Raw genomic sequence first — 56,621 nt, forward strand, 5'->3', positions numbered from 1 at the left:
ACGTGATCATCAGCGCGGCGAGGTCGTCGGCGTGCTGCTCGACCTTGGCGCGCAGGTCGGCGAGGTCCACGTCGCCCTGCTCGTTGCAGGCGACGACGACGACGCGGAGGCCCGCGAGGACGGCGCTGGCGGCGTTCGTGCCGTGGGCGCTCTGCGGGATGAGGCACACGGTGCGGTCGACGTCGCCGTTCGCGCGGTGGTAGCCGCGGATCGCGAGGAGTCCCGCGAGCTCGCCCTGGCTGCCCGCGTTCGGCTGCAGCGAGACCGTGTCGTAGCCGGTGACCTCGGCGAGCCAGCCCTCGAGCTGACCGATCATCTCGAGGTAGCCCTCGACGTCGGAGGCCGGGGCGAAGGGGTGGACCCCGGCGAACTCGGGCCAGGTCACCGCCGCCATCTCGGTCGCCGCGTTGAGCTTCATCGTGCAGCTGCCGAGGGGGATCATGCCGCGGTCGAGCGCGTAGTCCTTGTCGGCGAGGTGCTTGAGGTAGCGCATCATGCTGGTCTCGCTGCGGTGGGTGCGGAAGACCGGGTGCGTCAGGTAGTCGGAGGTGCGGAGGGCCGACTCGGGCAGGACCTCGACCCGGGCCGCCGCGTCGACCGGGGGCAGCGCCACGCCGAGCACGTCGGCGACCACCGCGACGTCGTCGCGCGTGGTCGTCTCGTCGAACGAGAAGCGCACGCAGTCGTCGTCGACGGCCCAGAGCAGGTAGCCGCGCTCGTGGGCGCTCGCGACGACCTCGCGGGCCCGGCCGGGCACGAAGACCTGCAGGGTGTCGAAGAACGTGTCGCGCTCGAGCTCGAGGTCGCTGGCCGTGATCGCCGCGGCGAGGTCGACGGCGTGGTCGTGCACGCGCCCGGCGATGTGCCGGAGGCCCCACGGGCCGTGGTACACCGCGTACATCGAGGCCATCACGGCGAGCAGCACCTGGGCGGTGCAGATGTTCGAGGTCGCCTTCTCGCGGCGGATGTGCTGCTCGCGCGTCTGGAGGCTGAGCCGGTAGGCGGGGTGCCCCTCGGCGTCCTGCGAGACGCCGACGAGGCGCCCGGGCAGCTGGCGCTCGAGCCCGGTGCGCACGGCCATGTAGCCCGCGTGCGGCCCCCCGAAGCCCATCGGCACGCCGAAGCGCTGGCTCGTGCCGACGGCGACGTCGGCGCCGAACTCGCCGGGCGCCCGCAGCAGGGTCATCGCGAGCAGGTCGGCGGCGACGACCGCGAGGCCCCCGCCCGCGTGCACGGCCTCGACGACGGGCTCCGGGTCCCACACGGCGCCCGAGGCGCCCGGGTACTGCACGAAGACGCCGAAGGCGGCCGGCAGGTCGGCCGGTGCGGTCGTCGCGAGGTCGAGCTCGACGATCTCGACGCCGACGGCCTCGGCCCGGCCGGCCAGCAGGGCCTTGGTCTGCGGCAGCGCGTCGGCGTCGACGACGAAGACGTCGCTCGGCGCCTTCGACGCGCGGCGGGCGAGCAGCATGCCCTCGACGACGGCCGTGCCCTCGTCGAGCATCGACGCGTTGGCGGTCGTCAGCCCGGTCAGCTCGGAGACCATGGTCTGGAAGTTGATCAGGGCCTCGAGGCGGCCCTGCGAGATCTCCGGCTGGTACGGCGTGTAGGCCGTGTACCAGCTCGGGTTCTCGAGCACGTTGCGGCGGATCACGGCCGGGGTCACGGTGTCGTGGTACCCGAGGCCGATCATGCTGCGGGAGGCGCGGTTGCGGTCGGCGAGCCCGCGGAGCTCGGCCAGCGCCTCCTCCTCGCCGATCGGGGCGGGCAGCACCGAGCCCTCGACGGCGGACGCCTGGATGCTGTCGGGCACCGCGGCGCTCACGAGCGAGGCGACGCTGTCGTGCCCCAGCACGTCGAGCATCGTGCGTTGCTCGGCCGTCGTCGTGCCGACGTGGCGGTCGACGAAGCCCGTCGCGGCGCGGTCGGACCAGTCGCCGAACACGCTGCCCTCGGTCACGGTGCTCATTCGGCGGTCAGGGCGACGTACTCGTCGCGCGAGAGGAGGCCGACCTGGTCGCTCGACGACAGGGTGATCTTGATCAGCCAGCCCTCGCCGAACGGGTCGCTGTTGACGAGGTCGGGGCTGTCGACGACGGCCTGGTTCGCCTCGAGCACGGTGCCGAGCGCGGGAGCGAAGAGCTCGCCGACCGACTTGGTCGACTCGATCTCGCCGACGACCTTCCCGGTCTCGACCTCGGTGCCCTCGGCGGGCAGGTCGACGTAGACGACGTCGCCGAGCTTGTCGGCCGCGTAGTCGGTGATGCCGACGGTGGCGGTGTCGCCGTCGATGAGCAGCCACTCGTGCTCGGAGGTGTACTTCAGGGCGGTGAGGTCGGTCATGGCCGGGCCTTTCGTGGGGGCCGTCGTGCGACGGAGGCGGGGGCTGGGGTCGTGGGGGCGGTGCGGGAGGGCGGTGCGGGAGGCGCGGTGCCGGCCGGGCGGGCCGGCCGCGGCCGGGCTAGGAGCGCTTGTAGAACGGCAGCGGGACGACCGCCGCCGGGATCGCCGTGCCGCGCACGTCGACGGCGAGGCCGGGGCCCCGCTCGACGACCTCGGGGTCGACGAACGCCATGGCGACGGGGTGGCCGAGGGTCGGCGACAGCGCCCCCGAGGTGACCTCGCCGACGACCGTGCCGTCGTCGGTGACCACCGGGTAGCCGGCGCGAGCGGCACGACGGCCCTCGAGCGCGAGGCCGACGAGCACGCGGGCGTCGGGCGCGGGCTCGACGCCGGCCTTGCCGACGAACTCCTTCGAGGTGTCGACGACGCGGCCGAGCCCGGCCTGGGCCGGTCGCACGTCGAGGCCGAGCTCGTGCCCGTAGAGCGGCATGCCGGCCTCGAGGCGGAGGGTGTCGCGGCTGGCGAGGCCGGCGGGCACGACGCCGCGGGGCGCACCGGCCTCGGCGAGCGCCGCCCACAGCTCGGGCGCGGTCTCGGGGTCGAGGTAGAGCTCGAAGCCGTCCTCGCCGGTGTAGCCGGTGCGGGCGATCAGCACGGGCGCGTCGTCGAAGGTGCCCTGCAGCACGCGGTAGTACCGGAGCGTCGACAGCGGCGCGTCGGGCTGGAGGCGGTCGCTCGTGACCAGCTCGTCGAGCACGCCCTCGGCCTCGGGCCCCTGGATCGCGATCAGCGCGGTGTCGTCGCTCTCGTCGTCGACCGTGACGTCGAAGCCGGAGGCGCGGGTCGCGAGGGCGGAGAAGGCCGCGTCGCGGTTCGACGCGTTCGCCACGACGAGGAAGTCGTCGTCGTCGAGCCGGTACACGACCAGGTCGTCGACGATGCCGCCCTCGGCGCTGAGCAGGAGCGAGTACTTCGCGCGGCCGACCGCGATGGTCGAGAGGGTGCCGGCCAGCGCCCGGTCGAGGAAGGGCCCGGCCTCGGGGCCGGAGACGGCGATCTCGGCCATGTGCGAGAGGTCGAAGAGGCCGGCGGCGGTGCGCACGGCGTGGTGCTCGGCGAGGTCGGAGCTGTAGCGGACGGGCATCTGCCAGCCGGCGAAGTCGGTGAAGCTCGCGCCCGCCGCGACGTGGACGTCGTGGAGGGGGCTCAGGCGCTCGTCGGGCTCGTCGGCGGCGAGCGCCTCGGCCTCCGCGCCGTCGACGACCTCGAGGTCGCCGGCGCCGGGGCCGGTCGCGACCCCCTCGGTGCCGTCGTCGCCGGTGACGACGTCGCCGACGGCCTCGGCGCCGACGGGGGCCTCGGGCTCGAGCTCGTCGTCGACGAGGCCGGCGTCGGTGGGGCCGGGGGCGGCGGGCAGGTTCGAGGACGCGTCGGACATCGGACTCCTGGTGGGACGGCCCGGCCGCGGGTGTCGCCGGCCGGGAGCGATGCCGTGCAGCACCTGCACGACGGGGGTGGGCAGCGACCAGCGTCGCTGGTCGCGGCTCCCCCTCTGTCATGGGCCTGAGAGCTTCACCGACCGGGGTCGGCTTTCACCGTGGGCGAGGAGGACGTCGGCCGACCTGACGACGGCGCGGTGCCTCCTGCTTTTCAGAGTGGCCAGTCCGTCGCGGTACGCGTACCTGAGAGATTGGCGGGGAGCTTGCTCCTTCGGTGCCCGGTCGGCGCAGCATCTGCGCACCGGAGCTCTCCCGCGACGTGTTCGTGGCCCGATGTTCGGTTGTGGGTGGCAGCCTACAGGCGGCGTGTGACGAGCAGGTTTCGGAGCCCGTCCCGGCCCGCGCGGTCCCGGCGGGCGGGCCCGCTCAGCCGAGCCGGGCGGCCAGCCAGCGCACCGCGCCGGCCTCGTCGACGTACGCCTCGTCGTCCTCCGCCGCCGCCGCGGCCCGGAGGGTCTCGCGGAACACCGGCCCCGGCGTCAGCCCCGCGTCGATGAGGTGGCGCCCCGTGAGCAGGCCGCGCCCCGGCGTCCGCGGCGTCGCCGCGGAGACCTCGCGCCACGCGTCGGCGGCGCCGCGACGCGACGCCCCGGCCCGCCCGGCCGCGTCCGCGTCCACGACCCGTGCCCAGTCGTCGAGCCCGGCCGGCGCGAGCCGTCGGCGCAGCCGACGCACGGCGGGGCCCGACGGCCGCCCCGACACGGAGACGTGGGCCATGTGCTCGCGGACCACCGGCAGCACCCGCTCCACGACGGCGCGGGGCGCCCCCATCGCGGCGAGCGTGCGCCGGGCGGGGTCGACCCCGGCCTCGGCGTGCCCGAGCGACCGCACGCGCCCGTCGTCGCCGAGCTGCGTGTGCGTGGCCTTGCCGAGGTCGTGCAGCAGGGCCCCGAGCACGGCCACCTCCCGGTCGGCCGGGGCGGTGCCCTCCTCCTCCGCGGCCGTGGCCGCGGCGCGGGCCGCCAGCCCGAGGTGCGTCCACACGTCGCCCTCGGGGTGCCAGACCGCGTCCTGCGGGACGCCGCGCACGGCGGCGAGGTCGGGCCACCTCGTGAGCCAGCCGGTCTGCTCCAGGGCGACCAGCGCCTCCGGCCAGTGGACCGCCCGGCGGGCGAGCTTCCGCCACTCGGCCCAGATGCGCTCGACGGGCAGGTCGGCCGCGGCCGGCAGCAGCTCGCGGCAGAGGGCGGCGGTCTCGGGCGCGACCTCGAAGCCGAGCCGGCCGGCCAGCTGCACCACGCGGAGGCCGCGCAGCGGGTCGTCGCCGAAGTGCTCGGAGACGTGCCTCAGCACGCCGCGCGCGAGGTCGGCCTCGCCGCCGTGCGGGTCGACGAGCTCGTGCGAGACCGGGTCCCAGGCGATCGCCCCGACGGTCAGGTCGCGACGGGCGGCGGCTGCTCGGTCGGCCTCGGCGACGCTCCGGCCCGGCACGAGCGGCTCCGTCGACACCTCGACCTCCTCGCCGTCGACGACGACCGAGACGACGGGGAAGGCCGCGCCGCGGACGGTCACGGGGCCGAGCGGGGCGAGCGCGGCCCCGAGCACGTCGGTCGCGACGTCGCCGTGCGCCTCGAGGTCGAGGTCGCGGGGAGGCTCGGGCGGCAGTCCGCGCTGCGCGGCGAGCAGCGCGTCGCGCACCGTGCCGCCCACCACGAGGGGGCGGAGGCCCAGGGCCGTCAGCACGCCGACGACGGCCGAGGAGGCGCGGGTCGGCACGACGAGGCCCGGTGCGGCCCGGCGGCCGCCCGCGTCGGTCACGCCAGGGGGCCGGTGAACCGGCCGGGGAACGGCACCGGCACGTCGTCGCGCTCGTCGGCCGCGAGCACCGCGTCGCGCACGTGGGCCATGAGCACGGCGATGTCGGGCGGGAGGTGGGCCTGCGAGGCACCGCCGTCGTCGACGACCTCGTCGAGCACCAGCACGCGCACGCCGGCGAGCAGCTCGGGCGGCGAGGGCACGGCCACGTAGGTCGTGCCGGGCAGCAGCAGCCACTCGCGCTGCCAGGGCTGCGACGAGAGCGCCGACAGGTCGCGGCCTGTGCGCGTGACGACCGCGACGAGCGTCGGCCAGCCGAGGTTGTCGGAAGCCACGAGCGGGTCGAGGCTCGCGGGGGTCGGCACCGTGACGCGGAACGGCGTCGCGGGCAGCGCCTCCTCCGCGCTCGAGCGGAACACGACCGCCGGCGACGGCGGCATCGCGAGGGCGGCGGAGACGACGTCGGTGGGCTGCGGCGGGGCGGAGGTCATGGTGCGCCGATCCTGCCACGGACGACGCCCCGGCCGCGGGGTCGCGGTCGGGGCGTCGGGGAGGTGGGGCGGGCGGGGCGGCCTGGGCCGGGCGGGCCGGTGCCGGCGGGCCGGTGCGTCAGGCCTGGGCGGGCGTGCCGGGCTGCCCGGGCTCGGGCGAGCCGGCGGCCTGGTGGGCGGCGACCAGCGCGCGGACGTCGCCGGCGAGCTGGGCCACGCCCTCGGGCAGCATCTCGAAGCCCTCGGCGTTGCCGGGGTTCACGACGAGGCCGGTCTGGGCCGGGATGGCCTGCACGAGCTCGGCGGCGGGCAGCACGGCCGTGTACTGCGCCACGCCCTTCACCTGCTCGCCGACCATGTCGACGTGCGTGAAGGCGGCGAGCATCGGCGTGCCCTCGCGGTCGAACAGCACGGGCTGCAGGTCGTTGAGGGACTCCTGGGCGTCGGTCGCGGTGGGCACCACGACCTGCGAGTTGACGAACTCGGCGAGGACGGAGTTCATGTCTCCCTCCCCTGCCTGGCCCTTGCTGATGGCCTGCTCGAGGGCGGTCGGTTCGCGGTTCTCCGTAGCGGTCATCCGTCGATCCTGCCCGGTCGACCTCCGAGTCGGCTCCGTGGGGTCGGCGCGTCAGCCGACCCGCGCCTCCGCCCGGCCCGCGACGACCGTCGCGTCGCGGTCGTCGTCGCGGTCCACGCGGGTGGCGAGGCCGGCCGCGGCCAGCAGGGCCTCCGTGGCGTCGGCCTGCGCCTCGCTCGTCTCGACCAGGAGGCTGCCGCCGGGGGCGAGCCAGGCCCGCGCCTCCCCCGCGATCCTCCGGTGCAGGTCGAGGCCGTCGGCGCCGCCGTCGAGGGCGAGGGCGGACTCGTGGAGGCGCGCCTCGGGCGGCATCGTCGCGATGACGCCCGTCGGGACGTACGGCGCGTTGGCGACCAGCACGTCGACCCGGCCGAGGAGGCGCGGGGGCAGCGGCCGGAACAGGTCGCCCTCGAGCACGGAGGCGCGGTCGCCGAGGGTGAGCCGGGCACGGCCCACCGCCGCGGGGTCGAGGTCGGCCGCGACGAGGTCGAGGCCGGGGCGGCGGCGCAGCAGGGCCGCGGAGACGGCGGCGACGCCGCAGCAGAGCTCGACGACGACGGGGCGGGCGGGGGCGCCGCGGCGGACGGGGGCTCCGGCGCCCGTGCCGTCGAGGAGGGCGTCGGCGACGTCGACGAGCAGCTCGGTGCGGCGACGCGGGACGAACACCCCCGGCACGACGGGGACGCGCAGGCCGTCGAAGGACGCCCAGCCGAGCACCTGCTCGAGGGGCTCGCCGGCGACGCGCCGACGGACCATCGCCTCGCGCTCGCCGCCGGTCGCGGCCTCGACGAGCAGCCGGGCCTCGTCCTCCGCGAAGACGCAGCCGGCGGCGCGCAGGCGGTCGACGACGTGCTGCTCGTCGCCCCGCCCCGCCCGCTGCTCGACCACGCCGCCAGCGTAGGCCCCGGGGTGCGGCGGAGCCGGGCCGCGTAGGCTCGCAGCACCGACGGCCCGAGGGAGAACATGAAGCCGCTGACCGAGTCCGACATCCGCGAGTCGTTCGTCAACGCCCTGCCGGGCGACCTGGACCGCCTGCCCATCCCCGGCCTGCACGAGATGCTGTGGAGCGAGCGCGAGTTCCTCGGCTGGCGCGACCCGCAGGCCCACCAGCGCGGCTACATCGTGCACTGGGTCGACGACCGCCCGGTGGGCCTCGTCGTGCGCTCCTCCGGCGCCTCGCTCCGCCCCGGCATCGCCGCGATGTGCTCGCTCTGCCACTCCCCCCAGCCGGCCACGCAGGTGCGGCTCTTCACGGCGCCGAAGGCGGGCGAGGCGGGAGCCAACGGCGACACCGTCGGCACCTACATCTGCGAGGACCTCGCGTGCTCGCTGCTGATCCGGGTCGCGCCGCCGCACCTCAACCCGCCCGAGCAGATCGACCGGCGGGCCGCGGGCCTCACCGAGCGCGTCCGCGGATTCACGGCGAACGTCATGAAGACGGCCTGACCACCGCCCTATCGTCGAGGAGGCGCGGTGCCGGTCGGTGCCGCGCCCCACGAACCGCAGAGGGAGACCCCGTGTCCGTCGTCAAGATCAACGCCATCCACGTGCCCGAGGGGGCCGGCTCCGAGCTGGAGTCGCGCTTCGCCGCCCGCAAGCACTCGGTCGACGGGGCCCCCGGCTTCGAGGGCTTCCAGCTGCTGCGCCCCGTCGCGGGCGAGTCGCGGTACTTCGTCGTCACGACCTGGGCCGACGAGGAGTCGTTCCGGGCGTGGTCCGAGACGGGCGCGAAGGCCGCCCACGCCGGGCCTCCCGCGGGCGGCTCGCCGGAGGCGGCCGCGGGCGGTGCCGAGGCCCCGCGCCGGCCCGTCGCCTCGGGCGCCGACCTGCTCGAGTTCGAGGTCGTCGACCTCTAGCCCGCCTCGACCGACCCGCCGAGGCACCACGTCCTCGCACCGGAACCAGGCCGCGGCGTGGTTCGCGTGCGAGGACGTGGTTCGTCGGCATCGTTTGGCGGACGAGGGCTGACGGGCCGGGTGGCTCGACGTCGAACTGCCGTGCCCTGCGTCCCCAGTGGACTCCAGGGTTCACGCGTACCCTGCTGCCCAGTCGCCGACCCGTCCGGGTCGACCCGAGAGGTGCCGTCACCATGAAGAAGTCCGCCCGCTGGATCACCGCCGCGGCCGTCCCGGTCGCCGTCGTCGCCGCCGGGGTCGTCGTGCCCGCCGTCTCGGCGAACGCCGAGGTCTCGCTGCCCGACAAGTCGGCGTCGCAGATCCTCCAGATGGTCGCGGGCAGCTCCGACGCCGCGTTCTCCGGCACCGTCGAGCAGACCAGCGACCTGGGCCTGCCCGAGCTGCCGGCCTCCGCCTCGCGCGGCGGGTCGGGCGACTCCGTCTCGCAGGCCCTCGAGCTGCTGACCGGCAGCCACACCGCCCAGGTCTTCGTCGACGGGGCGTCGAAGCAGCGCGTCCAGGTCGTGGAGGACCTCGCCGAGCGCGACGTCGTGCGGAACGGCGACAGCGTCTGGGCCTGGGACAGCAGCACGAAGGAGGCGACGCACGCCACCCTGCCGGAGCACGAGGCCCGCGAGCTGCCGAGCACGCTGCCCGACGGCACCGCGGTGCCGCAGACGCCCGCCGAGCTCGCCGACGCCCTCGTGGCCGCCGTCGAGCCCAGCACGACCGTGACCACGAGCGACGACGTCTCCGTCGCCGGCCGCGACGCGTACCAGGTCGTCCTCACGCCCGACGACGCCTCGACGCTCGTCGGCAGCGCCACGCTCACCGTCGACGCCGCGACCGGCGTGCCCCTCAAGGTCGTGGTGGCCGCGAAGGGCCAGGCCGACCCGGCCTTCTCGGTGGGCTTCACCGACGTGGACTTCCGGGCCCCCGACTCCGACGTGTTCGACTTCACGGCGCCCGCGGGCGCCGACGTGACCGAGGTGACCCCGCCCGCCGAGGGCTCCGGCCACGACGGCCACGGCTCCGACGCGCAGGGCGAGCGCCCCACCGTCGTGGGCTCGGGCTGGAGCACCGTCGTCGGCCTACCGGCCTCGACGTCGACCTCCGTGGGGGTGGGCGGCCAGCCGGCTGACCAGGCCGAGGGAGACGCGGGCGACGCCGCCGCGCTGCTCGACCAGGTGACCACCGCCGTCGACGGCGGCCGCGTGCTGCAGACCTCGCTGGTGAGCGTCTTCCTGGCCGACGACGGCCGGGTGTGGGTGGGGTCCGTGGACGCCGACGCCCTCCGCACCGCCGCCGCCGGCCGGTGACCGACAGCCCGGCGACCGACGCCGCCGCCGAGGCCCCCGCCGACGACGCCCTCGCGATCGAGACGCGGGGGCTCAGCAAGGCCTTCGGCCGGCAGCGCGCCGTGGCCGACGTCGACCTCGCGGTGCCGCGCGGCAGCGTCTACGGGTTCCTCGGGCCGAACGGCTCGGGCAAGACGACGACGATCCGCATGCTGCTCGGCCTGACCTCCGCCAGCGACGGCGAGGCGCGCGTGCTCGGCGAGTCGATGCCCGAGCGGTCGCGCGACGTGCTGCCGCGCGTCGGCGCGCTCGTCGAGGGCCCGGCCTTCTACCCCTTCCTCTCCGGCCGGGCGAACCTCGCCCGCCTCGACTCGGGCGACCGGAGCGCGCCCTCGGCGACTCGCCGGGCCCGCGTCGGCGCCGCGCTCGACCGTGTCGGCCTCGGCCACGCCGCCGACAAGAAAGCCCACGCCTACTCGCTGGGCATGAAGCAGCGCCTCGGCCTCGCCGCCGCGCTGCTCATGCCGCGCGACCTGCTCGTGCTCGACGAGCCGAGCAACGGACTCGACCCGCAGGGCACGCGCGAGGTGCGCGGCCTCATCCGCTCCCTGGCCGACGAGGGCACGACGGTGTTCGTCTCGAGCCACCTCCTCGCCGAGGTCGAGCAGATGTGCACCCACATCGGCGTGATGAGCGCCGGTCGCCTGCTCACGCAGGGCACGCTCGACGACCTGCGCGCCCTCGGCGCCCACCGGGTGCGGCTGCTGACCCCCGACCCCGGGCGGGCGCGCGAGGTGCTCACCCGACTGGGCCTCGCGCCCGACGAGGTCGGCGCCGCACCGGGCACCGGGCCGACGCACGTCGAGGCCGAGCTGCCGCAGCCCGGGCCCTCGCCCGAGTCGATCGTCGCCGCCCTCGTGGCGGCCGACGTGCGCGTGCGCGGCTTCGAGGTCGCGGGCGCCAGCCTCGAGGACCGCTTCGTCGACCTGACCGGGGAGGGCTTCGATGTCGCCGGCTGACGCTCCCGCCCGCCCCGCCCGTCGGGGCAGCGGCCTCGCGCTGCTCGGCAGCGAGGTCGCCGTGCTCTTCCGGCGCGTGCGCACGATCGCGCTGCTCGCGGCGCTCGCGCTCATCCCCGTGCTGCTCGCCGTCGCCGTGCGCGTCACGACCGACGGACCGGGCGGCGGCGGCGGCGGGGGGCCAGCCTTCCTCGGCGACATCACGCAGAACGGCCTCTTCGTGTCGCTCACGGCGCTCACCGTGGCGATCCCGCTCTTCCTGCCGCTCACCGTCGGTGTCGTCGCGGGCGACACCGTCGCCGGCGAGGCGAGCCTCGGCACCCTCCGCTACCTGCTCGTGACGCCGGTGGGGCGGGTGCGCCTGGTGCTCGTGAAGTACGCGGGCGCGGCCCTCTTCTGTCTGGTGGCCACCCTCGTCGTGGTGGTGTTCGGCGCGATCGCCGGCGCCGCGCTCTTCCCGGTCGGGCCGGTCACCCTGCTCTCGGGGCAGACCATCGGGGTGGGCGACTACGTCGGCCGCCTGCTGCTGATGGCGCTCTACGTCACCATCTCGCTGCTCGGGCTCAGCGCGATCGGCCTGTTCGCGTCGACGCTGACCAGCGTGCCGGTGGGCGCCATGGCCGCGACCATCGTGCTCTCGACCGTGGCCCAGATCGTCGACGCCCTGCCGCAGCTCGACGCCCTCGACCCGTGGCTGTTCACCCACTACTGGCTCGGCTTCGCCGACCTGATGCGCGACCCCGTCTCGTGGGGGAACTTCGCCGACAACGCCCTGCTGCAGGCGGGCTACGTCGCCGTGTTCGGTGCGCTGGCGCTCGGCCGCTTCACCACGAAGGACGTGCTCAGCTGAGCTGAGCCGGTGGGGCCCCGCTCAGAGGCCGAGGGCCCCGGTCGGCAGCACGGCGTGGACGCCCCAGGTCTGGTTCGCGACCTGGGTGACCCGCAGGTCGACGACGGCGCTCGCGAAGGCCAGGGCCGTCGCCCGGTCGACGTCGAGCAGCACGGCGAGCCAGGTCACCATCGCGTCGAGCGCGTCGCCGGTCGCGACGTCGAGGTCGGCGTCGAACCCGAAGGTGACGCGCCCGGCCGGGGTCTCGGCGTGCACGCCGTCGAGCGGGCGGTCGTCGACCAGGTCGATGCGCACCTCCGTCGTCATGGGGCACTCGACCGCCGTGCCGCCGACCTCGCCGTCGCCCTGCGCCGCGTGGCCGTCGCCGAGGTAGAGCAGGGCGTCGTCGACCTGCACGGGCAGGTAGAGGATCGAGCCCGCGATCAGCTCGCGGCAGTCGATGTTGCCGCCGGCCGTGGTGCGCGGCGGCGTCGTCGCGTGCTCGCCCGGCTCGGCCGGCGCCACCCCGGTGACGCCGAGGAAGGGCGCCGTGGGCACGGTGAGGCCCCGGCTCTCGGTGGCCGTGCCGGCGTCGGCGTCGATCTCCCAGAGCAGCCAGGCGGGCTCGACGTCGGCGAGGCCGAGGCGGGTGGTCACGGGGGTCTCGCGGCCGCCGGCGACCGTCCAGCCCCACTCGCCGGGCCGGAGGTCGACGAAGGTGACGGCGAGCAGCTGGCCGGGGCGTGCCCCGCGGACGGCCACGGGCCCGGTGAGGGCGTGGCCGCGGGCGGGCTCGAACATCCGCGGGCGGAGCTCGCCCGGCGTCGTCTGGCGCTCGAGGTGGCCCGAGGCGTCGAGCGAGCCCACGACGACGGTGTCGCCGGGGTCGACCGTGAGCACGGGCCGGTGGTCGCGCGAGTAGACGTCGTTCGTCGTCTCGCGCGTGGGGTCGAGGCGGTGGGCGGTCACGCGATGCCCTCCCCCGCGCCGGGCGCGGGCGTGGCCCGGGCCGAGGCGGCGACCGCCGTCGCCCCGCCGACCGCGGTCGCGCGAACGGGGACGACCACCGGCGGCGTCGCGCGGAGCTCGTCGACGACCTCCGCCGGGGCCGTCCGGCTGAGGTAGCCGATGCGCGACTCGCGCACGTGCCAGCCCATCAGCTCGGCGGCCCGGTCGGGGTCGCCGGCGTCGATCGCCGAGAGGATGACCCGGTGGTCGGGCCAGAGCCGCTTGCCGCGCGAGAAGGTGTCGAGGGCGTAGAGCCACTCGATCTTGCGGGAGAGCTGCCGCAGGAGGGTCGCCAGCGTCATGCTGCCGCTGAGCTCGGCCACCCCGATGTGGAACCGCTCGTTGAGCTCGACGAGCCGGTCGAGGTCGCCGACCTCGATGGCGGCGTCGCCGTCGTCGAGCAGCTGCTCGAGGCCGCGGCGCACGCGCTGCCAGTCGTCGGCCGGCTCGTCGCGCGTGAAGAGCTGGCGCGCCCGGGCCGCGGCTCGCCGCGCGGTGGAGATCTCGAGGGCCTCCCGCACCGCGAAGAGGTCGTCGGCCTCGTCGACGGGGATCTCCGCGACCCGTGACCCGACGTTCGGCCGGGACTCGACGAACCCCTCCGCCTCGAGGCCGCGCAGGGCCTCGCGCACCGGCACGCGCGACACCCCGTAGCGCTCGGCGAGGGCCGCCTCGGTGATGCGCGTGCCGGGCTGGAGGGCCCCGGCGACGATGTCGGCGCGCACGGCGTCGACGATGCTCAGCACGGCGCCCCCGCTCGGGCGGGCGGCATGGGGTCAGACGGCCAGGCTGGCACCGGGGATCGCTCCTAGGAGGTGGTGGGTGTACTCGTCGGTCGGCGAGAGGAAGACGTCGTCGACGCTGCCCCGCTCGACGATGCGGCCGCGCCGCATCACGACCACACTATGGGCGATCTGCCGCACCACCGCGAGGTCGTGCGTGATGAAGAGGTAGCTGAGGCCGAGGCGCCCCTGCAGCTCGGCGAGCAGCTCGAGGATCTGCTCCTGCACGAGCACGTCGAGGGCCGAGACGGCCTCGTCGCAGATCAGCAGCTCGGGCTCGAGCGCCAGCGCCCGGGCGATCGCCACCCGCTGTCGCTGGCCGCCCGAGAGCTCGCCGGGGCGGCTCTGCGCCACCGAGCGGGGCAGGGCGACCTGGTCGAGCAGCTCGGCCACGCGCGCCCGGCGCGAGGCACGGTCGCCGACGCCGAAGACGCGCAGCGGCTCGTCGACCAGCCGCTCGACGCTGTAGGTCGGGTCGAGCGAGCCGTACGGGTCCTGGAAGACGGGCTGCACCCGTCGTCGCAAGGCCCGACGCGCGGCTCCCCGGCTGGCGGTGATGCCCTCGCCGTCGATCAGCGCGGTGCCCGAGGTGGCCGGCTCGATGCCGAGCACGATGCGCGAGAGCGTCGTCTTGCCCGAGCCCGACTCGCCCACCACCGCGGTCGTGGTGCCCCTCGGCACCTCGAACGAGATGCCGTCGACGGCGCGGACGGTCTCGCCGCGGCGACCCCGGAGCGCGTACTCCTTGACCAGGTCGCGGACCACGAGGATGGGGTCGACCCGCGCCTCCTGACCCTCCTGGCCCACCGGCTCCTCGGCCCGCAGCGCGGCGGCGGCCGCGACGGTGGGGGCCGCCGCCACGAGGCGCTTCGTGTACTCGTGCTGGGGGTCGAGCAGGATCTGCCGGGGCGTGCCCTGCTCGACGACGCGGCCGTCGAGCATGACGACGATGCGGTCGGTGCGGTCGGCGGCGACGCCGAGGTCGTGCGTGATGAAGAGCAGCGACGTGCCGTGGGCGTCGACGAGGGTCTGCAGGTGGTCGAGGATCTGCCGCTGCACGGTGACGTCGAGCGCGCTGGTCGGCTCGTCGGCGATCAGCAGCTCCGGGTCGCGGGCCAGGGCCACGGCGATCAGCACGCGCTGGCGCATGCCGCCCGAGAACTCGTGCGGGTACTGCCCCGACCGGCGCTCGGCGTCGGGGATGCCCGCCTCGGTCATCAGCTCGACGACGCGCCGCGCGACCGCGGCGCGGCCGCGCGCTCCCCCGGCGCGGAGGGCGTCGGCGACCTGCGCACCGACGGTCATCGAGGGGTTGAGGTTGGTCGACGGGTCCTGCGGCACGAGGCCGATGCGCGCCCCGCGCACGGAGCGCATGCGCGCCTCGCCCGCCCCGGTCAGCTCGTCGCCGCCGAGGTGCACGCTGCCGCCCGTGACGTGGCCGGCGCCCGGCAGCAGCTGCAGCACCGCGGCGACGACGGTCGACTTGCCCGAGCCGGACTGGCCGACGATGGCGACCCGCTCACCGCGGGCGACGTCGAGGTCGACGCCGTGCACGACGTCGCGGTCGCCGAACGCGACCCGCAGCCCGCGCACGGCGAGCAGGGGCTCGGCGGGCGCGGCGGGCGGGCCCGCGGCGCCGGTCGGGGTGGTCACGCGGTCAGCGTCCTGCGGCATAGGCCTGTGCTCCTCGGGGGTTGGCGGCGGCGCCCAGCACGCCGGTCGCGGGGTCTCGGGTGACGCTCGACAGCCGGCCGAGCGACCAGTCGCCGGCGCGGGTGACGACGTGCCCCCGGCGCTCGAGCTCGGCGATGACGTCGTCGCCGAGGCGGTCCTCGACGACGACGCCGCCGGGCGTCCAGGTGCGGGGCCAGAACGAGCCGGGGAAGGCGGTGGTGTGCAGCGCGGGCGCGTCGATCGCCTGCTGCGGGCTCCAGCCGCCGACGAGGGTGCGCAGCAGCCAGAGCAGCTGCCACTGGTCCTGCTGGTCGCCGCCGGGCGAGCCCAGCGCCGCGACCGGCTGGCCGTCGCGCAGCACGAGCGTGGGCGTCAGCGTGGTGCGGGGGCGGCGGCCGGGCTCGAGGGTCGAGGCCGTGCCCTCCTCCAGCCACGACATCTGCAGGCGGCTGCCGAGGCAGAAGCCGAGCTCGGGGATCGTCGGCGACGACTGCAGCCAGCCCCCCGACGGCGTCGCCGAGACGATGTTGCCCCAGCGGTCGACGACGTCGATGTGGCACGTGTCGCCGCGCGTCTCGCCGCTCGGCGCGACGTCGGGCTCCGCGCCCGGCTGGCGCGCGTCGTCGGCGGGCACCGCGGCGAACGAGCCGACGGTGGGCTCGCCGACTCCGCTGGCCGTGGTCTCGTGGTCGGTGCGCAGCGTCGGCAGCCGACCCGCGACTCCCGCCCCTCCGGGGTCGCCCGGCCGCAGCTCGAGCGAGGCGGCCGGCCCGATCAGGGCGCGGCGCTCGGCCGCGTAGCCGGGCGACAACAGCCGGTCGAGCGGCACGTCGCGGTCGCCGTACCAGGCCTCGCGGTCGGCCATCGCGAGCTTCTGCGCCTCGATGATCGTGTGCGCGCCGTCCGCGGTCGACGGGTCGAGCAGCTCGTCGGGCAGCGGGTCGAGCATCGCGAGCACCTGCAGCAGCGCCGGGCCCTGGCCCCACGCGCCGGTCTTGGCGACGACGTGCCCGCGGAACTCGACGGTCGCCGCCTCCTCCGTCGAGGCCCGGAAGGCCGCCAGGTCGGAGGCGCGGATCACGCCCGCGTGGTCGCCCCCGGTCGAGTGCCGGTGCGGGGCCCGCACGAACGCGTCGACCGAGCGCGCCACGAGGCCCTCGGCCCACTCGGTGCGGGCGGCGTCGACGCGGGCGCGACGGGCGGCCTCCCCGGCGGCGGGGCCTGCGCCCTCCTCGGCGACCGGCACCGCGCCTCCCGCGCTCACCAGCCCGTCGAGCACCCGGGCGTACGCCTCGTTGGTCACCAGCGAGCCCGGCTCGGGCGGGGCGCCGTCGACGAGCCAGCGGTCGGCCGACGTGGGCCAGTGCTCGGTGAAGAGGTCGGCGACGGCCGCGATGGTCTCGCTGACGCGGGCGGTGAGCGGGTGGCCGTCGCGGGCGTAGCCGACGGCGTAGGCGAGCACGTCGGCGAGCTCCCACGTGCCGTGGTCGCGGAGCAGCAGCAGCCACGCGTCGACGGCGCCGGGCACGGCCGCGGCGAGGGCGCCCGAGCCGGGCACGAGGTCGAGGCCCTCGGCGCGGTAGTGCTCGACCGTCGCGGCCGCGGGTGCGGGGCCCTGGCCCATCAGCACGACGGGGCGGCCGGGCTCGTCGGCGGTCGCGAAGACCGCCGTCATGTCGCCGCCGGGGCCGTTGAGGTGCGGCTCGACGACGTGCAGCACGAAGGCGCCCGCGACGGCGGCGTCGAAGGCGTTGCCGCCGCGCTCGAGCACCGACTGGGCCGAGGCCGTCGCGAGCCAGTGGGTCGAGGCCGTCATGCCGACGGTGCCCCGCAGGTCGGGCCGGGTGGTGAACGTCGGAGGCGCGGTGTAGGTCACGGGGTCAGTTCCGTTCACGGGAGGTCGGGTCGAGGGCGTCGCGGAGCGCGTCGCCGACGAGGTTGAAGCCGAGGCAGATGACGGCGATGGCGAGGCCCGGCACGACGGCGGCGAACGGGGCGTTCGCGAGGTACTGCTGCGCGTCGGAGAGCATGATGCCCAGACTGGCCGTCGGCGGCTGGATGCCGAGCCCCAGGAACGACAGCAGCGCCTCCCCGATCACCGCGACGGGCATGATCACGGTCGCCTGGACGATGATCGCCGAGACGCAGTTCGGCAGCACGTGCGTGAAGATCACGCGGAGCCCGGTGGCGTCCATGGTGCGGGCGCTCAGCACGAAGTCGCTCGAGCGGATGCGGAGCGTCTCGCCGCGCACGACGCGGATCATCGTCGGGATCTGCGCGATGCCGAGCGCGACCACGGCGTTGCCGAGGCTCGGCCCGCTGATGGCGGCGAGCGCCACCGCGATGATGAGGAAGGGGAAGGCGAGCATGACGTCGGTCAGCCGCGAGACGATCGCGTCGAGCCAGCGCCAGTACCCGGCGACGAGGCCGAGCGGGGTGCCGACGACGACCGCGAGCAGCACGCTGAGCACGCCGACGACGAGCGAGACGCGGATGCCGTAGACGGTGCGCGAGAGGATGTCGCGGCCGAGGTCGTCGGTGCCGAGCAGGAACCCGACGGTGCCGGGCAGCTGGAAGGGCGTGTCGAAGTGCACCTCGGCGGGGCCGTAGGGGGCGATCACCGGGGCGAGCACGCCGGCGACGACGACGACGAGCAGCATCACGGCGCCGGCGACGCCGAGCTTGTTGCGCCGGAGCTGGCCCCAGACCCGGCCGCGGGCCGAGCCGAGCTCGTGGGTGGGGGGCACGAGGACGGTCATCAGGAGGCTCCTCCGACTCGGATGCGCGGGTTCAGGACGCTGTAGAGCACGTCCACCACGAAGTTGATGAGGATGTAGCCGAGGGTGATGACGATCACGACGGCCTGCACCACCGGGTAGTCGCGGGTGAAGACCGCGTCGAGGGTGAGCTTGCCGAAGCCCGGCAGCGCGAAGATGCGCTCGGTGACGACGGCGCCCGAGATGAGCCCGCCGAGCTGCAGGCCGACGATCGTCACGACCACGATCATCGAGTTGCGGAGCCCGTAGCGGAGCAGCACGCGGCCGCGGCCGAGGCCCTTCGCCCGGGCGGTGCGGACGTAGTCGGTCGTCATCGTCTCGATCATCGACGCCCGCGTCTGCCGCATGATGACGGCGGCGAGCGACGTGCCGAGGATGAGCGCCGGCAGCGTCAGGTGCACGAGCGCCTGCCACGGGTCGTCGCTGACGGGCACGTAGCCGGAGGCGGGGAAGAGCCCCAGCCCGACGGCCAGCCACAGGATGGCCAGGATCCCGAGCCAGAAGTTCGGCACGCTGAGCCCGACGAGGGCGGCGGCGTTGGCCATCCACTCGGGCCAGCGGCCGCGCCAGCGCTCGGCGACGACGCCCAGGGCGACCCCGACGACGACGGCCACGACGATGGCGTAGAGCGCCAGCCACAGGGTCACCGGCAGGGTCGCCCCGATCAGCTCGGTGACCGGCGTGCCCGTGCGGGTGGACTGCCCGAGGTCGCCCCGGAGGAACGCGCCGGCGAAGCGCAGGTACTGCACGACGAGCGAGTCGTCGAGCCCGAGGTCGGCGCGGATGGCCGCGACCTGCTCGGGGCTCGCCTCCTCACCCGCGAGGGCGAGGGCCGGGTCGCCCGGCAGCTGCCGCACGCCGAGGAAGACGACGACCGAGGCGAGCACGAGCGTCACGGCCGACTGCCACAGGCGGGTGAGGAGGTAGCGCGTCATGGCTCAGTCGGCCTCGACGAACGCGGCGGTGCTGAGGCGGACGACGCCGTCGGCGTAGGTCGACACCCCGGCGATCTCGTTCGACAGCGCGGTGAGGCTGCGCACGCGGTACAGGTAGATGATCGGGTCGTCCTCCTGCACCTTCTCGACGACCTGGCCGTAGAGCTCGGCGCGCTCGTCGACGTCGGTCGTCGAGGCGGCGTCGCCGAGCAGCTCGTCCACCTCGTCGTCGCTGTAGCCGCTGTAGTTGTTGCCGGCGCCCGTCGACAGGAAGTTGAACATGTTGCCGTTCGGGTCGATGCGGCCCGACCAGCCGAGCTGCAGCGCCTCGAAGTCGCCCTGCGTCTGCACGTCGAGCAGCGTCGAGTACTCGACGGGCGTGATGGTCAGCTCGAAGCCGCCGTCGGCGACCTGCGCCTGCAGCGCCTGGGCGAAGCGGACGGTGTCGGGGTTGTTGCTGACCTGCATGTCGATGGCGAGGGGCGTGTCGACGCCCTCGTCCTCGAGCATCTGCTTCGCGGCCTCGGGGTCGTAGTCGGGGCAGGCGTCGCTCGCCTCGGTGGCGAAGGGGCTGCTCGGCGAGATCGGCGAGCAGGCCGGGTCGTAGAGGCCGCCGAAGACGGTCTTCACGAGCGCTTCGCGGTCGATGGACATCGAGAGGGCCTGGCGCACGACGGCGTTGCTCGCGAGCGGGGTGTCGATCTGGACGGGCTCGGTGCCGATGCCGTCCTGGTTGCCGATGTTGACGGTGAGGCCCTGGTAGCCGAGCGAGCCGACCTCGAGCACCGTCAGCGAGTCGTCCTCCTTGAGCGTGCCGACGTCCTGGGTCGACATCGAGTCGGCGACCTGCACGTCGCCCGACTGCAGGTTGGCGGCGCGGATGCTCGCGTCGGTGATGATGCGGTACGTGATGGTGTCGAAGTGGGCCGACTCGGCGTCGTAGTAGAGCGGGTCGCGCTCGACGGTGATCGAGGTCTGCGGCACGCGGTCGACGAACTTGTACGGGCCGACGCAGACGGGCGCGTCGCCGAAGGCGTCCCCGGCGGAGGCCAGCGCCGTGGGCGACATGACCATCCCGGCGCGGTCGGCGAGGGCCGCCGTCAGCGGCGCGAAGGGCTCGGAGTACGTGACCTCGACGGTGGAGTCGTCGGTCGCGGTGATGCCCGTGATCGGCCCGAGCTCGCTCCGGCGCGACGAGTCGTCCTTGTCGAGCCCGCGCTGCAGGGTCGTGACGACGGCGGCCGCGTCGAGGGGCGTGCCGTCGGCGAAGACCGCGTCGGTGCGCACCGGGAAGGTCACCGTCAGGCCGTCGTCGCTGACCTCGGGCAGCTCGGTCGCGAGCATCGGCACGATCTGGCCCTCGGCGTCGATGTCGTAGAGCTTCTGGCACATCGTCTCCATCACGTAGCGCGTGTAGAGCGACGAGGAGGTGGTGGGGTCGAGGCGGTCGGGCTCGGCCGACAGCGCCATGACGAGGTCGCCGCCCTCGACGATCGTCGAGTCGCCGATGGGCGCGGTCGACACGTCCTCACGGCTGCCGGCGGACGGGGTGTCGGTGGTCTGGACCTGCTGGCACCCGGTCACCGCGAGGGCGAGACCGAGGGCGGCGGCCGGCAGCGCGAGCGCGCGTCGCCGGGGGAACGAGGTGCGAGGCATGTGTGATCCGATGCTCGAGGGTGCGGGAGGGAGTGGATTGAATGCAATCAGCCGCACAGGCTCGATTTCGTATACAACGCGTTACGACCATGTAAAACGTGCCCCGGACGAGGGGGGCGGGAGGCGCGGGAGGCGCGGGAGGCGCGGGAGGCGCGGGAGGCGCGGGTCGGCCCGGGCGGACCAGGCGGGTCAGGCCGTCCCGCGCACCACCATCTCGGTCGGCAGGGTGATCGTCGCCGGCTTCTCGCCCGCGATGACCTGCAGCAGCAGCCGCACCATCTCGGCGCTGATCCGGTCGAACGGCTGCCGCATCGTCGTCAGCGGCGGCTCGGTCTGCGTCGCCACGCTCGAGTCGTCGAAGCCGCCGACGGCGACGTCGTCGGGCACGCGCCGCCCGAGGTCGCGGAGGGCGTCGAGGGCGCCCGCGGCCATCCGGTCGTTCGCGGCGAAGACGGCGTCGAGGTCGGGGTGCACCGCGAGCAGCTCGCGCATCGCGGCGTCGCCGCTGGCCCGGCTGTAGTCGCCGTGCGCGACGAGGGTCGGGTCGTACTCGTCACCGAGCTCGGCCCGGTAGCCGTCGAGGCGGATCAGCCCGCCCGGGGTGTCGGCCGGGCCGGTGATCGTCGCGACGCGGCGCCGCCCCCGCGAGCGCAGGTAGGCGACCATGTCGCGGGCGCCCTGCTCGTCGTCGGCTCCGACGTGCCCGAGCTTCTTCTCGTAGCCGAGCGGGATGCCGCAGGCGATCGCGGGCACGCCCGCCGCGACGACGTCGGCGAGCAGCCGCTGGCCGCTGTGGGCCGAGACGAGCAGCACGCCGTCGACGTGCCCCGCCTGGATGTACGCCACCGCGCGCTCCTGCTCGGCGACCGTGCCGGCCATGATCAGCACGAGCGACTTCTCGGCCGCGGCGAGGGCCGCCGCGGTGCCCTTGAGCAGCGCGGAGAAGTTCGGGTCCTCGAAGAGCTGCTGGTGGTCCTCGGTGAGGAGGAAGGCGACCGAGTCGGTGCGGTTCGTCGCGAGGCTGCGGGCGTGGGGGTTGACGCGGTAGCCGGTCTGCTTGATGGCCCGGTCGACCGCCTCCTTGGCGTCGGGGCTGACCCAGCGGCCGCCGTTGAGCACCCGCGAGACGGTGCCGCGCGAGACGCCGGCGGCGGTCGCGACGTCGTCGATCGTCGGTCGCCGGCCCGTCGCGCTGCTCACGCGGGACAGCCTAGGGGCGACCGCCCCGCCCGCCACGCCCCGCCGCCTACTTGACGGCGCCGGCGGCGAGGTCCACGCGCCAGAAGCGCTGCAGCACCAGGAAGATCGCGATCAGCGGGATGACCGAGAGCAGGGCGCCGGTGATGACGAGCGTGTACAGCGCCGGTGCCGAGGCCCCCTGGTTGAGCAGGCCGTTGAGGCCGACCGTGAGGGGGAAGAGCGAGTCGTCGCCGAGCATGATGTACGGCAGCATGAAGTTGTTCCAGATGGCGACGAACTGGAACAGGAAGATCGTGACGAGCCCGGGCAGCAGCATCGGCACGGCGATCTTCGAGAAGATGCCCATCTCGGTCGCGCCCTCGGTGCGGGCGGCCTCGATGACGTCGGTCGGCACGGCCGCCGCGGCGTAGATGCGGGCCAGGTAGATGCCGTAGGGGCTGATGATCTGGGGCAGCAGCACGCCCCAGAACGTGTTGGTCAGGCCGACGTTCGCGAGCAGGAAGTACTGCGGGATGGCCAGGATCACGCCGGGCACGAGCACGCCCATGAGCAGCACGTTGAAGACGACCTTCTTGCCCGGGAACTCGAACTTCGCCAGCACGTAGCCCGAGAGCGCCGACACGTAGGTCGAGGCGATCGCCCCGATGCCGGCGTAGAGCGCGGTGTTGAGCATCCAGCGCCAGAACAGCCCGTCGCGGTACTGCGTGAGCGCGACGACGTTGTCGATCAGGTGGCCGCTCGGCGCCAGGGTGAAGGTCGAGAACAGCTCGCCGCCGTCCTTCGTCGAGGCCATCACGACCCACAGCACGGGGAAGAGGCAGTAGACGGCGCCCATCAGCAGCAGCACGGTCGAGACGACGCTCGGTCGCTCGGCGTGCAGGCGCGGCGCGGTGGGGTCGCGGCGCGGCCGCGCGGGGGCGAGGGGGCGGGGGCCGGAGGCGCGGGTCGGGTCGGCCGGGGAGGCCGCGGCCTCGGGGGCGGTGTCGAGGGTGGTCATGGTCAGTCCTCCTGGCCGAAGGCTCGCTTCTGCACGACCCGGAGGAAGAAGAAGGAGACGATGAAGGTGGCGAGGGCGATGACGACCGAGGTCGCCGCCGCGGAGTAGATGTCGTCGCGGGTGAACGCGTCGCGGTAGACGAGCATCAGCGGCGACCAGCTGGTCGAGAGGCTGTTCGTCAGCGGGCGGAGGGTGGTCGGCTCGGCGAAGACCTGCAGCGTCGCGACCATCGAGAACAGGCCCGTCATGACGAGCGCCGGGGCGACCATCGGGATCTTGATGCGCAGGGCGATCTGGACCTCGCTCGCGCCGTCGAGGCGGGCGGCCTCGTAGACGTCGCTCGGCACGGCCCGGAGCGACGTGTAGATGACGATCATGTTGAAGCCGACGCCGCCCCAGAGGGCGATGTTGGCGATCGCGAACAGGACGGTGCCGGAGCCGAGCACGCTGTCGACGTCCCAGCCGAGGCGGTCGAACACCCAGTAGAACGGGCTCACCGCGGGCAGGTACAGGAACCCCCAGAGCAGCGAGCTGATCACGGCGGGCACGGCGTAGGGCAGGAAGATCGAGACGCGCGAGAAGGTCACCGCACGGGTGCGGCGCGAGTCGAGCAGCAGGGCGAAGAGCAGCGCGAGGCCGAGCATGCACGGGATGAGCACGACGCCGTAGAGCAGCACGCGCCCGACGCTGGCGCCGAACTCGGGGTCGGTCAGCGTGCCGACGTAGTTCTCGAGGCCGGCGAAGGCGGTGGTCTGGCCGCCCGAGCCGAGGCCGAGCCCGATGACCTGCTTCTTCTGGAAGCTGAGGAAGACCGTGTAGACGATCGGCGCGGCCATGAAGAGGACGAACAGCACGATGCCGGGGGCGAGCATCGCGTAGGGCGTGATCACCCGGCTGCGGACGCTGCCGGGTCGTCGACCGGTCGCCGGTCGGGTGGGGGTGAGCGTGTCGGCCATGCCGGTCCTGGTTCCTCGTGGGGGCGGTGAAGGTGCGGGGCGGGGGCGGGAGGGGCGGCCGGGGCCGCCCCTCCCGGGTGACCGGCTACTTGACCGAGAAGCCGCTCTTGGTCAGGTCGTCGAGGGTGATCTCCTGCATGGCGTCGACGGCGTCCTCGAACGCGGACTGCGTCCGGGCGTCGGCGGCCTTCGCGAACTCGTCGTTGTAGGCGCTGAAGGCGACGTTGACGTTCGGCCCGTAGGTGAAGGGCTGCACGGCGTCGGAGGACGCCGCGGCGATGTCGTAGAAGTCGGCCTGCTGGCTGAAGAACTCCGGCGGGGTCGTCAGCGCGTCGGACGCCGCGTCGGTGGCGGCCGGGTAGACGCCGGAGATGTCGGCGAGCGCGGCGACGGCCTCGGGGTCGGTGTTCAGCCACGTCGCGAACTCGACCGCCGCCTCCTTCTTCGTCGACTGGGTCGTGACGGCCGTGGTCGAGCCGCCCCAGTTGCCGTCGGTCGGCTCCGAGGCGTCCCACTGCGGCACGGGCGCGGCGGTCCACTTGCCGGCCGTGTCGGGAGCGTTGCCGCTCAGCACGCCGGGGGCCCAGACCGAGCTGATCCAGCCGACCTGCGAGCCGTCGTTGAGGCCGGCGTTCCACTCGGGCGTGTACATCGGCGCGTTGTCGATCGCGCCGCTCTCGACGAGGCCGCCCCAGTACGACGCGACCTTCTCGGTCGGGTCCTCCGCGATGTCGACGCTCCAGCTCTCGCCGTCGTTGGACCACCAGGAGGCGCCCGCCTGCTGGGCGAGGCCGGCGAACCAGCCGGCGTCGTTCGCCGAGAAGGTGCCGAGGTACTTGGTCGGGTCGGCCGCGTGCAGCGCCTCGGCGACCTGCGCGTACTCGTCCCACGTGGTCGGCACGGAGAGGCCGTACTGGGCGAGGACGTCCTCGCGGTAGTACGCCATCATCGGGCCGGAGTCCTGCGGGATGGCGTAGACGCCGTCGCCGCCGAGGGTGACCGACGACCAGGTGCCGGCCGAGAAGTCGCCCTCGAGGTCGCCGGCGCCCTGCTCGCTGATGTCGGCGAGCGCGTCGGAGGCGACGAGCGTCGGGATCTTCTGGTACTCGGCCTGGATGAGGTCGGGCGCGCCGCTGCCGGCCTTGATGGCCGTGAGCAGCTTCGTGATGGCGGGGTCGCCGCCGTCCTGCTTGTTGACCGTGACCTGGATGTCGGGGTTCTGGTCGTTCCAGATGTCGACGACCTCGTCGAGGTTCGGGGCCCAGGCCCAGTAGGTGAGCTCGACGGGGCCGCCGTCGGCGGAGTCCCCGCCGGAGGCGGAGCAGCCGGCGGTGAGCAGAAGTGCGGCCGTGGCGAGGGTGGCGACGCCGAGACGGCGGGATGAGCTGCGCATTCGTCCTCCTTGAGGAAAGCAAGAGCTGGGGTGGGGCGGCGCAGCCGTGCTTCGGAGAACCACGTCGCTGTGCCTGTGAGCGGTTACAGTTACGCACAGCCGAAATAGCTTGTCAACTGCGCGTCAGAGGCGGATGACGCACTATTTCGACGGGGTGACCGTGTGCTAGAACTGGGAGCGCACACAGTCAAAGGAGATCACCGCATGTCACTCGAGCTCGAGACCCCGCCCGCCGCGCAGCCCGGCCAGCAGACCGGCGCCTCGCGCGTCCCCGGCCGTGCGGAGATCCGCTACGGCGGCGACTACAACCCCGAGCAGTGGCCCCGCGCGACCTGGCTCGAGGACATCGCGCTCATGGAGCAGTCGGGCGTCAACCTCGTCAGCGTCGGCATCTTCTCGTGGGCGCTGCTCGAGCCCCGCGAGGGCGAGTACGACTTCACCTTCCTCGACGACATCGTCGGCCTGCTGCACGAGGCCGGCATCGACGTCGACCTCGCCACGCCCACGACGGTGCCGCCAGCCTGGTTCTGGGCCGCCTACCCCGAGTCGCACCCCGTCACCCGCGAGGGCCTCACCCTCGGCCGCGGCTCGCGCGGCATGGTCAGCCCGAGCTCGCCCGAGTACCGCCGGGCCGCCACCGCGATCACCGAGCAGCTCGCGAAGCGCTACGGGCAGCACCCGGCCGTCGTCATGTGGCACGTCCACAACGAGTACGGCGCCCCGATCAGCGAGGACTACGGCCCGCACTCCGTCATCGCCTTCCGTCGCTGGCTGCAGGCGCGCTACGGCACCCTCGACGCCCTCAACGCAGCCTGGGGCACGCTCTTCTGGGGCCAGGTCTACGGCGAGTGGGAGCACATCGACGCCCCGCGCGTCTCGGCGACCGTCGTCAACCAGACGCAGCGCCTCGACTTCGCCCGCTTCACCTCCGACGCCCTGCTCTCGCTCTACGTCGCCGAGCGCGACGTGATCAAGGCGCACTCGCCGGGCCGCCCCGTCACGACGAACTTCATGTCGAGCAACTGCCCGTCGATCGACTACTGGGCCTGGGCCCGCGAGGTCGACGTCGTGGCGAACGACCACTACCTCGTCGCCGAGCGCCCCGACAACCACGTGCTGCTCGCGCTCGACGCCGACCTGACCCGCAGCTTCGCGCAGGGCCGGCCGTGGATGCTCATGGAGCACTCCACCTCCGCCGTCAACTGGCAGCCCCGCAACATCGCGAAGCGCCCGGGCGAGCTGGCCCGCAACAGCCTGTCGCACCTCGGCCGCGGGGCCGACGCGGTGATGTTCTTCCAGTTCCGCGCCTCCCGCTACGGCGCGGAGAAGTTCCACTCGGCGATGCTCCCCCACGCGGGCGCCTCGAGCCGTGTCTGGCAGGAGGTCGTGCGCCTCGGCGGCGACCTCGGCAAGCTGGCGAGCGTGCGCGACAGCCGGGTGGAGGCGCGGGTCGCGATCCTCTGGGACATCGAGTCGTTCTGGGCCCACGACCTCGAGTGGCGCCCCTCCGTCGAGCTCGACCACCGCGAGCGCGTCGTCGCGTACTACACGGCGCTCTGGCAGCTCGGCGTCACCGTCGACTTCCGCCACCCGCACGACGACCTGTCGGGCTACGACCTCGTGCTCGCCCCGTCGCTCTACCTGGTCGACAACCGCTCGACGGAGAACCTGACCGGCTTCGTCCGCGACGGCGGCACCTTCCTGGCGTCGTACTTCTCCGGCGTGGTCGACGAGAACGACGCGGTGCACGAGGGCGGCGCCCCCGGCGCGCTCCGTGAGGTGCTCGGCCTCTCGGTGCCCGAGTTCCTGCCCCTGCACGCCGACGAGCTCGTCTCGCTCGACGACGGCTCGACGGGCGCCGGCTGGTCGGACGACGTCGTGCTCGAGGGCGCGACCGCCGTCGCGAGCTACACGACCGGCCCCGCGGCCGGCGGCGCCGCCGTGACCCGCAACGCCCTCGGCGAGGGCTCGGCCTGGTACGTCTCGACCCGCGTCGAGGGCGGCGACCTCGAGCGTCTCGTGCAGCAGGTGCTGGCCGACGCCGGCGTCGCCGAGCGCGAGGGCCGCGTCGCGGGCGTCGAGGTCGTCGAGCGCCGCTCGGACGACGCGCTGTTCACCTTCTGGCTGAACCACACCGACGCCGAGGTCGCCGTCGTCGCCCCGACCGGCACCGAGCTGCTCACCGGCGAGGCCGTCGACGGCACGGTGACGATCGCCGCCGGCGGCGTCGCCGTGGTCCGCAGCGACCGCCGCTGACGCCCGGCCCGGGTCGCCGCCCACGGGGCGCGGCCCGGGCCCCCTGACCGCACCACCAGCACCGCCGCACCGCCGCACCACGAGCACCGCCGCACCGCCAGCACCGCCACCGCACCGCCCGCAGATCGTCAAGGAGGACGACCATGGCTCGACCCGCACCCCACCCCGCTCCCGGCGGCCGACGGAGGGCGCGGCTCGCCCTCACCGGCGGCGTCGCCGTCGCGGTCGTCGCCCTCGGCGGCGGCCTCCTGCCGACGAGCGGAGCCCTCGCCGCGTCGCCGACCGCGGTCGTGAGCGATCCCGGCTTCGAGCAGGGCGCCTCCGGCTGGGTCAGCAAGGGCTCGGGCACGACGTCCCTCGAGGCGGGCGGGCACGACTCCCCCACGCGCCTGACGCACTGGCTGCCCGCCGCCGGCGAGGCCGTCACCACGCAGAAGGTCAAGAAGGTGACGCCGGGCTGGTGGACGTTCAGCGCCTGGGTGAAGAGCGGCGGCGGGCTCGACGCGAGCGCGCTCGAGCTCGCCGGCTGCGGCCAGGGCTCGAGCCGGGCCGTCGCGGCGTCGACCGCGGTGCCCTCGACCGAGGCGGACGACGGCTGGGTGCGCCTCGCGGTCTCGGCCGAGGTCTCGCACAGCCAGTGCACCCTGACCTTCCGCACGACGGGCGCCGCCGGCGCCTGGGCGAGCATCGACGACGTGCAGTTCACGCCCGGCCGGGTCACCCGCGACGTGCGCGGGGCCGACGTGTCGGGCCTGCTGCGCAACGAGGACCGCGGCGCGGTCTACCTCGACGGCACCGGTCGACCCGCCGACGCGATCCAGCAGCTCGCCGACCACGGCGCGACGATGGGGCGCCTGAAGGTCTGGGTCGACCCGAGCGACGGCTACAACGACCTCGACGACGTCGTGGCGAGCGCGAAGCGGATCGACGCCGCCGGCCTGCAGCTGCTCGTCGACTTCCACTACTCCGACCGCTGGACGGACCCGGGCGCGCAGACGATGCCGCGGGCGTGGCAGGGCTTCACGGCCCCGCAGGTCGCCCAGGCGATCCACGACCACACCCGGGAGGTGCTCGACGCGCTGGCCGCCGAGGGCATCACCGCCGACGCCGTCCAGGTCGGCAACGAGATCAACCCCGGCATGGTCTGGCCGCTCGGCCAGACCTGGGACGTCGACCCGAGCGACGGCGTGACGGGCGCGCAGTGGGAGAACCTCGCGAGCTTCCTCACCGCGGGGGCCACGGCCGTCCGCGAGGTGTCGCCCGAGACGAAGGTCGTGCTGCACCTGACCAACATCAACGCCGGCGTCGACGGCCTCACCTGGTGGTTCGACGAGGTCAGCGCGCGCGGGGTGCCGTTCGACCTGATCGGCCTCTCGTACTACTCGTACTGGCACGGCAGCCTCGCCGACCTGCAGGGCGCCGTCAGCACCCTCTCGGAGCGCTACGACCGCGACGTGCTGATCGTCGAGACCTCCTACCCCTGGACCCTCGCCGACGACCCCGACCACGTGTGGGAGAACGTCGTCGCGCAGGCCTCGATGCTGACCCCCGGCTACCCGGCGACCCCCGAGGGGCAGGCCGCGAACTTCCGCGCCGTTCAGGACGTCGTGGCCGCCGCCCCGGGCGGCCGCGGCATCGGCGTCGTCGCGTGGGAGCCCACCTGGACGGCCGTCGACGGCGCCGGCTGGGACCCTGACGACCCGACCTCCGGCAACGCGTGGGAGAACCAGGCGATGTGGGACCACGACGGCCGCCCGCTGCCCGCGCTCGACGAGTACGCGGCCGACTAGGCCGCGGGGCCGGGCGGAGCCCCGGGGAGGCGCGGTGCCGGTCGGTCGGCATCGCGCCTCCTGCCTGTCCGGGGAGCGCGTGCTCGGCCCCGCCGGGGGCGTCGTGGAGGCGACCCGCACCTCCTGGGGGCATGATCGTGGGTGGACCCCGACCGGATTGGACACGCCTCCGTGAGCACCAGCGACGAAGTCGACCTGATCATCGACGCGTGGGCGCGCGTGCGCCCCGACATCGACTTCGCGGCGCTCGACGTCTTCTCTCGCCTGCGGCGCGTGTCGCGGCGCCTCGACCGCGTGCGCTCCGAGGCGTTCAGCCACTCCGGCCTCGAGATCTGGGAGTTCGACGTGCTGTCGACGCTCCGCCGCGCGGGCGAGCCGTTCGAGCTCAGCCCGAAGGAGCTGGTCGCCGCGACCATGGTCACGAGCGGCACGATGACGAACCGCCTCGACCGCCTGGTCGAGCGTCGGCTCGTCGAGCGCCGGGCCGACCCGCGCGACGGCCGCGCCGCCCGCATCTGCATCACCCCGGCCGGCATCGAGCGCGTCGACGCGGCCATGCTCGACCTGCTCGCCGCGGAGGAGTCGCCGCTCAGCTCGCTCGACCGCGCCCAGCAGGCGCAGCTCGCCGACCTGCTGCGGGTGCTCGGCGCCGAGTTCCCCAGCTAGCCCCCGCTCGCGGCGACCGGCCGGGCGGCGCTCAGAACGCCGTGCTCGGCAGGTCCTTCTCGCCGTCGACGATCGCCTGCACGATGCGGGCCGCGACCGCGTCGGGGTCGAGCGCGGCGCCGAACGCGGGCGCGCTGCCAGCGATCGGGTGCTCGGAGAGCGCCGTGCCGGTGTGGCCCGGTCGAGCGTCGACGAGGCGGACCCCGCGGCGCCGGAACTCCCGGGAGGCGGCGCTCACGTACGCGGCGAGGCCCGCCTTGGCCGCGGAGTACGCGGCCATGCCCGCGGTCGGCGACTCGGCCACGACGCCGCTGATCGTCACCACGAACGGCTCGCGGCCCTCCGCGGCCGACGCGGCCAGCGCCTCCGCGCCGTCGCGCAGCAGGCGGACCGGCGCGAGCAGGTTCGTGTCGACCAGCTCGGCCAGGGTCTCGTCGGCGACGGCGTCGGCCGGCCCGAAGGCGACGACGCCGGCCGCGACGACGATGCCGTCGAGGCGCCCGTGGGCCTGGAGGGCGGCGGCGACCAGCGAGGCCGCCCCGGTCGGCTCGCGGAGGTCGGCGAGGTAGGCGCCCGGGCCCTGCAGGCTGCCGCCGGCCCGCCCGGCGCGCACCACGACGGCCCCCCGCTCGGTGAGCTGGGCGGCGAGGCGCGAGCCCAGCCCGCCCGAGGCTCCGGTCACCAGGACGACGGCACCACGCAGTTCGGTCATGCGGCGGAGCGTACCCGCGGCGGCTGGGCCCGCCGCCGGGCCCGCCTCCGGGCCGCCGATGAACCGCGTTCCGGGCGATGAACCGCGCTGGAGGGCGGTTCATCGCACGGAACGCGGTTCATGCCGAGGGGCGCCGGCGGCGCGGGACGACGAGCGGCGTTCCGGTGACCGGGTCGGGCACGACGACGCACGGCAGGTCGAAGACCCGCTCGACGAGCTCGGCGGTGAGCACGTCGGCCGGGGCTCCCGTCGCGACCACGTCGCCGTCGCGCATCACGATCAGGTCGGTCGCGTACCGGGCCGCCTGGGCGAGGTCGTGCAGCACGGCGACCACGGTCGTGCCCCGCTCGTGCAGCCGCGCGAACAGGTCGAGCAGGTCGTACTGGTGGGCGACGTCGAGGTACGTCGTCGGCTCGTCGAGCAGCAGCACCGAGGTCTGCTGCGCCAGCGCCGTCGCGACCCAGACGCGCTGCCGCTGCCCGCCCGACAGCTCGTCGACCGGCACGTCGACGAGGTCGACGAGGTCGGTCTCGGCGAGCGCGCCGTCGACGGCCTCGCGGTCGGCCGCCGACCACTGGCGGAAGAGGCCCTGGTGCGGGTAGCGCCCGCGCGCGACGAGCTCGCCGACGGTGATGCCCTCGGGGGCCGTCGACGACTGGGGCAGCAGGCCCACGGTGCGCGCCGCCTCCTTCGCGGGCACGCCGGCCAGCTCGCGGCCGTCGAGCAGCACGCTGCCCGACCGGGGCTTCAGGAGGCGCGCGAAGGCCCGCAGGAGGGTCGACTTGCCGCAGGCGTTCGGCCCGACGATCACGGTGAACGAGCCGTCGCGGACGCTCGCGTCGATCGACCGCGACACGGTGCGCCGGTCGTAGGCGAGGTGCGCGGCGCGGGCGGCCAGCCGGGGCGTGCCGGCCTGGCCGGGCGAGGCGGCCAGCCGGGGCGTGGCGGGCGGCTGGGGCGTGGTCACGACGACCTCCGGGATTCTCCGACGAGCAGCGAGACGAGGTAGGCGCCGCCGATCACGAGGGTGACGAGGCCGACGGGCACGGGCGAGGTGGTGACGTGCTGGGCGACGACGTCGGCGACGAGCAGCAGCAGGGCCCCGGCGAGCGCCGCCGCGCCGAGCGGCACGCCCGCCGAGCGCACGAGGCGCCGGGCGAGCTGGGGCGCCGCGAGGGCGACGAACACGATCGGGCCCGTGCTCGCCGTGACGACCGCGGTCAGCGCGACCCCGACGACGACGAGCGCGAGGCGGGCCGGCTCGGTGCGCAGGCCGTGCGAGCGCGCGGCGTCGTCGCCGAGCTCGAGCTGGCGCAGCGGTCGCGAGAGCACGGCGACCGCGACGCCGAGCAGGGCGAGCAGCGCGGCCGCGGGCACGAGCTCCGACCAGCTGACGAGCGCGAGGGTGCCGGCGCCCCAGAACGACGCCGTCAGCGCGACCTCGGCCTGGGCCCGCAGCAGCAGCCAGCTGTTGACCGAGTGCAGCACGGCGGTGACGCCGATGCCGACGATGATGAGCCGCAGCCCCTGCACGCCGCCGCGCCAGGCCAGCAGGTAGACCACGAGGGCCGTGCCGAGCCCGCCGACGAGCGCCCCGGCGGCGGTGCCGACGGTCGAGGTCGCGCCCGAGACGATCACGACGATCGCGCCGGTGTAGGCACCGGTCGAGAAGCCGATGACGTCGGGCGAGCCGAGCGGGTTGCGCGTCAGCGACTGGAAGACCGCCCCGGAGGCGCCCAGCGCGGCCCCGAAGACGAGCGCGGCCAGCACGCGCGGCAGCCGCCAGCCGAGCACGATCGTCGAGGCGGGGCCGTCGCCGCCGCCGAGGGCGCGCAGCACCTCGAGCGGGCTGAGCGGGTAGTCGCCGAGGCCGAGCGCGACGACGCCGACGACGAGGGCGACGAGGGCGATCGCGGCGGTCGCCGTGACGCGACGTCGGCGGAGGGCCGAGCGCTGACGCGGGGCAGGGGCGGGCGACGCCCCCGGCTTCGTCGACCCCGTGCCCGTGCCCGCACCCGCGCCCGCGCCCGCGGTCACCGCGCCCCTCCCGCCGCGCGGCGACGGGCCACGAGCACGAGCACCGGCGCCCCGAGGGCGGCGGTGACGAGGCCCGCGGCGAGCTCACCGGGCGGGGCGGCGACGCGGCCGAGCACGTCGGCGAGCAGCAGCAGCACGGGGCCGAGCACGGCGCTGAGGCCGATCGTCCACGGCTGGCTCGCTCCGACGACGCCGCGGGCGGCGTGCGCGACCATGAGGCCCAGGAAAGCGACCGGGCCGACCACCGCGGTGGCGCCTCCGGCCAGCAGCGTGACGACGACGAGCGCGGCGACGCGCACCAGCGGCACCGAGACGCCGACCGACGAGGCGTGGTCGTCGCCGAGGGCGACCGCGTCGAGGGGCCGCGCGGCGACGAGCGCGACGACGACGCCCGCGACGACGAACGGCGCCACGGTCACGACCGGTGCCCAGCCGCGGTCGGCGAGGCTGCCGACCTCCCAGGCGCGCACCGCGTCGAAGCGCCGCGGGTCGGCGAGCACGATCGCCGAGGTCAGGCCGCTCAGCACGGCGCCGAACGCGATGCCCGCCAGCGTCAGGCGCGCGGGGCTGCCGCCCGAGCGGCCCGCGCCGCCGATCAGCGAGACGGCGACGGTCGCGACCGCGGCGCCCAGCAGGGAGGGCCACACCCACCCGCTCGCGGCGGTGACCCCGGCGAAACCCACGGCCAGGGCGACGGCGAAGGCGCTGCCGGAGGTGACCCCGAGGAGGCCCGGGTCGGCCAGCGGGTTCCGCGTCACGGCCTGCGCGACGGCGCCGGCGACCCCGAGCCCGGCGCCCGCGACGATCGCCGCGACCGTGCGGGGCAGCCGCAGGTCGACGACGGCGGTCGCGTCGCCCGCGTCGGGGGCGGCCGTCGAGCCGGTCGGGCTCCAGCCCGTGAGCAGCTGCACGACGACGTCGAGGGGCACCGGCCGAGCCCCGACGGCGAGGCTGAGCAGCACGGCCACGACGAGCAGGCCCAGGCCGACGAGCAGCCAGGCGAGCCGCGTGCGGGTGCGGCGCACCACCCGGGTCGCCCGGACGTCGCCGGGCCGGGTGCTGATGGCCATGCAGAGGAGCTTAGGCTAGCCTTCCCTGAGTTCGACCCCGAGCGTCGCGCCCCCACCGCAGCGGGCCCGCCGGAGCGACTCCCCCGCACCCTGCACCGCACCCCGTCTCCCCTGCCCCGCCCCCGACTCCGAGGACCCCATGCGCACCCCCCTGAAGCTCGCCGCCCTCCTGGCCGCCGCCGCCGTCGCCCTGACCGGCTGCGCGGCCGGCAGCGCCTCCGACGACGCGACCGCCACCTCCTCCGCCGCCCCGGCCGCCGACTCCTTCCCCGTCAGCGTCGACACGAAGTTCGGCGAGGTGACCGTCGACCAGCAGCCCGAGCGCGTCGTCGCGCTCGGCTGGGGCGACGCCGAGACGGCGCTCGCGCTCGGCGTACAGCCGGTCGGCGCCTCCGACTGGCTGGCGTTCGGTGACGACGTCGACGGCGTGGGCCCGTGGGCCCAGGGCCTCTACGACCAGTCGCCGGAGATCATCGGCACGCTCGACCCCTCGTACGAGGCGATCGCCGCGCTGCAGCCCGACCTCATCCTCGACACGAAGTCGTCGGGCGACCAGGACCGCTACGACCGCCTGTCGGGCATCGCGCCCACGATCGGCGTGCCCGAGGGGGGCGACAGCTACCTGACCACGTTCGAGCAGCAGATGGACCTCGTCTCGACGGCCCTCGGGCAGTCCGCGAAGGGCGACGAGCTCGTCGCGCAGAGCGAAGCCGAGGTCGAGGCCGCCGCCGAGGCGCACCCCGAGTGGAAGGGCCTCACCGTGACGGCCGCCACCAAGACCAGCGAGGGCTGGGGCGCGTACGTCGCCGGCTCGGAGCGCGTCAGCCTGCTCGAGTCGCTCGGCTTCGAGCAGAACCCGGAGGTCGCCGCCCTCGACGCGAACTCGGGCGGCTTCTCGGTGAGCATCTCGTCGGAGAACCTCGACGTGATCGACGCCGACGTGATCGTCGCCTTCCCGATCTACGTCGACACCGCGCAGATCACCGACGACCCGCAGTGGCAGGCCCTGCCGGCCGTCGAGGCCGGGCACGACGTCGTCATCGACGGCGACGTCTCGTCGGCGTACTCGCTCGGCACCTCGCTCTCGCGCAGCTACGCCCTCGACGCCCTCGTGCCGCTGCTCGAGACGGCGACGAAGAGCTGACCGGGAGCGACCCCGTGAGCCCGACCGACGCCTCCCCCGCCCGCTCCCCGCGCCCGGTGCGCGCGCAGCACGTCTTCGTCGTCGAGCGCACCGAGCGCCTGACGCCGCACCTCGTGCGCGTGCACCTCGGCGGCGACGCCTTCGACGGCTTCGTCGAGGCCGGCGCCGCGCAGCTCGCCGAGAGCGACCGCTACGTCAAGCTGCTGCTCGCCCGGCCCGGGCTCGGGCTGCAGCCGCCGTTCGACCTCGAGCGGCTGCGCGACGAGCTCGCCCCCGACGACCTGCCCGTGCGCCGCACGTACACGGTGCGCTCGGTCGACCACGAGGCCCGCACGATCGCCGTCGACTTCGTCGTGCACGGCGACGAGGGCGTGGCCGGCCCGTGGGCCCTCGCGGCCCGGCCGGGCGACCGGCTGCAGATGTCGAGCCCGGGCGGCGGCTGGTCGCCCTCCTCCGACCCCACGGTGGCGAACCTGCTGCTCGCCGACGACTCCGCCGTGCCCGCCGTCGCGTCGGCCCTCGAGGCGATGGGCCCCGACGCCCGGGGCCTCGCTCTGGTCGAGGTCGCGGGCCCGGACGACGAAGTCGCCCTGACCCCGCCCGCCGGGCTCGAGCTGCGCTGGCTGCACCGCGGCGAGGGCGCCCCTGGCAGCGCCCTCCTCGCCGCCCTCGGGGCCCTCGAGCCGCCGGTCGGCCCGGTCACCGTCTTCGCCCACGGCGAGCGCGGGGCCGTGAAGGAGGCGCGGGTCGTGCTCCACGACCGCTGGGGCCTCGATCGGGCGTCGCTGTCGATCAGCGCCTACTGGGCGCTCGGTCGCGTCGAGGACGCCTTCCAGGCCGAGAAGCGCGAGCCGGTCGGCGCGATCTTCGCCGACTGACGCCGTCCCGTCACCGAGGTGACGCTTCCTGGGGCCCCTCCGTCGGCGAGGGCCCGGGGCGGGTCACCTCGACGGCCCCGGTAGCCTGTCCCGGTGAGGTTCTGCAGCAGGTGGGTCGTGCGTGGCCAGTGGCACGAGGTCTGCCTCTACGAGGACTTCTTCCTGTACCGCACCCGTCCGGCCGACAGCACCGCGCCTCCGGAGGAGCACCGCGTCGAGAACGGCGACATCGCCGACATCGGGGTCGACCGCGAGGGGCCGCTCTGGGGCATCACGCTCACCGTGACGACCGGGGAGTCGCGGACGGTGCCGTGCCCGGCGACCATCGCCGCGCCCCTGCTGCTGCGCTGGCACACCCGCGACTGAGACCCCCCGGCGCTACGCGGCGCCCACCAGCAGCTCGCCGGGCTCGGCCCCCTCGGCGCCGAACTCGATGCGCCGGTTCGCGACCTTCTCGCTGAAGAACCGGTCGTGGCTGACGACGACGACCGCCCCGGGGAAGTGCACGAGGGCCCGCTCCATCACCTGCGTGCTGGCCATGTCGAGGTGGTTCGTCGGCTCGTCGAGCAGCAGTACGGAGGCGCCGGAGAGCAGGCACTGCGCCATCGCCACGCGGGCGCGCTGACCGCCGGAGAGCGCGCCGATGCGCTGCTGGAGGTCGGCCTCGGAGAACTGGAACATGGCCAGGAAGCGCGCGACGGACTTCCGGGTGGCCTTCAGGGCCAGGCTGTCGGGCATCGCGTTGACCGAGTGCGTCACCGTGTCGGCGTCGTCGAGCTCGGCGAGCACCTGGTTGTACGAGACGACCTTCGCGCCGCCGGCCCAGTCGACCCGGCCGCGGTCGGCCGCCTCGGTGCCCTCGAGCACCCGCAGCAGCGTGCTCTTGCCGCTGCCGTTCGAGCCCACGACGACGATGCGGTTGCCCCTGCGCACCTCGAAGCCGAGGTCGTCGAAGAGCGTCTTCTCGCCGTAGGCCTTGCCGAGCCCCTCGACGCGGCAGAGCACGTCCTTCACGTGCAGCCCGCCGTAGATCTCGGTGATGATCTGGTCGACGGGCCGAGGGGTGCGCTGCTTCTTGATCTTGGCGAGGTCCTTCGTGAGGCCCCCCGCGCCTCCCTGCTTCTGCGCCTTCGCGGCCTTGACGGCCTCGCGACGGTCGCTGATGCCCTCGGCCTCGAAGGCGAGCAGCTCGTTCTCGTGCGCGAACTGCTGCTCGAGGGTCTTCAGCCGGAACTGCTTCTGCACGACGTACTCGGCGAAGGCGCCGGGGTACTCGTGCAGGTGGAAGTTCTCGACCTCGACGATGCGGGTGACGACCGCGTCGAGGAACTGCCGGTCGTGCGAGACGACGATCGCGGCGCCGCGGAAGTCGCGGAACCACTGCTCGAGCCACTCGACGCCGGCCACGTCGAGGAAGTTCGTCGGCTCGTCGAGCAGCAGCACGTCGGGCGCCTCGAGGACGATCTTCGCGAGGGCCGCGCGGTTGCGCCAGCCGCCGCTCAGCGCGTCGATCGGGCTGGTGCGGTGCGCCGCGTCGAAGCCGAGCACGGTGAGGGCGGTGTCGACGTGACGGCGGTACTCCCAGCCGTCGAGCCGGTCCATCTCGGCGAAGAGCTCGGACTGCCGCTCGATCAGGCGCGTGAGCTCGTCGCCCTGGTCGGGGTCGACGGCGACCACCGCGATCGCGGCGTCGATCTCGGCGAGCTCGGCCTCCATGGCGCGGACGTCGTCGAAGAGGCCCTCGAGCACCTCGGTGACGGTGGCCGTGCCGTCGAGCTCGCTGAACTGCGAGAAGTAGCCGAGCCGCAGGCCGTCGTCGACGGTGACCGTGCCCTCGTCGGGCTGCACCTGGTCGAGGGCGAGCTTCAGCAGGGTCGACTTGCCGGAGCCGTTGCGCCCGATCAGGCCGACGCGGTCGCCGGGCTCGAGGCGGAAGAAGGCCTCGCGCAGCACCGGCCGCTGCTCGTAGCGCACGGTGACGTCGTTCAGGCGGATGAGGCTCATGCCCACCAGTCTCGCAGCCTGCGTCGGAACACTGGACCGGGCCGGGGCGTTGCACCCCCCGGAGCCGTGCGCACCACTCCGGGTGCGTCCCCGCTCCGAACTGGAGGCACCATGACCACCGAAGACCACGACCACGCACCCACCCCCGACGCCCTCGCCCGCCTGACGCCCGAGCAGCGCCGCGTCACCCAGGGCGGCGGCACGGAGCCCGCGTTCCGCAACGAGTTCTGGGACTCCCACGAGGCGGGCATCTACGTCGACGTGGTCAGCGGCCAGCCGCTCTTCGCCTCCGTCGACAAGTTCGACAGCCGCACCGGCTGGCCGAGCTTCACCCGGCCGATCGACGCCGAGAACGTCGTCGAGCGCCGCGAGGGCATGTTCTTCGCCCGCCGCACCGAGGTCAGCTCGGCGGGCGCCGGCAGCCACCTCGGCCACGTCTTCCCCGACGGCCCCACCGCGACGGGCGGCCTCCGCTACTGCATCAACTCGGCGGCCCTCCGCTTCGTCCCCCTCACCGCACTCGAGACCGAAGGATACGGTTCGTACATGACGCTCTTCTCCCCTGAGTCCACCCCCGCCCCCAGCGGAACGACCGAGACCGCGATCCTCGCGGGCGGCTGCTTCTGGGGCGCGCAGCAGCTGCTCCGCCGCCGGCCCGGCATCGTCTCGACCCGCGTCGGCTACTCCGGCGGCCACGTCGCGAACGCCACGTACCGCAACCACGGCGGCCACGCCGAGGCCGTCGAGATCGTCTTCGACCCGGGCATGACCTCGTACCGCGAGATCCTCGAGTTCTTCTTCCAGATCCACGACCCGTCGACGAAGGACCGCCAGGGCAACGACATCGGCGACTCGTACCGCTCGGCGATCTTCTACACCTCCGACGAGCAGCGCGAGACCGCCCTCGACACCATCGCCGACGTCGACGCGTCGGGCCTGTGGCCGGGCAAGGTCGTCACCGAGGTGACCGCCGCCGGCGACTTCTGGGAGGCCGAGGAGGAGCACCAGGACTACCTCGAGAAGCTCCCCAACGGCTACACCTGCCACTTCGTCCGGCCCGGCTGGGTGCTGCCGAAGCGCGAGCAGGCCGTCAGCGCGAGCTGAGCCCGGGCCCCGCGGTGCGGGGCCGCAGGTCTGCGGGAGGCGCGGTGCCGGTCATGCCGGCACCGCGCCTCCCGTGCGTGTGCGCGGCGACCGCCTCCGCACCTGGTAAGCAGGGGGCATGCCCCTCGATGTCGCCGCCCTCCGCTCCGCCTTCCCCTCGCTCGGCTCGGGCATCGCCCACTTCGACGGCCCGGGCGGCACCCAGACGCCGCTCGTCGTCGGCGAGGCCATCGCCCGAGCGATGACGCAGCCCACCTCCATCCGCGGCACGAGCACCCTCGGCGAGCGCAACAGCGAGGCCACGGTCCAGGCGTTCCGTGCCGCCTACGGCGACCTGCTCGGTGTGCCGGCCCGCGGGGTCGTCCACGGCCGGAGCGCGACGCAGCTGACCTACGACTTCTCGCGCCACCTGTCGGCTGGCTGGGGCCCGGGCGACGAGGTCGTCGTCTGCCGGCTCGACCACGACTCGAACGTGCGCCCCTGGGTGCAGGCCGCCGAGGCCGTCGGCGCGACCGTCCGCTGGATCGAGTTCGACCCCGCCACCGGCGAGCTCGACCACGCCTCGGCCGCCGTCGCCATCACCGACCGCACCCGCGTCGTGGCCCTGACCGCCGCCTCCAACCTGCTCGGCACGCAGCCCGCCGTCCGGGCGATCGCTGACCGCGCGCACGCCGCCGGCGCCCTGGTCTGGGTCGACGCCGTGCACTTCGCGGCGCACGAGGTCGTCGACCGCGAGGCCCTCGGCGCGGACTTCGTCGTCTGCTCCCCCTACAAGTTCTACGGCCCGCACTGCGGCGTGCTCGGCGCCGACCCCGAGCTGCTGGAGGGCCTCCGGCCCGCGAAGCTCCTGGCGTCGACCGACGTGGTGCCCGAGCGGTTCGAGTTCGGCACCCTGCCCTACGAACAGCTGGCCGGGGCCACGGCGGCCGTCGACTTCCTCGCCGCGATCGCCCCGGGCGACGCGACGACCCGCCGCGAGGCGATCGTGGCGTCGATGCGGGCCTGCCACGAGCACGAGGGCGGGCTGCGCGCCCGGCTGGAGGCGCGCCTCCTCGCCGTCCCCGGCCTGACGCTGCACTCGCGGGCGGCGCGGCGCACGCCGACCCTCTACGTCACGATCGCCGGGCGCCGCATGCGCGAGCTGTCGGCGCACCTCGCGACGCGCGACGTGCTGGCGCCGTCGGGGCACTTCTACGCGATCGAGGCCTGGCGCGCGATGGGCCTCGACGACGAGACCACCGGGCTGCGGATCGGGCTCGCGGCGTACACGGACGACTCCGACGTCGACCGGCTGCTGGCGGGCGTCGAGGAGTTCGTCGCGGCCTGACACCGCTCACGCCCGCCGCGCGCGTCCAGGCCGGACGGCGGGCGAGTTCGACCTGGACGGGCGGTCGTGCACGCCCGAGCGCGTCGAACTCGCCCGCTCAGCGGGAGGCGAGTCGCGCAACGGCCGTCAGCGCGAGGCGACTCCCCCGGGCGGGCGACGGGTCGGGGCCGCGGCGGCGCGGCGCTTGTCGACGACGGCGGTCACGGCCGAGCCGAGCAGCAGGACGAGGATGCCCAGGGTGACGACGGCGGCCCCCAGGACGATGAGCGCGATGATGAACGTTTCCACCCCCCGATCCTGACGGAGGCGCAGGCGCCGCGGCAAGGACCCGCGGCGGATGCCCAGGCCGGCGGGCCCCTCAGGCTCCGCAGGCCGAGGTGGCCGACAGGCTGAGCCCCTCCGCGGTCCCGCGGATGGTCGCGCCGGCGACGCCCGACGCCCCGCTCGCCTCCGGCGCCCAGATGTCGAGGCCGAGCGCCCGGTCGACTGGGCGCAGGCCCTGGTCGGTCCAGCTCGCCGTGACGGCGTCGAACGGCTCCTGGGCGTCGTCGACGCGGAGGAACACCGGCGCGACGACCCAGCCCCGCACGCGGACCCGCGACGTGCCCTCGCACTGCTCGCGGCCGTCGACGGCGACGACCGCCTCGACGCCGGTGAGCGCGACCGAGGCGTCCAGGAACGCCCGCACCGCCGCCTCCTCCTCCGTCAGGTCGGGGGTCGCGATCTCGGCCTCGGTCAGCGGCGCGGGAGGGGCGTCGGGCATGATCCGCGGGACGGAGGGAGGCGGCGGCGACCCGAGCGGGAGGCCCAGCCAGCCGTCCACGTCGCGGTCGACGCCGGCCACACCCGGCGGGGAGACGGTGAAACCGGTGCGGTCGCGGGTCCCGGCGTCGGCCTCCTCGTCGGTGGTCGCGGCGAGCTCCTCGGCGACCGACACGACCTCACGGGTCTCGACCCTGAGCGTCGGGCCGACGGGCCCGGCCACGGGGTCGGCGACGGAGAGGCTCACCGACATGAGACGACCCGCCGCGAGCTGGGCGTCGAGACGGTCGAGCAGAGCCGGCCCCGGGCTCGTCGGCCCCACCCCGAGGTAGGCGGAGTCTCGGGTCAGGCTGGTGCGCAGCCCGTCCGTCAGCGGCCTCACCGCGTCGACCGTGGCGCGGAGGCTCGCGGAGGCGGCGAGCTCGACCTGGGCGGAGTGCCGGTCGACGACGACCGACTCGACCTCCGGCACGCGTCGGAGCTCGTCGGCGAGGGTGACGGAGGCGGCGTCCAGGACGTCGAGGGTGGCGGCCGAGGTGCCCTCGCCCGCGGGCAGGTGCAGGTCGAGCACGACAGCCGCCCGCCTCACGCCCCCGAACGCGGCGCGGTCGAGGTCGTCGGCGAGGTCGATGTCCGGCCCGTCGGCCGTCACGGCGACCCGGGCGATCCAGTGGTGGGGGTCGTCCTTGGCGTCGACCTGCGAGAGGTCGGTCTCGACTCCGGCGACGCCGTCGACCGCGCGGAGACGGTCGGCGAGGGCCGCGAGCGACTCCTCCGAGCCCTCCGGCGGCGGCACGAGCAGCAGCGAGCAGGCGCTCAGCGAAGCTGCGACGAGGGCCACGCCGACGGCCCCGGCGAGGGTGCGACGGACACGACGGAGGCGGGGCAGCGGCATCACCTCAGCCTAGGAAGACGCGGGCCGCCGCTCGTCGCCCGGGAGGAGGACGGGCGTCCCCCTCCCGGTGGAGCGTCGGGCTCAGCCCCGCCAGAACTCCCGCACCGCGTCGAGCACCTCGTCGGCCTGGCGCCGCCCAGCCTCGGCCGCGGGGCCGCGGGTCGCACCCGAGAGGGAGTTCGCGCCGAACGCCGCGAGCGCCGCGTCGTCGGCCTGGATCACCATGACCTCGCGACCGGCCGCCTGCCGCGCCGCGACGACGCCCGGCAGGGTCGGCCCGAGCGGCGACTGCGCCAGCTCGGGGCCGCACGACAGCACGAGCACCCGCTCGGCGGCGTCGGCGACGTCGGCGTTGGTGCCGGAGCGCACGCCGCCGTCCATCGTCGGCCGGCCGTCGACCTCGACGGTCGGCCAGACGAGCGGCACCGAGCAGCTGGCCGCGACGGCCACGTGCAGGGGGACGCCGGAGTCGCGGGTCAGCACCCGGAACTCGCCGTCGGTCGCGTCGACGGTGCAGACCGCCAGGTCGCCCGCGGGCCACGGGGTGTCGGCACCGAGCCGCTCGCGCATGGTCGTCACCAGCTCGGGCTCGTCGCCGGTGACGGGCACCTGCCGGGCGAGCGCGCCCAGGCGGGCCCGCGCCTCCTCGGGGCTGGCGGCGCCGGCCACGGCCTGGCCGACGCGGTCCAGGAAGTCGCCGCCGTCGAGGGCGGCCTCGGGGGTCGCGCCGGCCGGCAGCAGCTGCTCGCGGTAGGCGTCGGCGACGCCGCCCAGGCGGAGCGTCGTGCCGACGACCGAGCCGGCGGACGTGCCGACGACGAGGTCGGCGTCGGCGAGGGGCACGCCGGCCTCGAGCAGGCGGGCGAGCACGCCGACCTCCCACGCGATGCCGGTGATGCCGCCGCCGCCGAGGACGAGGGCGGTGCGGGGGGACGAGGGTGCGGTGTCGGTCACGGGGCTCCTCCAGACGATGACGGGGTTACCGTCACGCTACGACCCCCGGCCGAGGAGCGCTCCCAGCGAGCGCGACCGGGCGACCCCGAGACGGCCCCGGGCGCACCGGAGGGGGCCGGGCCACCCAGGCCCGACCCCCTCCGGGCCTGTCAGCGCCCTGCGGGGCGCTGCTGACGAACCCCCCGAAGGGCCGTCAGACCGTCACCTCGTCCCGCAGGTCGGAGGCGAGGGCGACCGTGCGGGACTGCGCCGGGCGACCCAGCGCCCGGAACTCCCAGCCCTTCGCACGGTAGTCGTCGGCGTCGAGGGCGTGGCGCCCGTCGACGACGCGTCGGTGGCGCACGAGCTGCGCCAGGTCGTCGGGGTCGGCGTCGCGGAAGACCTGCCACTCGGTGAGGAGCGCCACGGCGTCGGCGTCGACGACGCAGGCCATCATGCTCGACGCGTAGGTGAGGTCCGGGTAGAGGCGGTGCGCGTTCTCGTTGGCCTCGGGGTCGTAGACCGTGACGGTCGCCCCCTCGAGGTAGAGCATGCGCGCCACGTCGAGCGCCGGGGCGTCGCGGACGTCGTCCGAGTTGGGCTTGAACGCGGCGCCGAGGCAGGCGATGCGCTTGCCGGCGAGGTCGCCGCCGACCATCTCGCGGATGAGGTCGACCGTGCGCACGCGGCGACGGTTGTTGATGCTGTCGACCTCCTTGAGGAAGGAGACCGCCTGGCCCACGCCGAGCTCGTCGGCGCGGTGCGCGAAGGCGCGGATGTCCTTCGGCAGGCAGCCGCCGCCGAAGCCGAGGCCCGGCTTGAGGAAGCGGCCGCCGATGCGGGAGTCGTACGAGAGCGACTGCGCGAGCAGGTTGACGTCGGCGCCCGTGGTCTCGCAGACCTCGGCCATCGCGTTGATGAACGAGATCTTCGTGGCGAGGAACGAGTTCGCGGCGACCTTGACGAGCTCGGAGGTCGCGAGGTCGGCGACGACCAGGGGCGTGCCCTCCTCGAGCACGGGCGCGAAGGCCGCGGAGAGCTGGCGCTCGGCCCACTCCGACTGCACACCGAAGACGAGGCGGTCGGGGTGCATGGTGTCCTGCACGGCGAAGCCCTCGCGGAGGAACTCGGGGTTCCAGGCGAGCTCGAGCTCGGCGCCGAGCGGCGAGAGCGACTGCACGAGCTCGGTGAGGCGGCTCGCGGTGCCGATCGGCACCGTCGACTTGCCGACGAGGAGCGCCTTGCGGGTGATGCGCTTGGCGAGCTCGCCGAAGGCCGAGTCGACGTAGCGCATGTCGGCGGCCATCGAGCCGGGCGTCTGCGGGGTGCCGACGCAGATGAAGTGCACGTCGCCGAACTCGGCGGCGGCGTCGAAGTCGGTCGTGAAGGTGAGGCGGCCGCTGTCGAGCGCCTCGCGGAGCTTCTCGGGCAGGCCGGGCTCGTAGAACGGCACGGTGCCGGCGGCCAGGGCCTCGACCTTGGCGACGTCGACGTCGACGCCCATGACCTCGTAGCCGAGGACGGCCATGCAGATGGCGTGGGTGGCGCCGAGGTAGCCGGTGCCGACGACGGTCAGGCGGGGCTTCTCGACGATGGGCAGCGGGGCGGAGCGGGTGATCGGGTCGGACAAGGGGTGCCTCCAGGCGGGTGTGGGTGAGCGGACCGTGCCGAGCGGTTCAGGTGCCCGGCAGGGTCACAGGAGGACGCCGTCGCCGGGCGTTCAGGGCGCCCGGCGGGGCGCGGTGCTGCGTTTCGGGCGCAGCGGGGGTGCATCGCAGGTGCGGTGCGGGTGGAGCACGGTGATCCGTGGTGCGGGTGATCGGGCGGTGCAGGTGATCTGGCGGTGCGGGTGGTCAGGCGGTGCGGGTGATCGGGTGGTGCGGTCGGTGGCCCGTGGGGGCGGGGAGGGGCCGGGGCCCCGGAGGCGCGGGCGGGGTCAGCGCGCGCACTCCACGTTCCAGTCGCCCTCGCCGGCGCCGGAGACGGTGTTGTCGCACATCACGCGGTTGCCGAGCTCGGGGGTGAGCGAGAAGCCGAAGCCGGGCCCGTCGACGTCGGCCGTGTTGCCGCTGAAGACGTTGTCGGTGCCCCAGCCCTCGAGGAGCTCGTGGGTCTGGAAGCCGTCCATCGACGACGCCGTGCCGGTGTTGCCCTCGATGGTCCAGCCGTTGCCCTTGACGTCGACCCAGGAGTCGCCCTCGGTCAGCGAGGCGCCGTCGAAGCTGTTGCCGCGCACGACACCGCCCGTGGTCCCCTCCTTGATGTCGATGTTCTCGGCCGTCGTGTCGGAGATGGTGTTGCCCTCGATGACGTTGCGGTCGGAGGTGTCGGGGTCGCCGCCGGTGATCTCGCCCCAGTTGTTCTTCGAGGTGCCGATGTAGATGCCCTCGCCGAACTTCTCCTTGCGGTTGCCGGTGTCGCTGATGGTGTTCGACGACACGACGTTGTCGGTGCTGCCGTCGCGGAGGTGGACGGCCTCGTCGCCGATGTGGTTCACGGTGAGCCCGGTGATCGTGCTGCCCACGGTGCCGTCGGCCATCAGGCCCTTCTGGCCGTTCGTGATCGTGAAGCCCTCGAGGTGCCAGTACTCGGCGCCGTCGAGGTGCATGACGTAGCCCTTCTCGACGTCGTCGCCGTCGAGGACGGCGTCGGCCGAGCCGCAGAGCGCGATCGGCTGGTCGGCCGTGCCCGACTCCGACGCGACGAAGTTGCCGACGTAGGTGCCCGGCTCCAGCTGGATGACGTCGCCGGCGGCGGCGTCGGTGAGCGCCGAGGTGAGCTCGTCCGCCGAGGCGACCGAGACGGTCGGGTCCTGGCAGACGTCGCTCGCCGTGGCGGGCGCGGCCGGGGCGGGCGCGGTGCTCGGGGTGGGCGACGCCTCCTCCAGGGGCGCGGAGGTGGCGCCGGCGGACGGAGCCCGTGACGCGCCTCCCTCGTCGTCCCGGCCGACGCCGATCGCCGTCACCGCGACTCCCCCCACGATCACGCCGGCCAGCACGAGGCCGGTCGCGGTCAGGGCGGGGTGCTTGCGGAACAGGTCGATCATGCGGTGCTTCCTCGAGGGGTGGAGGGCGGGCCGACCTCGTCACGCGAGGCCTCCCCCCGGGTGAAGGTCGACAGCGGGGCGAGGTTCGCGTAGGGGTGCACGAACCCGCGGCGGTTGCGGCCGACGCTGGTGATCGCGGTGACGAGCAGGATGAGGCCGAGGCTCAGCCACATGATGGTCAGCGGCTGGAAGATCGACCGCAGGATCACGCTGAGCGGCTTGGTGCTCCGCCAGTCGCTGTCGTCGTTGTCGGCACGGACGGCACCCTCGGTGCGGGCGGTGTCGATGGCGCTCGGGCCGCGGCCCGACACGACGTTGTCGCTGATGCTCGACCGGCCGGTGTCGCCGATCAGGGTGATGGCGTGGTTGCCGACGTCCTCGACGGTGTTGCGCGAGATCGTCGCGCCGGCGTCGCGGAGGTAGATGCCGATGTCGCCGCCGGAGATCGTGTTGCCCTTGATCGTGCCGCCGGTGCCGGCGTCGCGGAGCGCGATGCCCTGCAGCGCCGACTCCTCGATGGTGTTGTCGGTCAGGGCGACCTTCTCGGCGCCCTGGCCCACCACGATGCCGACCTCGTTGCCCGTCAGCGTGTTGCCGTCGACCTCGATGTCGGTGCCGCCGATGACCTCGACGCCGTAGCGGGCGTTGTCGCTCGACTTGCTGTTCGACAGCGAGTTGTTGCCGTAGACGCCGGTGGGCATGCCCGTCGCGCTCGGGCCCTCGGCGAGGGCGCGGCCGTTCATCGTGATGCCGTTGTGGCCGTTGCCGGTCGCCGTGAGGCGTTCGAGCACGATGCCCGAGGAGGCGCGGTTCACGTCGAACCCGTCGAGCGCGTTCCCGGTCGAGGTCGTGTTCTCGACCTCGCTGTTCGACACGTTGCGGTGGAAGACCATGCCGTCGACGAGGCTGTCCTTGATGGCGCTGTCGCGGACCACGACGCCGTCGGCGCTGGTGACGAAGAGCCCGAAGGCGTTGCCGTCGAAGGTGACGTCGCGCACCATCGCCGAGACGTAGCTGTAGCCGCTGAGGTCGGGGTCCATGTCGAGCACGCTGGCCTCGTCGGTCGGCAGCAACTCGGTGCCGAAGACCTCCGTGCTGGCGCCCTCCTCCGCGGCGGCCGCGGCCGCCGCCTCGTCGCTGGCGCTGGCGTTCGTGCCCTTGCGGGCCAGGGTGTCGGTGCCCTTGTCGGGGATGTCGGTGCCCGTCATCGAGACGCCGCCCGTCATGCCGCTCCAGAAGCCGAGGTCGGTGAAGAACGCCTTGCTCAGCTCGGCGCGGCCGCCGACGACGCGGATGTAGGCGCGGCCGTCGGAGGTGTCGGTGTCGACGGCCCCGGCGTCCGGGTCCCAGCTGCTGATGCGCGTCGGCTCGTCGTAGGTGCCGGCCACGACGAGCGAGCCGCCGAGGGTGACGATCGACGTGAACGCCTCCGAGTTCGACTGCAGGTGCAGCGTGAGGCCGTCCTTGTCGCTGAGGTCGAGCGTGGCGCCGTCCTCGACGACGATGTTCTCGCTGAGCAGCCAGCTGCCGTCGGGCTCGCGGCGGAAGGTGCGGGGCGCGAGCTCCTCCAGGTCGCTGAGCGTGTAGGGCGCGTCACGGGCGACGAGCACCAGCGTGTAGAGGTTTCCGGTGGCGAGGCGGTACGGCTTGTAGTGCGCGACGCCGCTCCAGTCGGCGGCGTTCGCGATGGCCCGCACCTCGATGAGGCGGCGGTCTTCGGTGGCCGAGACCTGCGCCTCCGCCTCCGGGTCTCCCTCGTACGACGCGACGCCGCTGGCGTCGAGGCGCTCGGAGGTCGGCTCGGACGAGCTCGACGAGCTGGACGAGCTCGGCTCGGGCGACGCGGCGGACGCGGTGCCCGCCCCGGTGAGGGCGATGCCGCCCGCCACGACGGCGGTGACGAGGACGGCGGAGGCGCAGCTCAGCGCGGTGCGGCGGCGGAGGGCGGTCATGCGGTCACCTCCTGGGCGACGGGAGCGGTCTGGGCGGAGACGGGCTGGGCGGGGGCGTGCTGAGCCGGGACGGGCTGGGCCGTGGCCGGCTGGGCGTCCGCGGTCGACGCGGCGACGGGCACGCCGACCGGCGGCGAGGCCGGGGCGGGCGGCAGGGCGCCGTGGCGGCCGGCCGGGGTGACGGCCTCGTCGGAGGGGACTCCCTCGTCGGCGGGGCCGGCGGCGTAGGCCGCCTCGCTGACGAGCGACGACGCGGTCTGGCCGTCGCCGCCGATGCGGTCGGCGTGGCGGGTCAGCCAGCCCTGCTTGTTCATCGTGATGAGCGCGAAGACCTTGATGGGCAGCGAGATGAAGATGACCACGAAGGCGACGACGGGGAGGATGAAGATGTCACCGGGGTTGCGCTTCAGGTGCGAGAACCCCCGCACGCCGCGGCTGAGCAGCACCCAGGCGAGCGTCGCGCCGATGCCGAGCGCCGTGCCGTCGATGCGGCTGAAGGCGAGGTAGCCGACCGTGAGGCCCATGGTGACCGGCGTCAGGATGATCTGCATGACCGTCACCTTGGTGACGAAGGGCACCTTCCAGAGCCAGCCCTTGGCGATCGCGGTGAAGTAGGTGCGGTACGAGTTGCGGCTCCAGCGGACGCGCTGCTTGACGAAGGCGCTGAACGTGTCGGGGAACATCGACAGGGCCTTGGCCGACGACTGGTGGACGGTCTTGTAGCCGCTGGCGAGGACGAGCCAGGTGAGGCGCCCGTCGTCGCCGGAGATGCAGCGGCGGCCGAGGAAGAACTCGTTCTCGAGGTTCTCGAGCACGGGCATCACGGCGGAGCGGCGGTAGACGGCGGTGCGGCCGGAGATGATCGCGACGGCGCCGGCGGCGCCCATGGCGGGCACGTAGTTGTAGTACCGCAGGTTGACCAGCCAGTCGGCCACGCGCCTCCACACGCTCGTGCGGCGCTGGTACACGTTCTGCTGCGTGCTGACGCCGCCCACGAGCGGGTCGGCGAACGGCTTCTGCGCGTTCTCGAGCAGGCCCGGCGTCCACGACGTGTCGGAGTCGGTCAGGAAGAGGATCTCGCCCTGGGCACGGCGGATGCCGGCGCCGAGCGCCGAGCGCTTGCCGACGTGGTGGAAGAGCACCGGGGTGACGCGCGGGTCGCCGAGGGCGATGATGCGGTCGTACGCCTCGGTGTCGATCAGGTCGAGGACGATGATGATCTCGTCCGGCCCCTGCTCGCGCCACGTCTGGAGGCAGCGCATCAGGATGTCGGGGTCCTCGTGGTACGACGGCACGACGAGCGAGGTCGTCGACCGGAAGTCGCTCTCGATCGGCTTCGCGCGGGCCGACAGGATGACCCGGTAGAGCCAGAGCAGCCAGACGATCGTGCCGGCGATGGCGATGGGGAAGTAGGGCTGGACGGTGGTGAAGACGTCGACGACGGACTGCCAGTTCAGGGCGATCTGGAAGTCGGTCGACAGAGCTGTGCCAAGGCGCATGGGTGGCGGGTCCTCGATCGGGGTTCGGGTAGGCGCACCGGTGGCCGACAGCCTCGATGAGGCGTGCCGCGGTCGGCGGCCCCCGCAGGGGCCGCCGACCGGTGAACGACCTCTCGCGAGGTGCGTGTGGTGACCGTGTCGGGATCGGAGGGAGTTCGGGCTCCCCCCGCACGGAGCGTCGAGGTTCGGGCCTCGACGCTGGGGTACCGGCGTCTGGTGCTCAAAGTAGGGACAGCGCTGTGACCACGTCAAGACTGTGCTGTGAGCCGGGCCGGGAACCATCCGCGGATGACCCGCGACCCCCGAACGGGTGATCCCTCCCCGTTCGGGGTACACGACCCTCACGTGAGGGGAGGATACCCACGAGTATCGGCCGGACGGGGGGCACGACGGGGTACGGATCCGGTCCCCCACGGGCCGTCGATCGCGAGCGGCGTGTACCCCGGCGGTCGTCCCCCGGTCCAGCTCCCGGATCGTCGCCCGTCGCCTCGTGTCGGCGCCTCAGAGGGGCTGGACGTCGGGCTCCGACCGAGGCAGGAGCTCGGCCGGGTCGACGTCGTCGCCGTCGGGGAAGCAGGCGCTGGTGGCGGCGAAGCTCGTCTTCGCGTCCGTGATGGTGACGAGCGTCAGGAAGCCGTCGTCGCGGGCGAGGAGCAGCTCGACGCTGCCGTCCGGCCGATCGGTGCGCACCACCTCGGCCCCGTACGGCTCCAGCGCTCCCCGGACCGCGGACTCCGAGGTGCCGGGGTCCCGCGCGGGCTGCTGCTCGAAGTACCCCGCGAACTGCTCGCCGCCGTCAGGGCACGAGCTGAGGTTGAGGTCCCAGCCGCCGAGCCACTCTCCGCCGACGGCCTCCCGCCCTGCGGCCACCGCGTCGACGATCTCGTTAGCCGACGACCGGGGCGTCGTCTCGAGCCGCTGACCGTCCACCGATCCGGCGCAGCCGCAGAACGCCGCGACGACCACCGCGGTGGCGATCCCCACCTGTGGTCGCAGCACGTGCACCCCTACTAGTCGTTGAAGCGGAACTCCACCACGTTCCGTCGCAGTTGAACCTATCGTCGACGACATGACCTCTCGCGCCTTGATCGGGCCCGCCCTCATAGCTCTCCTCATCCTCACCGGCTGCACCGCCGCAGACCAGACCCCGAGCGCGGGACGGTCTGCCACCGACGGACCGTCTGCGGACTGGACCGCGATGCCGAAGTCACCGCGCCCGACCGCTACGGAGGCCCGTAAGAGCGTGCCGGCACCAGCACCAGCACCAGTACCAGCACCTGCTCCGACGCCGACCCCCGAGACTTTCGTGACCAAGGTCGAGTTCCTGGGCTCCGGCTCGGCCACGGTCGTCTACAGCCGCGAAGGCACGACCAGCCAAGAGGACGTGACGCTCCCCTACGAGCACGTCTACCGCACTGGCGACTATGACCTGTCCGATCCCTACATGTCGGCGGGCACCGTCAGCTTGTCCGGCGGGAACGTTGGGTGCCGGATCACGGTCAACAATCGGGTCGTCCACGAGGTCCTGCCGAACCCGGCTCAGGTCTCAGCGTTGTGCGACACGAACCTATGAGCAAGCGCGTAGCCGTCTACCTCCGTCACCCCAAGGGAGATGACTACGGCATCCACCGCCAGCTAGAGCGCACCCGCTCGCGGGCCGAACTTCGAGGGTGGACGGTCGCAGGCGAGCACACCGACAATGACGCGTCCGTCACAGGGCGCGAGGTACGGGCACGGCCTGCGGCCGAATGCTGACCCACGCGGACGCCGGTCTCGTGAACGTCGTAGTCGCCGTGGACCTCGACCGCCTACTCCGCTCGACGCGCGACCTCAACACCCTCGTCGACCGGGGGCTCGCGGTCTCGATCGACATCGGAGTCTAGGAAAAGTCACTTATCATTCGTGCATGGCACAATGCACAGCCCCTCGTCAGGGTCACCGCACCGCTAGTGCACGGGCCGCTTGTCCTGCTTGTGGGGGCAGGGGGTCCTACCGCACGTCATACCCGTCATATCCGACGTACCCATCTTCGTCGCAGGGTCGGTCTTCCACGAGCAGCGGGGGCAGCCGAAGGACCTCGTCTGGCGGTGGCACTTCGCGCCGAACCAGGGCTGGCGGGACGGTTCCGTACACGCCCTCTGAGTGGCGAACGATTCAGCCTTACGCCGAGAAGGCTGTCGAGCAGGCCCGAGTCAATCCGGACCGACGGGACTTGTTCCTGTGCCACGCCTGGGACGACCGGCAAGGCAGCGCCGCCGAATTGAATACCCATCTCAAGACGAACGGTGCCACCGTGTGGTTCTCCGAGAATGACATCCCCCTCGGTTCCTTGATGCTTCGTGAGATCGATAAGGGCCTTCGCAACTCCCGTATCGGTATCGTGCTGGTGACTCCCGCGCTGCTCAAGAGCATCGAAAAGGAGGGCATCGCTGAGCGGGAACTGGCTGTCTTGCTGAACTCGAAGCGCGTCATCCCGGTGACTCACGGCGTCACGTATGAGCAGCTTCTCGACGTCAGCCCCATGCTGGCGTCCCACGCGGGTCTCGACACAGCGGAGTCGTCGCTTGATGGAGTGGCTGCGAAACTGGCCGCGGCTGCTGCCGCCCTCCCGGCCGTTTAGGACCGACGGAGTAAATCGACTGCGAGGAGTCAGGCCTCAATGGTTCAGTTGTTGAAGCGGAACTCCACCACGTCGCCGTCCTGCATGACGTACTCCTTGCCCTCGATGCGGGCCTTGCCGGCCGAGCGCGCCTCCGCGATGGAGCCGGTCTCGACGAGGTCCTCGAAGGAGATGACCTCCGCCTTGATGAAGCCCTTCTCGAAGTCGGTGTGGATCACGCCGGCCGCCTGTGGGGCCTTCCAGCCCTTGCCGATGGTCCAGGCGCGGGTCTCCTTCGGGCCTGCCGTGAGGTAGGTCTGCAAGCCGAGGGTCTCGAAGCCGATGCGGGCCAGCTGGTCGAGGCCCGACTCCTCCTGGCCGGTCGACGCGAGCAGCTCGGCCGCGTCGTCCGGGTCGAGGTCGATCAGCTCGGACTCGATCTTCGCGTCGAGGAAGACGGCCTCGGCCGGCGCCACGAGGGCGGCCAGCTCGGCCTTCTTCGTCTCGTCGGTGAGGATCGACTCGTCGACGTTGAAGACGTAGATGAAGGGCTTGGCGGTGAGCAGCCCGAGCTCGCGGATCGGCTCGAGGTCGATGCCCGACGCCGACAGGGCCTCGCCGCGCTGAAGGGCGTCGCGGGCGGCGACGGCGGTCTCGTGCGTGAGCGGCTCGACGCGCTTGAGGCGGAGCTCCTTCTCGTAGCGCACGATCGCCTTCTCGACGGTCTCGAGGTCGGCGAGGATCAGCTCGGTGTTGATGGTGCCCATGTCGCCCTCGGGGTCGACCCGGCCGTCGACGTGCACGACGTCCTCGTCGACGAAGCCGCGCACGACCTCGGCGATGGCGTCGGCCTCGCGGATGTTGGCGAGGAACTTGTTGCCGAGCCCCTCGCCCTCGCTCGCGCCCTTGACGATGCCGGCGATGTCGACGAACGACACCGGCGCGGGCAGCGTCTTCTCGCTGCCGAAGATGCCGGCGAGCACCTGGAGGCGCGGGTCGGGCAGGTTGACGATGCCGACGTTCGGCTCGATGGTCGCGAACGGGTAGTTCGCCGCCAGCACCTGGTTCTTGGTCAGGGCGTTGAACAGGGTGGACTTGCCGACGTTGGGCAGTCCGACGATCGCGATAGTGAGAGCCACGGTCAGCCATCGTACCGGCGCGGGGCCCGACGCACCGCCCGGAGCCGGGGAGGCGCGGGCCGGGCCGGCGACGTCGGGGGTGCGTGAGAGCATGGCCCGGTGCCCATCGACTTCACCGCGATCGACTTCGAGACCGCCAACGCGAGCAGCGCGTCGGCCTGTTCCGTCGGCCTCGTCAAGGTGCGCGACGGCGTCGTCGTCGACAAGGTCGGCTGGCTGATCAAGCCGCCCGCCGGCCACGACGCCTTCCTGGAGTGGAACACCCGCATCCACGGGATCGTCGCCGACGACGTCATCGGCGCCTTCGAGTGGGAGGAGCAGTTCGACCTCATCGCCGACTTCGCCGGCATCGACGTCTTCGTCGCCCACAACGCCGGGTTCGACATGGGCGTCATCCGCGCCGCCTGCCACGCCACGGGCATCCACCCGCCCGACTGGGCCTACCTCTGCAGCCTCCAGGTGGCGCGCAAGACGTACGCCCTCGACTCCTACCGGCTCCCGATGGCGGCCGCCGCCGCGGGCTTCACGGGCTTCTCGCACCACGACGCCCTCGCCGACGCCGAGGCCTGCGCGGCCATCGTGACCCACGCGGCCGCGGTGCACGGCGCCGACGACCTCCGGCAGCTGGCGGAGGCCTCCCGCGTGACGATGAAGCGGCTCACACCGCTGTCGGGGGCTGCTGCGACACTGCGGGCATGACCTCACCGATCGCCGTCGTGGCCCTCGTCGTCCTCTCCCTCGCCGTCGGCGTCGTGCTGGGCGTGCTGGCGACACGGGCCCGGTCGGCCGAGTCGTCGGCCCGGCTCTCCGCCGACCTCGCCGGCGCCCGCGCCACCGTCGAGGGGCACCGCGAGCGCCTCGCCGACCTCGACGAGCTGCACCGCCGCCAGTCCGCCGACCAGGAGGCGCGCCTCCGCGAGTTCCAGGACCGCCTGCGAGACGTCCGCATCGCCGAGGCCGAGCGCACCCGTTCCGAGGGCCAGGTCATGACGGCGCTCAGCCCGGTCGCGCAGAGCCTCGCGGCCGTCCAGGCCAAGGTCGCCGAGCTCGAAGAGCAGCGGGCCCACCAGTACGGCACCCTGAGCGAGCAGCTGCGCAGCGCCGTCGAGTCGGAGGAGCGCCTCCGGAGCACCGCGGAGTCGCTGGCGAGCGCCCTGCGCTCCAACAGCACCCGGGGCGTCTGGGGCGAGACCCAGCTGCGCAACGTCGTGCAGGCCGCGGGGCTCATCGAACGGGTCGACTTCGACCTGCAGTCGAGCATCAGCTCCGACGCCGGCCAGGGCCGGCCCGACATGGTGGTGCACCTGCCCGGCGGCAAGTCCATCGCCGTCGACGCCAAGGTGCCCTTCTCCGCCTACCTCGAGGCGAGCACCATCCCGGCCACCGCCTCCGGCGAGGAGGCGGCCCGCCGCGACCTGCTCGTCAAGCAGCACGTCAAAGCCCTCCGGGCGCACGTCGACGCCCTCTCGGCGAAGACGTACTGGGCGGGCCTCGACTCCTCCCCCGAGCTGGTCATCGCCTTCATCCCCAGCGAGTCGCTCGTCTCCTCGGCCCTCGAGGCCGACCCCGCCCTGATGGACTACGCGTTCCAGAAGCGGGTCGCCCTCGCCTCCCCCGTCACGCTGTGGTCGGTGCTCAAGACCGTCGCCTTCAGCTGGCAGCAAGACGTCGTGACCACCGAGGCGAAGGCGCTCTTCGACCTCAGCCGAGAGCTGCACGGCCGCCTCGCCACCATGGCCGGCCACGTCGACAAGCTCGGCCGCTCGCTGCGCGGGTCGGTCGTCGACTACAACCGCTTCGTCGGGTCGCTCGAGCGCACCGTCCTGCCGTCGGCCCGACGCCTCAGCGTGCTCGACGAGGCGACGGTGCTGGCGACCCCCGCGGTCGTCGAGGAGGTGCCCCGCGACCTCACCGCCCCCGAGCTGACGGCGGCGCTCGACGATGCCGAGCAGCGCGCCGGCCAGCCGCAGGACGAGCACGAGCACGAGCACGACAGCGTCTGATCACCCCGCGACCGGCGGCGTGGGGCAGACGGAGGGGCCGGGGCGAACACGTCGCCCCGGCCCCTCCGTCACTCGGTGACTAGGCGTTCTCGCCGTACCACTTCGAGACGAGGTGGTCGGCCTCGACGCGACGGATCGTGCCGGAGTGCGAGCGGAGCACGATGCTCGAGGTGCGGATCATGCCCTGCTTGCGCTTGACGCCCGCGACGAGCGCGCCGTCGGTGACGCCCGTGGCGACGAAGTAGGCGTTGTCGCCCTTGACCAGGTCGTCCTGGTCGAGCACGCGGGTGAGGTCGTGACCGGCGTCGATGGCCTTCTGGCGCTCGGCGTCGTCCTTCGGGGCGAGGCGGGTGAGGATGAGGCCGCCGAGCGCCTTCACGGCGCACGCCGTGATGATGCCCTCGGGGGTGCCGCCGATGCCGACGCACATGTCGATGCGCGAGTCGGGGCGGGCGGCGTTGATGCCGCCGGCGACGTCGCCGTCGAGCAGCAGGCGGGTGCCGGCGCCGGCGGCGTGGATCTGCTGGATGAGGTCGGCGTGGCGCGGGCGGTCGAGGACGGCCACCTGGACGTCCTCCACGGCCAGGCCCTTGGCCTCGGCCAGGGCACGGATGTTGTCGCCGATCGGGCGGTCGAGGTCGATCACGCCGATGCCCTCGGGGCCGGTGACGATCTTGTCCATGTAGAAGACGGCGCTGGGGTCGAACATGCTGCCACGGTCGCTGACCGCGATCACCGAAAGGGCGTTCATGCGGCCGGCGGCGGTGAGGCTCGTGCCGTCGATCGGGTCGACGGCGATGTCGCAGGCGGGGCCGAAGCCGTTGCCGACGTGCTCGCCGTTGAAGAGCATCGGCGCCTCGTCTTTCTCGCCCTCGCCGATGACGACGACGCCGTCGAAGGCGACGGTGCCGAGGAACTTGCGCATCGCGTCGACCGCGGCGCCGTCGGCGGCGTTCTTGTCGCCCTTGCCGATGAAGGGGGCCGAGCGGATCGCCGCCGCCTCGGTGGCCCTCACCAGCTCCATGCCGAGGTTGCGGTCAGGGTGCGAGTAGAGGTTCCCGGAGGACGAATCAGCCATTCCTCGAGTGTACTCGCCACGCCTTCCCCTCACGGCTGTCATGCGATATGTTCTCACCCGGCATGAGGCATGCATGCCCGACCGGAAGGCCTCCCTTGACCCCTCTCTCCTCTCCCCTCACCCGCGGGGTGACGGCAGCCGCCGTCGCCGCTGCGCTGATCGCGGCGGCCACCGTCCCCGCAGTCCCCGCCCGCGCCTCCTCACCGCCTCCCCCCGAGCCCGGGGGGCCGTCCACGACGGCCATGCCGAGCGAGCGCTCCGAGGTCTCCGCCGACGGGCTCCGGCTCAGCGTGGCGGTCTCGTCGGACGGCCTCGGGCGCTTCAGCGACGACGACCGGCCCGGCGGCGACAGCGGTCCGCGCAACGGCGTGGTCCGCACGGCCGACGCCGTCGTCTACGCCGTCACCGTCGGCACCTCGGAGGGGTCGGCCACGGGCGGGGTGCGCCTCACGGCCGCCGAGGGCACCAGCTGGGCCGGGGTCCCCGACGAGTGCTCGGCCGGCTCGGCCGTCGTCGGCGACGTGCTGAGCTGCGAGCTCGGCACGCTGACCGGCGGTGCCCGGACGGTCAGCGCCGTCGCGTCGGTCTCGACGGCGCTGCCGCACGCGGCCGTGCTCGAGGCCGGGGTCGAGGCCCACGCCGT

At 73.9% G+C, this 56,621-nt stretch carries 51 protein-coding genes and 2 riboswitches (2 of these 53 cut by a window edge); of the genes, 18 read left to right on the forward strand and 33 right to left on the reverse strand.

The window, feature by feature from the left end:
- The 7 genes from gcvP to JOE43_RS14360 all read right to left on the reverse strand — a co-directional run.
- Window positions 1-1,864 carry the 5' portion of an aminomethyl-transferring glycine dehydrogenase gene (gcvP, locus tag JOE43_RS14330; protein ID WP_245187723.1) on the reverse strand. 965 nt of this gene lie to the left of the window's left edge, so only the first 1,864 of its 2,829 coding nucleotides appear in the window; the start codon lies at window positions 1,862-1,864; its stop codon lies beyond the left edge, outside the window.
- Window positions 1,865-1,965: 101 nt separating this feature from the next.
- The gene (gcvH, locus tag JOE43_RS14335) at window positions 1,966-2,343 is read right to left on the reverse strand and encodes a glycine cleavage system protein GcvH (RefSeq protein WP_167259769.1); all 378 of its coding nucleotides are present in this window, start codon (window positions 2,341-2,343) and stop codon (window positions 1,966-1,968) included.
- 118 nt (window positions 2,344-2,461) lie between these two features.
- Window positions 2,462-3,781 (reverse strand): glycine cleavage system aminomethyltransferase GcvT, encoded by a 1,320-nt coding sequence (gene gcvT / locus JOE43_RS14340; RefSeq protein WP_209518630.1) that lies wholly within the window; start codon window positions 3,779-3,781, stop codon window positions 2,462-2,464.
- A gap of 107 nt (window positions 3,782-3,888) precedes the next feature.
- Window positions 3,889-4,002, reverse strand: a riboswitch (glycine riboswitch).
- 1 nt (window position 4,003) lies between these two features.
- A riboswitch (glycine riboswitch) is annotated at window positions 4,004-4,107 on the reverse strand.
- A 101-nt stretch (window positions 4,108-4,208) separates the two neighbouring features.
- Complete coding sequence (locus JOE43_RS14345; protein ID WP_209518632.1) at window positions 4,209-5,600, reverse strand: HD domain-containing protein; 1,392 nt, start codon at window positions 5,598-5,600, stop codon at window positions 4,209-4,211.
- Window positions 5,597-6,088, reverse strand: a complete 492-nt coding sequence (locus JOE43_RS14350) for a hypothetical protein (RefSeq protein ID WP_209518634.1) — start codon at window positions 6,086-6,088, stop codon at window positions 5,597-5,599. Before JOE43_RS14350 ends, JOE43_RS14345 begins: the two co-directional genes overlap by 4 nt.
- A gap of 118 nt (window positions 6,089-6,206) precedes the next feature.
- Complete coding sequence (locus tag JOE43_RS14355; protein ID WP_082514536.1) at window positions 6,207-6,665, reverse strand: SseB family protein; 459 nt, start codon at window positions 6,663-6,665, stop codon at window positions 6,207-6,209.
- 51 nt (window positions 6,666-6,716) lie between these two features.
- Entirely contained in the window at window positions 6,717-7,553 is an 837-nt protein-coding gene (locus JOE43_RS14360) for a putative protein N(5)-glutamine methyltransferase (RefSeq protein WP_307803388.1), read from the reverse strand.
- Between the two features lie 75 nt (window positions 7,554-7,628).
- On the opposite strand from JOE43_RS14360, the gene JOE43_RS14365 reads away from it, so the two are divergent.
- From JOE43_RS14365 to JOE43_RS14385, 5 genes are all read left to right on the forward strand, one after another.
- Complete coding sequence (locus JOE43_RS14365; protein ID WP_056056592.1) at window positions 7,629-8,111, forward strand: FBP domain-containing protein; 483 nt, start codon at window positions 7,629-7,631, stop codon at window positions 8,109-8,111.
- Between the two features lie 71 nt (window positions 8,112-8,182).
- A complete protein-coding gene (locus JOE43_RS14370) occupies window positions 8,183-8,521 on the forward strand; it encodes an antibiotic biosynthesis monooxygenase (RefSeq protein ID WP_209518636.1) in 339 nt (112 codons plus the stop codon).
- Window positions 8,522-8,754: 233 nt separating this feature from the next.
- Window positions 8,755-9,879, forward strand: a complete 1,125-nt coding sequence (locus JOE43_RS14375; RefSeq protein ID WP_209518638.1) for a DUF2092 domain-containing protein — start codon at window positions 8,755-8,757, stop codon at window positions 9,877-9,879.
- On the forward strand, window positions 9,876-10,877 hold the full coding sequence (locus tag JOE43_RS14380) for an ABC transporter ATP-binding protein (RefSeq protein ID WP_209518639.1): 1,002 nt from the start codon (window positions 9,876-9,878) through the stop codon (window positions 10,875-10,877). Before JOE43_RS14375 ends, JOE43_RS14380 begins: the two co-directional genes overlap by 4 nt.
- The gene (locus JOE43_RS14385) at window positions 10,864-11,727 is read left to right on the forward strand and encodes an ABC transporter permease (protein WP_209518642.1); all 864 of its coding nucleotides are present in this window, start codon (window positions 10,864-10,866) and stop codon (window positions 11,725-11,727) included. The genes JOE43_RS14380 and JOE43_RS14385 overlap by 14 nt, the downstream gene beginning before the upstream one ends.
- A gap of 21 nt (window positions 11,728-11,748) precedes the next feature.
- Here the strand turns inward: JOE43_RS14385 and JOE43_RS14390 are convergent, their stop codons facing one another.
- The 11 genes from JOE43_RS14390 to JOE43_RS14440 all read right to left on the reverse strand — a co-directional run bounded on the left by JOE43_RS14390 (window position 11,749) and on the right by JOE43_RS14440 (window position 25,084).
- Window positions 11,749-12,675, reverse strand: coding sequence for an acetamidase/formamidase family protein (locus JOE43_RS14390; RefSeq protein WP_209518644.1), 927 nt, complete (start codon window positions 12,673-12,675; stop codon window positions 11,749-11,751).
- Window positions 12,672-13,460: a GntR family transcriptional regulator gene (locus tag JOE43_RS14395; protein ID WP_307803389.1), complete on the reverse strand. Its 789-nt coding sequence runs from the start codon at window positions 13,458-13,460 to the stop codon at window positions 12,672-12,674. Before JOE43_RS14395 ends, JOE43_RS14390 begins: the two co-directional genes overlap by 4 nt.
- Before the next feature lie 30 nt (window positions 13,461-13,490).
- Window positions 13,491-15,170: an ABC transporter ATP-binding protein gene (locus JOE43_RS14400; RefSeq protein ID WP_209518645.1), complete on the reverse strand. Its 1,680-nt coding sequence runs from the start codon at window positions 15,168-15,170 to the stop codon at window positions 13,491-13,493.
- Window positions 15,154-16,986: a gamma-glutamyltransferase family protein gene (locus JOE43_RS14405; RefSeq protein WP_209519270.1), complete on the reverse strand. Its 1,833-nt coding sequence runs from the start codon at window positions 16,984-16,986 to the stop codon at window positions 15,154-15,156. The genes JOE43_RS14400 and JOE43_RS14405 overlap by 17 nt, the downstream gene beginning before the upstream one ends.
- A 64-nt stretch (window positions 16,987-17,050) precedes the next feature.
- Window positions 17,051-17,929, reverse strand: coding sequence for an ABC transporter permease (locus tag JOE43_RS14410; protein ID WP_209518646.1), 879 nt, complete (start codon window positions 17,927-17,929; stop codon window positions 17,051-17,053).
- On the reverse strand, window positions 17,929-18,882 hold the full coding sequence (locus tag JOE43_RS14415) for an ABC transporter permease (RefSeq protein WP_209518648.1): 954 nt from the start codon (window positions 18,880-18,882) through the stop codon (window positions 17,929-17,931). Before JOE43_RS14415 ends, JOE43_RS14410 begins: the two co-directional genes overlap by 1 nt.
- A 3-nt stretch (window positions 18,883-18,885) precedes the next feature.
- Entirely contained in the window at window positions 18,886-20,538 is a 1,653-nt protein-coding gene (locus tag JOE43_RS14420; protein ID WP_209518650.1) for an ABC transporter substrate-binding protein, read from the reverse strand.
- 189 nt (window positions 20,539-20,727) lie between these two features.
- Window positions 20,728-21,738: a LacI family DNA-binding transcriptional regulator gene (locus JOE43_RS14425; RefSeq protein ID WP_209518652.1), complete on the reverse strand. Its 1,011-nt coding sequence runs from the start codon at window positions 21,736-21,738 to the stop codon at window positions 20,728-20,730.
- Between the two features lie 46 nt (window positions 21,739-21,784).
- The gene (locus JOE43_RS14430) at window positions 21,785-22,735 is read right to left on the reverse strand and encodes a carbohydrate ABC transporter permease (protein WP_209518655.1); all 951 of its coding nucleotides are present in this window, start codon (window positions 22,733-22,735) and stop codon (window positions 21,785-21,787) included.
- 2 nt (window positions 22,736-22,737) lie between these two features.
- The gene (locus JOE43_RS14435) at window positions 22,738-23,691 is read right to left on the reverse strand and encodes a carbohydrate ABC transporter permease (RefSeq protein WP_056056614.1); all 954 of its coding nucleotides are present in this window, start codon (window positions 23,689-23,691) and stop codon (window positions 22,738-22,740) included.
- Window positions 23,692-23,776: 85 nt separating this feature from the next.
- Window positions 23,777-25,084: an ABC transporter substrate-binding protein gene (locus JOE43_RS14440; protein WP_209518657.1), complete on the reverse strand. Its 1,308-nt coding sequence runs from the start codon at window positions 25,082-25,084 to the stop codon at window positions 23,777-23,779.
- Between the two features lie 204 nt (window positions 25,085-25,288).
- On the opposite strand from JOE43_RS14440, the gene JOE43_RS14445 reads away from it, so the two are divergent.
- The 3 genes from JOE43_RS14445 (at window position 25,289) to JOE43_RS14455 (ending at window position 29,796) form a co-directional block, all read left to right on the forward strand.
- Window positions 25,289-27,340 (forward strand): beta-galactosidase, encoded by a 2,052-nt coding sequence (locus JOE43_RS14445; protein WP_209518659.1) that lies wholly within the window; start codon window positions 25,289-25,291, stop codon window positions 27,338-27,340.
- 143 nt (window positions 27,341-27,483) lie between these two features.
- Window positions 27,484-29,130, forward strand: a complete 1,647-nt coding sequence (locus tag JOE43_RS14450) for a glycosyl hydrolase 53 family protein (protein ID WP_209518661.1) — start codon at window positions 27,484-27,486, stop codon at window positions 29,128-29,130.
- Window positions 29,131-29,301: 171 nt separating this feature from the next.
- Complete coding sequence (locus JOE43_RS14455; RefSeq protein WP_056056623.1) at window positions 29,302-29,796, forward strand: MarR family winged helix-turn-helix transcriptional regulator; 495 nt, start codon at window positions 29,302-29,304, stop codon at window positions 29,794-29,796.
- A gap of 31 nt (window positions 29,797-29,827) precedes the next feature.
- Here JOE43_RS14455 and JOE43_RS14460 read toward each other — a convergent pair whose 3' ends face one another.
- The 4 genes from JOE43_RS14460 to JOE43_RS14475 all read right to left on the reverse strand — a co-directional run bounded on the left by JOE43_RS14460 (window position 29,828) and on the right by JOE43_RS14475 (window position 33,615).
- Window positions 29,828-30,508 carry an SDR family oxidoreductase gene (locus JOE43_RS14460; protein WP_209518663.1) on the reverse strand — a complete coding sequence of 227 codons (681 nt, stop codon included), beginning with the start codon at window positions 30,506-30,508 and terminating at the stop codon, window positions 29,828-29,830.
- Between the two features lie 118 nt (window positions 30,509-30,626).
- Entirely contained in the window at window positions 30,627-31,475 is an 849-nt protein-coding gene (locus JOE43_RS14465) for an ABC transporter ATP-binding protein (RefSeq protein ID WP_374073143.1), read from the reverse strand.
- On the reverse strand, window positions 31,472-32,545 hold the full coding sequence (locus JOE43_RS14470; protein ID WP_209518665.1) for an iron chelate uptake ABC transporter family permease subunit: 1,074 nt from the start codon (window positions 32,543-32,545) through the stop codon (window positions 31,472-31,474). The genes JOE43_RS14465 and JOE43_RS14470 overlap by 4 nt, the downstream gene beginning before the upstream one ends.
- Complete coding sequence (locus JOE43_RS14475) at window positions 32,542-33,615, reverse strand: iron ABC transporter permease (protein ID WP_209518667.1); 1,074 nt, start codon at window positions 33,613-33,615, stop codon at window positions 32,542-32,544. Before JOE43_RS14475 ends, JOE43_RS14470 begins: the two co-directional genes overlap by 4 nt.
- Before the next feature lie 139 nt (window positions 33,616-33,754).
- Between JOE43_RS14475 and JOE43_RS14480 the strand changes: the two genes are divergently transcribed.
- The 3 genes from JOE43_RS14480 (at window position 33,755) to JOE43_RS14490 (ending at window position 36,003) form a co-directional block, all read left to right on the forward strand.
- Window positions 33,755-34,759: an iron-siderophore ABC transporter substrate-binding protein gene (locus JOE43_RS14480; RefSeq protein WP_209518669.1), complete on the forward strand. Its 1,005-nt coding sequence runs from the start codon at window positions 33,755-33,757 to the stop codon at window positions 34,757-34,759.
- Window positions 34,760-34,773: 14 nt separating this feature from the next.
- On the forward strand, window positions 34,774-35,637 hold the full coding sequence (locus JOE43_RS14485) for a siderophore-interacting protein (protein ID WP_209518670.1): 864 nt from the start codon (window positions 34,774-34,776) through the stop codon (window positions 35,635-35,637).
- A gap of 93 nt (window positions 35,638-35,730) precedes the next feature.
- On the forward strand, window positions 35,731-36,003 hold the full coding sequence (locus JOE43_RS14490; protein WP_209518672.1) for a hypothetical protein: 273 nt from the start codon (window positions 35,731-35,733) through the stop codon (window positions 36,001-36,003).
- Between the two features lie 12 nt (window positions 36,004-36,015).
- Here the strand turns inward: JOE43_RS14490 and JOE43_RS14495 are convergent, their stop codons facing one another.
- Entirely contained in the window at window positions 36,016-37,641 is a 1,626-nt protein-coding gene (locus tag JOE43_RS14495) for an ABC-F family ATP-binding cassette domain-containing protein (RefSeq protein ID WP_167259811.1), read from the reverse strand.
- A 111-nt stretch (window positions 37,642-37,752) separates the two neighbouring features.
- On the opposite strand from JOE43_RS14495, the gene JOE43_RS14500 reads away from it, so the two are divergent.
- Window positions 37,753-38,745 (forward strand): bifunctional methionine sulfoxide reductase B/A protein, encoded by a 993-nt coding sequence (locus tag JOE43_RS14500; RefSeq protein ID WP_209518674.1) that lies wholly within the window; start codon window positions 37,753-37,755, stop codon window positions 38,743-38,745.
- Window positions 38,746-38,863: 118 nt separating this feature from the next.
- Window positions 38,864-40,072 (forward strand): cysteine desulfurase-like protein, encoded by a 1,209-nt coding sequence (locus JOE43_RS14505; protein WP_209518676.1) that lies wholly within the window; start codon window positions 38,864-38,866, stop codon window positions 40,070-40,072.
- Between the two features lie 126 nt (window positions 40,073-40,198).
- On the opposite strand, the gene JOE43_RS14510 is transcribed toward JOE43_RS14505, so the two are convergent.
- From JOE43_RS14510 to JOE43_RS14545, 8 genes are all read right to left on the reverse strand, one after another.
- On the reverse strand, window positions 40,199-40,360 hold the full coding sequence (locus tag JOE43_RS14510) for a hypothetical protein (protein WP_156370064.1): 162 nt from the start codon (window positions 40,358-40,360) through the stop codon (window positions 40,199-40,201).
- A 70-nt stretch (window positions 40,361-40,430) separates the two neighbouring features.
- Window positions 40,431-41,729 carry a hypothetical protein gene (locus tag JOE43_RS14515; protein ID WP_209518678.1) on the reverse strand — a complete coding sequence of 433 codons (1,299 nt, stop codon included), beginning with the start codon at window positions 41,727-41,729 and terminating at the stop codon, window positions 40,431-40,433.
- 81 nt (window positions 41,730-41,810) lie between these two features.
- On the reverse strand, window positions 41,811-42,683 hold the full coding sequence (locus JOE43_RS14520) for a patatin-like phospholipase family protein (protein WP_192126280.1): 873 nt from the start codon (window positions 42,681-42,683) through the stop codon (window positions 41,811-41,813).
- Between the two features lie 193 nt (window positions 42,684-42,876).
- Window positions 42,877-44,292 carry a UDP-glucose/GDP-mannose dehydrogenase family protein gene (locus JOE43_RS14525; protein ID WP_255354163.1) on the reverse strand — a complete coding sequence of 472 codons (1,416 nt, stop codon included), beginning with the start codon at window positions 44,290-44,292 and terminating at the stop codon, window positions 42,877-42,879.
- A 306-nt stretch (window positions 44,293-44,598) separates the two neighbouring features.
- Window positions 44,599-45,708, reverse strand: a complete 1,110-nt coding sequence (locus JOE43_RS14530; protein ID WP_209518680.1) for a nitrous oxide reductase family maturation protein NosD — start codon at window positions 45,706-45,708, stop codon at window positions 44,599-44,601.
- A complete protein-coding gene (locus JOE43_RS14535) occupies window positions 45,705-47,660 on the reverse strand; it encodes a right-handed parallel beta-helix repeat-containing protein (RefSeq protein WP_209518682.1) in 1,956 nt (651 codons plus the stop codon). The genes JOE43_RS14530 and JOE43_RS14535 overlap by 4 nt, the downstream gene beginning before the upstream one ends.
- A complete protein-coding gene (locus tag JOE43_RS14540; RefSeq protein ID WP_209518683.1) occupies window positions 47,657-49,159 on the reverse strand; it encodes a glycosyltransferase in 1,503 nt (500 codons plus the stop codon). Before JOE43_RS14540 ends, JOE43_RS14535 begins: the two co-directional genes overlap by 4 nt.
- Window positions 49,160-49,660: 501 nt before the next feature.
- On the reverse strand, window positions 49,661-50,158 hold the full coding sequence (locus JOE43_RS14545) for a hypothetical protein (protein ID WP_209518686.1): 498 nt from the start codon (window positions 50,156-50,158) through the stop codon (window positions 49,661-49,663).
- A gap of 307 nt (window positions 50,159-50,465) precedes the next feature.
- Between JOE43_RS14545 and JOE43_RS14550 the strand changes: the two genes are divergently transcribed.
- Both JOE43_RS14550 and JOE43_RS15755 read left to right on the forward strand, forming a co-directional pair.
- Complete coding sequence (locus JOE43_RS14550) at window positions 50,466-50,732, forward strand: hypothetical protein (protein WP_209518688.1); 267 nt, start codon at window positions 50,466-50,468, stop codon at window positions 50,730-50,732.
- 639 nt (window positions 50,733-51,371) lie between these two features.
- Window positions 51,372-51,779, forward strand: coding sequence for a toll/interleukin-1 receptor domain-containing protein (locus JOE43_RS15755; RefSeq protein ID WP_245187167.1), 408 nt, complete (start codon window positions 51,372-51,374; stop codon window positions 51,777-51,779).
- Window positions 51,780-51,823: 44 nt separating this feature from the next.
- On the opposite strand, the gene ychF is transcribed toward JOE43_RS15755, so the two are convergent.
- Window positions 51,824-52,897, reverse strand: coding sequence for a redox-regulated ATPase YchF (gene ychF, locus JOE43_RS14560; RefSeq protein ID WP_167259846.1), 1,074 nt, complete (start codon window positions 52,895-52,897; stop codon window positions 51,824-51,826).
- Window positions 52,898-52,996: 99 nt separating this feature from the next.
- On the opposite strand from ychF, the gene JOE43_RS14565 reads away from it, so the two are divergent.
- Window positions 52,997-53,596, forward strand: coding sequence for an exonuclease domain-containing protein (locus JOE43_RS14565; protein WP_167259848.1), 600 nt, complete (start codon window positions 52,997-52,999; stop codon window positions 53,594-53,596).
- Window positions 53,593-54,900 carry a DNA recombination protein RmuC gene (gene rmuC, locus JOE43_RS14570; protein ID WP_209518692.1) on the forward strand — a complete coding sequence of 436 codons (1,308 nt, stop codon included), beginning with the start codon at window positions 53,593-53,595 and terminating at the stop codon, window positions 54,898-54,900. Before JOE43_RS14565 ends, rmuC begins: the two co-directional genes overlap by 4 nt.
- 79 nt (window positions 54,901-54,979) lie before the next feature.
- Here rmuC and glpX read toward each other — a convergent pair whose 3' ends face one another.
- Window positions 54,980-55,978 carry a class II fructose-bisphosphatase gene (glpX, locus tag JOE43_RS14575; RefSeq protein WP_056056650.1) on the reverse strand — a complete coding sequence of 333 codons (999 nt, stop codon included), beginning with the start codon at window positions 55,976-55,978 and terminating at the stop codon, window positions 54,980-54,982.
- A 95-nt stretch (window positions 55,979-56,073) separates the two neighbouring features.
- Here glpX and JOE43_RS14580 point away from each other — a divergent pair, with 95 nt between their 5' ends.
- On the forward strand, window positions 56,074-56,621 hold the start of the coding sequence (locus JOE43_RS14580) for an SdrD B-like domain-containing protein (RefSeq protein ID WP_209518694.1). 2,923 nt of this gene lie beyond the right edge of the window; only the first 548 of its 3,471 coding nucleotides appear in the window; its start codon is at window positions 56,074-56,076; its stop codon lies beyond the right edge, outside the window.

Origin of the sequence: Frigoribacterium sp. PvP121 (assembly GCF_017833115.1) — a bacterium.
GTDB classification, from domain to species: Bacteria; Actinomycetota; Actinomycetes; order Actinomycetales; family Microbacteriaceae; genus Frigoribacterium; species Frigoribacterium endophyticum.

What these genes read in the sequence shown, in the direction of transcription:
- JOE43_RS14480 (WP_209518669.1), top strand. Translation starts at nt 33,755, where the DNA reads ATGCGCACCCCCCTGAAGCTCGCCGCCCTCCTGGCCGCCGCCGCCGTC.
- JOE43_RS14505 (WP_209518676.1), top strand. Translation starts at nt 38,864, where the DNA reads ATGCCCCTCGATGTCGCCGCCCTCCGCTCCGCCTTCCCCTCGCTCGGC.
- JOE43_RS14435 (WP_056056614.1), bottom strand. Translation starts at nt 23,691, where the DNA reads ATGGCCGACACGCTCACCCCCACCCGACCGGCGACCGGTCGACGACCC.
- JOE43_RS14450 (WP_209518661.1), top strand. Translation starts at nt 27,484, where the DNA reads ATGGCTCGACCCGCACCCCACCCCGCTCCCGGCGGCCGACGGAGGGCG.
- JOE43_RS14410 (WP_209518646.1), bottom strand. Translation starts at nt 17,929, where the DNA reads ATGACCGTCCTCGTGCCCCCCACCCACGAGCTCGGCTCGGCCCGCGGC.
- JOE43_RS14440 (WP_209518657.1), bottom strand. Translation starts at nt 25,084, where the DNA reads ATGCGCAGCTCATCCCGCCGTCTCGGCGTCGCCACCCTCGCCACGGCC.
- JOE43_RS14415 (WP_209518648.1), bottom strand. Translation starts at nt 18,882, where the DNA reads ATGACGCGCTACCTCCTCACCCGCCTGTGGCAGTCGGCCGTGACGCTC.
- JOE43_RS14375 (WP_209518638.1), top strand. Translation starts at nt 8,755, where the DNA reads ATGAAGAAGTCCGCCCGCTGGATCACCGCCGCGGCCGTCCCGGTCGCC.
- JOE43_RS14445 (WP_209518659.1), top strand. Translation starts at nt 25,289, where the DNA reads ATGTCACTCGAGCTCGAGACCCCGCCCGCCGCGCAGCCCGGCCAGCAG.
- JOE43_RS14540 (WP_209518683.1), bottom strand. Translation starts at nt 49,159, where the DNA reads ATGCGCCTTGGCACAGCTCTGTCGACCGACTTCCAGATCGCCCTGAAC.
- gcvH (WP_167259769.1), bottom strand. Translation starts at nt 2,343, where the DNA reads ATGACCGACCTCACCGCCCTGAAGTACACCTCCGAGCACGAGTGGCTG.
- glpX (WP_056056650.1), bottom strand. Translation starts at nt 55,978, where the DNA reads ATGGCTGATTCGTCCTCCGGGAACCTCTACTCGCACCCTGACCGCAAC.
- JOE43_RS14365 (WP_056056592.1), top strand. Translation starts at nt 7,629, where the DNA reads ATGAAGCCGCTGACCGAGTCCGACATCCGCGAGTCGTTCGTCAACGCC.
- JOE43_RS14350 (WP_209518634.1), bottom strand. Translation starts at nt 6,088, where the DNA reads ATGACCTCCGCCCCGCCGCAGCCCACCGACGTCGTCTCCGCCGCCCTC.
- JOE43_RS14460 (WP_209518663.1), bottom strand. Translation starts at nt 30,508, where the DNA reads ATGACCGAACTGCGTGGTGCCGTCGTCCTGGTGACCGGAGCCTCGGGC.
- gcvT (WP_209518630.1), bottom strand. Translation starts at nt 3,781, where the DNA reads ATGTCCGACGCGTCCTCGAACCTGCCCGCCGCCCCCGGCCCCACCGAC.
- JOE43_RS14430 (WP_209518655.1), bottom strand. Translation starts at nt 22,735, where the DNA reads ATGACCACCCTCGACACCGCCCCCGAGGCCGCGGCCTCCCCGGCCGAC.
- JOE43_RS14495 (WP_167259811.1), bottom strand. Translation starts at nt 37,641, where the DNA reads ATGAGCCTCATCCGCCTGAACGACGTCACCGTGCGCTACGAGCAGCGG.
- JOE43_RS14515 (WP_209518678.1), bottom strand. Translation starts at nt 41,729, where the DNA reads ATGCCGCTGCCCCGCCTCCGTCGTGTCCGTCGCACCCTCGCCGGGGCC.
- JOE43_RS14355 (WP_082514536.1), bottom strand. Translation starts at nt 6,665, where the DNA reads ATGACCGCTACGGAGAACCGCGAACCGACCGCCCTCGAGCAGGCCATC.
- JOE43_RS14530 (WP_209518680.1), bottom strand. Translation starts at nt 45,708, where the DNA reads ATGATCGACCTGTTCCGCAAGCACCCCGCCCTGACCGCGACCGGCCTC.
- JOE43_RS14475 (WP_209518667.1), bottom strand. Translation starts at nt 33,615, where the DNA reads ATGGCCATCAGCACCCGGCCCGGCGACGTCCGGGCGACCCGGGTGGTG.
- JOE43_RS14385 (WP_209518642.1), top strand. Translation starts at nt 10,864, where the DNA reads ATGTCGCCGGCTGACGCTCCCGCCCGCCCCGCCCGTCGGGGCAGCGGC.
- JOE43_RS14500 (WP_209518674.1), top strand. Translation starts at nt 37,753, where the DNA reads ATGACCACCGAAGACCACGACCACGCACCCACCCCCGACGCCCTCGCC.
- rmuC (WP_209518692.1), top strand. Translation starts at nt 53,593, where the DNA reads ATGACCTCACCGATCGCCGTCGTGGCCCTCGTCGTCCTCTCCCTCGCC.
- JOE43_RS14400 (WP_209518645.1), bottom strand. Translation starts at nt 15,170, where the DNA reads ATGCCGCAGGACGCTGACCGCGTGACCACCCCGACCGGCGCCGCGGGC.
- JOE43_RS14420 (WP_209518650.1), bottom strand. Translation starts at nt 20,538, where the DNA reads ATGCCTCGCACCTCGTTCCCCCGGCGACGCGCGCTCGCGCTGCCGGCC.
- JOE43_RS14535 (WP_209518682.1), bottom strand. Translation starts at nt 47,660, where the DNA reads ATGACCGCCCTCCGCCGCCGCACCGCGCTGAGCTGCGCCTCCGCCGTC.
- JOE43_RS14405 (WP_209519270.1), bottom strand. Translation starts at nt 16,986, where the DNA reads ATGACGGCCTCGACCCACTGGCTCGCGACGGCCTCGGCCCAGTCGGTG.